The organism is Pseudovibrio sp. Alg231-02 (assembly GCF_900143565.1).
Lineage (GTDB): Bacteria > Pseudomonadota > Alphaproteobacteria > Rhizobiales > Stappiaceae > Pseudovibrio.
This window is the reverse complement of the sequence record NZ_FREX01000014.1, coordinates 57,104-104,196: the sequence shown is the minus strand read 5'-3', so window position 1 is coordinate 104,196 and position 47,093 is coordinate 57,104. Positions and strand designations below refer to the sequence as shown.

48 protein-coding genes and 1 pseudogene are annotated in these 47,093 nt (G+C 51.6%); 16 read left to right on the top strand and 33 right to left on the bottom strand.

All coding sequences use genetic code 11. The annotated features are described in order from the left end of the window. Window positions 1-174: 174 nt before the first annotated feature. The 10 genes and pseudogenes from DHN43_RS27135 to DHN43_RS25335 form a co-directional block, all read right to left on the bottom strand. A complete protein-coding gene (locus DHN43_RS27135) occupies window positions 175-426 on the bottom strand; it encodes a hypothetical protein (RefSeq protein WP_159096986.1) in 252 nt (83 codons plus the stop codon). Between the two features lie 533 nt (window positions 427-959). Continuing rightward, the gene (locus DHN43_RS25375; protein ID WP_108820508.1) at window positions 960-1,574 is read right to left on the bottom strand and encodes a TetR/AcrR family transcriptional regulator; all 615 of its coding nucleotides are present in this window, start codon (window positions 1,572-1,574) and stop codon (window positions 960-962) included. An 11-nt stretch (window positions 1,575-1,585) separates the two neighbouring features. Beyond that, a complete protein-coding gene (locus DHN43_RS25370; RefSeq protein WP_063304512.1) occupies window positions 1,586-2,443 on the bottom strand; it encodes a crotonase/enoyl-CoA hydratase family protein in 858 nt (285 codons plus the stop codon). 318 nt (window positions 2,444-2,761) lie between these two features. Continuing rightward, complete coding sequence (locus DHN43_RS25365; RefSeq protein WP_108820507.1) at window positions 2,762-5,986, bottom strand: 2Fe-2S iron-sulfur cluster-binding protein; 3,225 nt, start codon at window positions 5,984-5,986, stop codon at window positions 2,762-2,764. 407 nt (window positions 5,987-6,393) lie between these two features. Next, on the bottom strand, window positions 6,394-6,777 hold the full coding sequence (locus tag DHN43_RS25360) for a hypothetical protein (protein WP_108820506.1): 384 nt from the start codon (window positions 6,775-6,777) through the stop codon (window positions 6,394-6,396). Window positions 6,778-7,002: 225 nt separating this feature from the next. Then, window positions 7,003-7,539 carry an adenylate kinase gene (locus tag DHN43_RS25355; RefSeq protein ID WP_108820505.1) on the bottom strand — a complete coding sequence of 179 codons (537 nt, stop codon included), beginning with the start codon at window positions 7,537-7,539 and terminating at the stop codon, window positions 7,003-7,005. Window positions 7,540-7,556: 17 nt separating this feature from the next. Further along, window positions 7,557-7,718: pseudogene (locus tag DHN43_RS25350) on the bottom strand (helix-turn-helix domain-containing protein); the annotation flags it as partial. Window positions 7,719-7,779: 61 nt separating this feature from the next. Continuing rightward, entirely contained in the window at window positions 7,780-8,925 is a 1,146-nt protein-coding gene (locus DHN43_RS25345) for a helix-turn-helix transcriptional regulator (protein WP_063291504.1), read from the bottom strand. Window positions 8,926-9,111: 186 nt separating this feature from the next. Further along, on the bottom strand, window positions 9,112-10,434 hold the full coding sequence (locus tag DHN43_RS25340) for a sensor histidine kinase (protein ID WP_208995624.1): 1,323 nt from the start codon (window positions 10,432-10,434) through the stop codon (window positions 9,112-9,114). Next, window positions 10,424-11,128, bottom strand: a complete 705-nt coding sequence (locus DHN43_RS25335) for a response regulator transcription factor (RefSeq protein WP_082827085.1) — start codon at window positions 11,126-11,128, stop codon at window positions 10,424-10,426. The genes DHN43_RS25340 and DHN43_RS25335 overlap by 11 nt, the downstream gene beginning before the upstream one ends. 235 nt (window positions 11,129-11,363) lie before the next feature. Here DHN43_RS25335 and DHN43_RS25330 point away from each other — a divergent pair, with 235 nt between their 5' ends. Further along, window positions 11,364-11,774 carry an OsmC family protein gene (locus tag DHN43_RS25330; protein ID WP_108820504.1) on the top strand — a complete coding sequence of 137 codons (411 nt, stop codon included), beginning with the start codon at window positions 11,364-11,366 and terminating at the stop codon, window positions 11,772-11,774. Window positions 11,775-11,851: 77 nt separating this feature from the next. On the opposite strand, the gene DHN43_RS25325 is transcribed toward DHN43_RS25330, so the two are convergent. Beyond that, window positions 11,852-12,703 carry a PhzF family phenazine biosynthesis protein gene (locus tag DHN43_RS25325; protein ID WP_108820503.1) on the bottom strand — a complete coding sequence of 284 codons (852 nt, stop codon included), beginning with the start codon at window positions 12,701-12,703 and terminating at the stop codon, window positions 11,852-11,854. Window positions 12,704-12,829: 126 nt separating this feature from the next. Between DHN43_RS25325 and DHN43_RS25320 the strand changes: the two genes are divergently transcribed. Together DHN43_RS25320 and DHN43_RS25315 are read left to right on the top strand one after the other, a co-directional pair. Then, a complete protein-coding gene (locus tag DHN43_RS25320) occupies window positions 12,830-13,273 on the top strand; it encodes an Lrp/AsnC family transcriptional regulator (protein WP_108820502.1) in 444 nt (147 codons plus the stop codon). A gap of 44 nt (window positions 13,274-13,317) precedes the next feature. Then, complete coding sequence (locus tag DHN43_RS25315) at window positions 13,318-13,977, top strand: hypothetical protein (RefSeq protein WP_108820501.1); 660 nt, start codon at window positions 13,318-13,320, stop codon at window positions 13,975-13,977. Here DHN43_RS25315 and plsY read toward each other — a convergent pair. Together plsY and DHN43_RS25305 are read right to left on the bottom strand one after the other, a co-directional pair. Next, window positions 13,974-14,609 (bottom strand): glycerol-3-phosphate 1-O-acyltransferase PlsY, encoded by a 636-nt coding sequence (gene plsY, locus DHN43_RS25310; RefSeq protein WP_208995623.1) that lies wholly within the window; start codon window positions 14,607-14,609, stop codon window positions 13,974-13,976. The genes DHN43_RS25315 and plsY overlap by 4 nt on opposite strands. Next, a complete protein-coding gene (locus DHN43_RS25305) occupies window positions 14,609-15,199 on the bottom strand; it encodes a TetR/AcrR family transcriptional regulator (RefSeq protein WP_108820500.1) in 591 nt (196 codons plus the stop codon). The genes plsY and DHN43_RS25305 overlap by 1 nt, the downstream gene beginning before the upstream one ends. Before the next feature lie 248 nt (window positions 15,200-15,447). Between DHN43_RS25305 and DHN43_RS25300 the strand changes: the two genes are divergently transcribed. The 7 genes from DHN43_RS25300 to DHN43_RS25270 all read left to right on the top strand — a co-directional run bounded on the left by DHN43_RS25300 (window position 15,448) and on the right by DHN43_RS25270 (window position 24,841). After that, window positions 15,448-16,596: an isovaleryl-CoA dehydrogenase gene (locus DHN43_RS25300; RefSeq protein WP_193757840.1), complete on the top strand. Its 1,149-nt coding sequence runs from the start codon at window positions 15,448-15,450 to the stop codon at window positions 16,594-16,596. Then, window positions 16,596-18,203: a carboxyl transferase domain-containing protein gene (locus DHN43_RS25295; protein WP_063290447.1), complete on the top strand. Its 1,608-nt coding sequence runs from the start codon at window positions 16,596-16,598 to the stop codon at window positions 18,201-18,203. The genes DHN43_RS25300 and DHN43_RS25295 overlap by 1 nt, the downstream gene beginning before the upstream one ends. Before the next feature lie 10 nt (window positions 18,204-18,213). Further along, window positions 18,214-20,202: an acetyl/propionyl/methylcrotonyl-CoA carboxylase subunit alpha gene (locus DHN43_RS25290; RefSeq protein WP_108820499.1), complete on the top strand. Its 1,989-nt coding sequence runs from the start codon at window positions 18,214-18,216 to the stop codon at window positions 20,200-20,202. A 3-nt stretch (window positions 20,203-20,205) separates the two neighbouring features. Beyond that, window positions 20,206-21,837 carry an acyl-CoA synthetase gene (locus tag DHN43_RS25285; RefSeq protein WP_108820498.1) on the top strand — a complete coding sequence of 544 codons (1,632 nt, stop codon included), beginning with the start codon at window positions 20,206-20,208 and terminating at the stop codon, window positions 21,835-21,837. Window positions 21,838-21,843: 6 nt separating this feature from the next. Beyond that, entirely contained in the window at window positions 21,844-22,707 is an 864-nt protein-coding gene (locus DHN43_RS25280; protein ID WP_108820497.1) for a hydroxymethylglutaryl-CoA lyase, read from the top strand. After that, window positions 22,704-23,489: an enoyl-CoA hydratase-related protein gene (locus DHN43_RS25275; RefSeq protein ID WP_108820496.1), complete on the top strand. Its 786-nt coding sequence runs from the start codon at window positions 22,704-22,706 to the stop codon at window positions 23,487-23,489. Before DHN43_RS25280 ends, DHN43_RS25275 begins: the two co-directional genes overlap by 4 nt. Before the next feature lie 107 nt (window positions 23,490-23,596). Beyond that, the gene (locus DHN43_RS25270; protein ID WP_063291493.1) at window positions 23,597-24,841 is read left to right on the top strand and encodes an MFS transporter; all 1,245 of its coding nucleotides are present in this window, start codon (window positions 23,597-23,599) and stop codon (window positions 24,839-24,841) included. Window positions 24,842-24,864: 23 nt separating this feature from the next. Here DHN43_RS25270 and DHN43_RS25265 read toward each other — a convergent pair whose 3' ends face one another. The 4 genes from DHN43_RS25265 to DHN43_RS25250 form a co-directional block, all read right to left on the bottom strand. After that, window positions 24,865-25,425, bottom strand: coding sequence for an isochorismatase family protein (locus DHN43_RS25265; RefSeq protein ID WP_057465429.1), 561 nt, complete (start codon window positions 25,423-25,425; stop codon window positions 24,865-24,867). Window positions 25,426-25,570: 145 nt separating this feature from the next. After that, on the bottom strand, window positions 25,571-26,119 hold the full coding sequence (locus DHN43_RS25260; RefSeq protein WP_057465430.1) for a cysteine hydrolase family protein: 549 nt from the start codon (window positions 26,117-26,119) through the stop codon (window positions 25,571-25,573). Window positions 26,120-26,153: 34 nt separating this feature from the next. Continuing rightward, entirely contained in the window at window positions 26,154-26,714 is a 561-nt protein-coding gene (locus DHN43_RS25255) for a cysteine hydrolase family protein (RefSeq protein ID WP_108820495.1), read from the bottom strand. Window positions 26,715-26,872: 158 nt separating this feature from the next. Further along, complete coding sequence (locus DHN43_RS25250) at window positions 26,873-27,421, bottom strand: cysteine hydrolase family protein (protein ID WP_057465432.1); 549 nt, start codon at window positions 27,419-27,421, stop codon at window positions 26,873-26,875. Between the two features lie 100 nt (window positions 27,422-27,521). Here DHN43_RS25250 and DHN43_RS25245 point away from each other — a divergent pair, with 100 nt between their 5' ends. Next, the gene (locus DHN43_RS25245; RefSeq protein ID WP_108820494.1) at window positions 27,522-28,457 is read left to right on the top strand and encodes a GlxA family transcriptional regulator; all 936 of its coding nucleotides are present in this window, start codon (window positions 27,522-27,524) and stop codon (window positions 28,455-28,457) included. On the opposite strand, the gene DHN43_RS25240 is transcribed toward DHN43_RS25245, so the two are convergent. The 9 genes from DHN43_RS25240 to DHN43_RS25200 all read right to left on the bottom strand — a co-directional run bounded on the left by DHN43_RS25240 (window position 28,454) and on the right by DHN43_RS25200 (window position 36,028). Continuing rightward, window positions 28,454-29,011, bottom strand: coding sequence for an isochorismatase family protein (locus tag DHN43_RS25240; protein WP_063308321.1), 558 nt, complete (start codon window positions 29,009-29,011; stop codon window positions 28,454-28,456). The genes DHN43_RS25245 and DHN43_RS25240 overlap by 4 nt on opposite strands. Before the next feature lie 206 nt (window positions 29,012-29,217). Continuing rightward, entirely contained in the window at window positions 29,218-29,556 is a 339-nt protein-coding gene (locus DHN43_RS25235; protein ID WP_108820493.1) for a nuclear transport factor 2 family protein, read from the bottom strand. Window positions 29,557-29,559: 3 nt separating this feature from the next. Next, complete coding sequence (locus tag DHN43_RS25230; protein WP_108820492.1) at window positions 29,560-30,021, bottom strand: ABZJ_00895 family protein; 462 nt, start codon at window positions 30,019-30,021, stop codon at window positions 29,560-29,562. Between the two features lie 125 nt (window positions 30,022-30,146). Further along, entirely contained in the window at window positions 30,147-31,370 is a 1,224-nt protein-coding gene (gene nqrF, locus DHN43_RS25225; RefSeq protein WP_063290459.1) for an NADH:ubiquinone reductase (Na(+)-transporting) subunit F, read from the bottom strand. A 12-nt stretch (window positions 31,371-31,382) separates the two neighbouring features. After that, the gene (nqrE, locus tag DHN43_RS25220) at window positions 31,383-31,991 is read right to left on the bottom strand and encodes an NADH:ubiquinone reductase (Na(+)-transporting) subunit E (RefSeq protein WP_057465438.1); all 609 of its coding nucleotides are present in this window, start codon (window positions 31,989-31,991) and stop codon (window positions 31,383-31,385) included. 2 nt (window positions 31,992-31,993) lie between these two features. After that, complete coding sequence (locus DHN43_RS25215; protein ID WP_057465439.1) at window positions 31,994-32,650, bottom strand: NADH:ubiquinone reductase (Na(+)-transporting) subunit D; 657 nt, start codon at window positions 32,648-32,650, stop codon at window positions 31,994-31,996. Then, complete coding sequence (locus tag DHN43_RS25210; protein ID WP_108820491.1) at window positions 32,650-33,471, bottom strand: Na(+)-translocating NADH-quinone reductase subunit C; 822 nt, start codon at window positions 33,469-33,471, stop codon at window positions 32,650-32,652. Before DHN43_RS25210 ends, DHN43_RS25215 begins: the two co-directional genes overlap by 1 nt. Further along, window positions 33,464-34,672 (bottom strand): NADH:ubiquinone reductase (Na(+)-transporting) subunit B, encoded by a 1,209-nt coding sequence (locus DHN43_RS25205; RefSeq protein WP_063301437.1) that lies wholly within the window; start codon window positions 34,670-34,672, stop codon window positions 33,464-33,466. The genes DHN43_RS25210 and DHN43_RS25205 overlap by 8 nt, the downstream gene beginning before the upstream one ends. A gap of 3 nt (window positions 34,673-34,675) precedes the next feature. Then, window positions 34,676-36,028: a Na(+)-translocating NADH-quinone reductase subunit A gene (locus DHN43_RS25200; RefSeq protein WP_057465442.1), complete on the bottom strand. Its 1,353-nt coding sequence runs from the start codon at window positions 36,026-36,028 to the stop codon at window positions 34,676-34,678. A gap of 533 nt (window positions 36,029-36,561) precedes the next feature. On the opposite strand from DHN43_RS25200, the gene DHN43_RS25195 reads away from it, so the two are divergent. Both DHN43_RS25195 and nqrM read left to right on the top strand, forming a co-directional pair. Then, window positions 36,562-37,590, top strand: coding sequence for an FAD:protein FMN transferase (locus tag DHN43_RS25195; protein ID WP_108820490.1), 1,029 nt, complete (start codon window positions 36,562-36,564; stop codon window positions 37,588-37,590). Between the two features lie 12 nt (window positions 37,591-37,602). Further along, entirely contained in the window at window positions 37,603-37,836 is a 234-nt protein-coding gene (nqrM, locus tag DHN43_RS25190; RefSeq protein WP_057465444.1) for a (Na+)-NQR maturation NqrM, read from the top strand. Between the two features lie 54 nt (window positions 37,837-37,890). Here the strand turns inward: nqrM and DHN43_RS25185 are convergent, their stop codons facing one another. Beyond that, window positions 37,891-38,340, bottom strand: coding sequence for a hypothetical protein (locus DHN43_RS25185; RefSeq protein ID WP_108820489.1), 450 nt, complete (start codon window positions 38,338-38,340; stop codon window positions 37,891-37,893). 96 nt (window positions 38,341-38,436) lie between these two features. After that, window positions 38,437-38,652: a hypothetical protein gene (locus DHN43_RS25180; RefSeq protein WP_063291484.1), complete on the bottom strand. Its 216-nt coding sequence runs from the start codon at window positions 38,650-38,652 to the stop codon at window positions 38,437-38,439. A gap of 437 nt (window positions 38,653-39,089) precedes the next feature. On the opposite strand from DHN43_RS25180, the gene DHN43_RS25175 reads away from it, so the two are divergent. Then, complete coding sequence (locus DHN43_RS25175; protein WP_063304489.1) at window positions 39,090-40,934, top strand: DEAD/DEAH box helicase; 1,845 nt, start codon at window positions 39,090-39,092, stop codon at window positions 40,932-40,934. 49 nt (window positions 40,935-40,983) lie between these two features. Here DHN43_RS25175 and DHN43_RS25170 read toward each other — a convergent pair whose 3' ends face one another. After that, the gene (locus DHN43_RS25170) at window positions 40,984-41,403 is read right to left on the bottom strand and encodes a hypothetical protein (RefSeq protein ID WP_159096985.1); all 420 of its coding nucleotides are present in this window, start codon (window positions 41,401-41,403) and stop codon (window positions 40,984-40,986) included. Between the two features lie 583 nt (window positions 41,404-41,986). On the opposite strand from DHN43_RS25170, the gene DHN43_RS25165 reads away from it, so the two are divergent. Both DHN43_RS25165 and DHN43_RS25160 read left to right on the top strand, forming a co-directional pair. Then, the gene (locus DHN43_RS25165) at window positions 41,987-42,295 is read left to right on the top strand and encodes a type II toxin-antitoxin system TacA family antitoxin (protein WP_063291482.1); all 309 of its coding nucleotides are present in this window, start codon (window positions 41,987-41,989) and stop codon (window positions 42,293-42,295) included. After that, the gene (locus DHN43_RS25160) at window positions 42,292-42,882 is read left to right on the top strand and encodes a GNAT family N-acetyltransferase (protein WP_244306961.1); all 591 of its coding nucleotides are present in this window, start codon (window positions 42,292-42,294) and stop codon (window positions 42,880-42,882) included. The genes DHN43_RS25165 and DHN43_RS25160 overlap by 4 nt, the downstream gene beginning before the upstream one ends. Before the next feature lie 136 nt (window positions 42,883-43,018). On the opposite strand, the gene DHN43_RS25155 is transcribed toward DHN43_RS25160, so the two are convergent. From DHN43_RS25155 to DHN43_RS25140, 4 genes are all read right to left on the bottom strand, one after another. Next, on the bottom strand, window positions 43,019-43,345 hold the full coding sequence (locus DHN43_RS25155) for a hypothetical protein (protein WP_108820487.1): 327 nt from the start codon (window positions 43,343-43,345) through the stop codon (window positions 43,019-43,021). A gap of 534 nt (window positions 43,346-43,879) precedes the next feature. Continuing rightward, window positions 43,880-44,947: a hypothetical protein gene (locus tag DHN43_RS25150; RefSeq protein WP_108820486.1), complete on the bottom strand. Its 1,068-nt coding sequence runs from the start codon at window positions 44,945-44,947 to the stop codon at window positions 43,880-43,882. A 122-nt stretch (window positions 44,948-45,069) separates the two neighbouring features. After that, window positions 45,070-45,546 carry a YaiI/YqxD family protein gene (locus DHN43_RS25145; RefSeq protein ID WP_057465450.1) on the bottom strand — a complete coding sequence of 159 codons (477 nt, stop codon included), beginning with the start codon at window positions 45,544-45,546 and terminating at the stop codon, window positions 45,070-45,072. Between the two features lie 72 nt (window positions 45,547-45,618). Next, window positions 45,619-46,938 (bottom strand): amidase, encoded by a 1,320-nt coding sequence (locus tag DHN43_RS25140; protein ID WP_208995622.1) that lies wholly within the window; start codon window positions 46,936-46,938, stop codon window positions 45,619-45,621. Window positions 46,939-47,093 lie beyond the last annotated feature (155 nt).

Below are 47,093 nucleotides of genomic sequence, written 5' to 3'. Positions count from 1 at the left end.
GCCGTGAGCCGTGAGCCGTGAGCCGTGAGCCGTGAGCCGTGAGCCGTGAGCCGTGAGCCGTGAGCCGTGAGCCCAAAAGCCAAACCAACACTCGAAGCACAACAACAAAAACCACCTTCAGCAGCCTAAAAACGCCACAACGCCAGATTTGAGAGGCTTTGCGTTTTTTTGCGTTCAAACCTGCAATGTTACGTTGCTATGTAAAACCAGCAGGTCAAACGGCGAAGCAAGGCTACAAAAGACCTCGCACCTAGTCAGTCCAAAGAAGCAACCAGAAGCAAGGCTCAGCAGCAGACTTATTCCCCATCTGCCAACATCTATCCCCGCTCCAGAAAAACATATCCCCGCACTCAATACGACAACACCGGCATCGGCATCGGCATCGGCATCGGCATCGGCATCGGCATCGGCATCGGCATCGGACAAACCACAAAGCCAGCACTTTAAATCAAGTCAGCAAAAGCACTGCAGCTCATTTAACTCAGCAACCCCAGGTCCAAGAGAACGTTCAATTCAATCCGGCACCGCATCCATCACGACAAGAAAGTGCAGCTTTAGCCGGAAACTGCACGCACCACGACAAAAGCGCGTTCGCATCAGCCCTACACTTCACCGCAAATACTCCTGTCCAACATGCGACAAGCACAAACGACATTAGCACCCCGAAGCAGACGGCCAAACTCAAACCACCTCAAGCCTTCAAATCAAACCAATTCCAAATAGCAACCCAATCACCACCAACAAAGACTCAAGGAGAACATTACGGGAATAGACCGAGATCAAAACAAGCTGCACTATCAAAACCAACATAGACAACCCGACTATCAGTAAAATCCGAGTTCTTTGACAATTGAATAATGAACTTATTAAGTAGATCGCGCTCTGCTGTAGGCTAATTTACATTTCGCCAAGCTGGAATGCACCATCCGGCTTTCATCTAGAAAGGAGGCAAGGGCCAATCATCGAAGTAAAAATTGCTCCAACAGGTAGCGCCCGTCATAGTCCCAGTGAGACAATCGGCCAGTATGCTCCATCACTAACAACCCCATGCAATGTGCAATCGCACCAGCCGGCCATTCGGGAGACCGTCCTCCAGCACGAGCGCACCCCTCAATCAATGCAATCACCCTACTAACTTGCACGTTAAGAACACCATCAAGCTCACGCCCCAATCCAACCCGCTTCAATCCACTGAACACATACAAACCCAAAGCAAGATCATCCGGGCGTTCATTATAGAAATCAAAGAATGCAAGTACACCAGCCTGAGCCTTCTCTTCTATAGACAAGCAGGTTTCAATGGCCTCGGTAACGTTGATATGCAGCTGCTCTAGCGCTTCTTGTAAAACAGCACAGTAAAGCTCTTCTTTGCTATGAAAATAAGGGTAGATCGCACCGGTCGTACATCCGGCCGTTCGGGCAATGGAGCGCATCGAAGCCCCGTCGAGACCTTCTTTTGTGAAAACATCACGTGCAGCATTCACAATGAGCGACCGGCGTGCCCTTCTCAGGTGATCTGCCCGCATTTGGCGGGCATCAACCTTGGTGCTTTCTTGATCATGTAAATCAGGCATCGTTTCTCACATTAAAGAGGCGCATTAATCGGGCGATTAGCGGTCCAATCAAATGTGCCCTGATCACGCTCGCGAACAGCCTGTTTCCAAGACACGTCTTCCGCCCGCTGTTTAAAATTCATGCCTTCAGGGCTATGGCGCGTAATACCATCAAAGAGCGTCGCTATCATTTGCGTCTGGTAAAGCCCCATGGACTCAATCGCCTGGTTGATCATGAGTTTTTGCATCATCAGCTGGTTCACCGGAATACCAGCCATCCGCTCAGCAAGCTTTTCAACTTCCTCATCAATTTGATCTAAGGGCACAGCTTTATGGATCAGACCAATTCGCTCTGCCTCTCGACCATCAATTTTGTCGCCAGTCAACAGCATGCGTTTTGCACGTTCCGGGCCAAGCCGATAAACCCACATTGCAGTTGTAGGACATCCCCACACTCGGACCGGCATGTAACCAATATGCGCATCCTCTGCCATAACAATCATGTCAGAACACAATGCAATGTCGGAACCACCTGCAACGGCATGGCCATGCACTTTTGCAATGACAGGCCGATAACTGCGCCACAACGACATAAATAGATCTGTGTTTTGTTTCATGAAGGCATAATCCTTCATAGGATCCCAAGGCATTTCCTGAACACCCGGATTACTTCCCTCCGTTTCAGCATAAGCCGTCAGGTCATATCCCGCACAAAACGCAGGCCCATTACCGCCAAGCACAATGACATGAACACCGTCATCTGAGTTCGCCCGTGCCACACAAGCCGCCAGCTCTTGCGGAATATCCATATCAATAGCATTCATCACCTCAGGCCTGTTCAGTGTAATGCGTGCGATACGGCCATCTTTTTCATAAAGTACCTTAGTCATAGTTCCCTCCCATAACGACTCAATAAAAATATAACACCGTTATATTTGAGGGAATTGGCCAATGGGAGAATCCAGCAGCCCAATCAACCTCTGGAATTTTCAGCCCTTAAAGTTGCTCTAAGTTCGGTTGAGCATTACGGCCAATAGCAATAAGGGCGTAATCCACTGATCTAGATGAATACATGCTCTCGCCAATTCAGAAATCTCGACAAACAGCGCGCATTCTAACTTAGCTACAGGAGAGCACTAGAAAGTTATAAGAGGCGGAAACAACAGCTCCCACCTCAAAACGTCAAAACCACATCATGAAAAATTCGTCTAGAGCTCAAGTCGAAGCTCGACGCCCTCATTCTTCGCCCGGGAACAGCACAGAACCAGAGTGTCTTCTTTTTCTTTCCCACTCAGCACGAAATCACGATGCTCCACTTCGGCACCTTGATATTTGGCCGTGCAGACCCCGCAGATGCCATCCGAGCATTTGGTTGGCACGGAAATTCCCTTCTCATTCAGGACATCAGCTACGCTCTTGTCCTCCGGGATCTCAATACGCTCACCCGTTGACGCCAGTTTTACAAAAAAGCTTGTGTTGACATAATCACCCTGATCTGGAACCGAGAAATACTCTTTATGCAAGCTCTCCTCAGACCAGCCTTGAGCAGCAGCAGTCTCCAGCACTCCATCCATAAAGACATCCGGACCACACGTGTAAACATGATAGCCGTCTTCAAAGTCAGCCAGAATTGTACTCAGATCTGCCCGCGTTCCTTCACTAGAACAATGAATGAAAGCCTTATCCGCCCAAGGTGCTCGCTGAATTTCATCGATGAACCCAGCCTTGTGGCGATGACGGAAACAGTAGTGCAACTCAAAAGGCTTCCCAAGCACATGCAAACGATGCGCCATTGCAATCATTGGTGTCACGCCAATTCCACCACCAAAGAGTAGGGTTTTCTTTGCATCTTCATGCAACGGAAAATGATTGATCGGCTTGGAGATGAAAACCCGGCGTCTTTCATCGAAGATCCGGTGCATGAGCGCTGAACCGCCGCGCCCCTCTTTTTCTTCCAAAACACCAATCACGTATTTACTGCTGTCTGCCGGATCGCCCGCCAGTGAGTACTGGCGCAAAAACTCAGGAGCCACAACAACATCAATATGCGCTCCGGCTTCAAACACAGGCAACGGCGAGCCGTCGTCCAGCATAAACTCGTAGCGGGATACACCTTCCGCTTCCACATCCACCTTAGACAGGCGAACTGCTAAGACCGGAGACGAACTCGCACTGACCTCATAAACAGGAGCCAGGTCATTCGACCCAGCAGCAAGGCGGGCTTTGTATTCTTCAGCTGAAATCATACCCTGATAGGCCTTGATCCCAGCTTCCCGGTCCATCATGAACGGAAATGGCCATGGATGCGGCGCAAGATTGGCTGGATACACCGCCAGCGTCTGATCTTCATATTTAAGATCAAGGTCGAGCTGCAACTCGCGCTCATTGGTCCCTTCAGCGATCACATAATTACCATCACCGCTCGCAACCAGATCCCACCACCACTTTTTGACAGGGTTTATGGATCCGTTGCCAAGCTTGTCATCCAGCTTGGCAAGAACTTTGGCAGAAGATGGCATCTTCATTGCTGTCCAGCGGAACGGAGCTTCGCTGAACAATCCTTCAAGATTCCACGGACATGTTTTCATGCAGCGACCACACAAGGATCCCGCTGGCTGGGACACACGGTAACGCGCGCACTTCTCAGAGTCTGACTTCCAGATCTCGTAGCCATTGAACATACGTTTCGGCCCAGCTGTGATCGCCCCAGATGGACACTCACGCGCACATTTATTGCAGCTTTCGCAAAAGCGTTGTAGGCCAAAATCAATTGGCTTGTCGTAGGTGAACGGCATATCCGTCGTCACCACGCCGGACTTTAAGCGCGGGCCAAGGTAAGGGTTCAGAATAACCTCGCCAATACGGCTCACTTCACCAAGGCCAGAAAGCAGTAACAGCGGTGGCTGAAGAACTTCACCATCAACGACAGAATGACAGCGGGCCGGATACCCCAGGCGGCGGATTTGCTCAGCAACGATCCCCCCAATAATGGAGGTTCGCAGATACGCTCGCATCGACTGTGCACCGGAGATCCAATCATCCCCGCTTGCGCCCTCCATCGTCTCATGCCCTTGATCCACCAGAATGGAGATCGCGTTTTTATGGTAAGGCGTAATTGGCTCACCGCGTGCATCGTGAGAATAGTAGGCGTGATCTGGGCAGCGGGATAGGCCAACTGCATCAGCACCAAGGAAATAGAGTGCCGACTTTACGTTGGCCGCGTTTTTATCCGGGTCTACCGCACTCGGCGAAACTTCAGAGGCGGTCTCACCATCTTGCAGCAAGATCAGCGCGGCAAGCGCACGGCGGGCGCAGTACCCCATCGGGTTTTTGGCGAGATACCCCCCATTTTTAGCAGCTTCCTGAAGGGGCTTGCCCATGTCACCAAAAAGAGCACGCGCAAACATGTCCGTCCGTTTGGGGACACGCGGCACGCGCGGCTCATCGATAAAGGTCGTTGTCTCGTCTACCCGCTTGATCTTCTCAAACGGGAACGCCCCCAAGTGGTAATCGCGGTTCTCAAACGGTTTGCGATTGAAGGCATTCTTGAATGTCCCCATGCCCAGCTGCCATGCAGGGCCGTGAGAACTCCAGATATCCGATAGTTTCCGTGGTGCAAGCGGCTGATCTGATGTTAGCTCAAGCGTGGTTGTCACAGCTGCCAGTGTAAACTCGCGGCCAACATATGGATTGGAGACAACCGTTTCACCGTCTTCTTCAAGCACTTCCACCAATCCGGCAGAAACCGCCAGTCGGTTCAGATCCACATCAGCACTGCTCGTGGTATGCGCACGCGCCTCAACACCCAACAGGCGCAGATAGTTGGCCAGAACCACAGCCACTTCAGCTGCACGAATAGCAGAACGTTGCTCACAGGTACCCACAATCCAGTCGCCACCGGGCTCATCAGCTCTCGGCTCACGCGGATGCTCCATCAGCACCACCAGCGCAGAGCCATGATGTGTCACAGCTCCCGGGGTGGATGCGGCACTGTCGCGGACATCAGCCATGGTCACGTCGATGCCAGCTGCCAGAGTCTTGGGCTGAAAGGTCTGAAGATCTTTTGCGAGCTTATCCAGATCAGGATTGCGCAGTGATCGCTCAAGAAAATGATCAGGAACCAGATCACAAGTACCCATCATCGTGGCATCGAAGAAGTACCCAGCAGCTTTGAGGTGATTAGCTCTCTCCTGCGGATCATCCGGGATCTCTGAGAGCTTGGCGTTGTGTGCCCCATCACGGATCGCATCCATGATCGCGCTGAAGGATGCCATCGAGTTGCTCAGGATCTCTGGATTACCGGCCTGTGAGAAAACCGTTGGCATCACCTCGGGCACACGCCTCAGATCAACTGCCTCATGCGTCCGCTTCAATCGTTCAGAAGGATATGGTCCAAGATGAACCTTTCTGTTTTTGTAGGAAAACAGACGCATATTACTCTCCCCCGGCCGGCTAGTTTGGCGATACTATTATGTCCCGGCTTATTAGTTCTTGCAGTCGCTCAGTCCTCCCTGACCAAACCACTACGAAAATTCATCAATTAACTCTTAGGCATTGCTGAGCTCATGTCAACATTAAGCGCCTTCATCACTACGACTTGAAAGAAAATGCGCAGCCAGCCGACAATATAATTGCCATCAAGATGATCACAATTGAGTTTTTCACTCAAAAAACCCATAATATGAGGAGATACTGCCAGCAGCCTTAAACCCTTCAGACAGACAAATCAGCCTCAATGAAATTCATCCCCGTACGCCGTCATAACGACGGCTGAAACCCAAAAAAAACCGCTCGGTAATGATAAACCGAACGGTTGCTCATGCTACAGTAAGACGGACTGTTACTTAATTTCGATCTCATATGTGTTCCCGCCAGATATGACACGTCCTGCCGAATACATCCGAAATTTGGTCACGACCTTATCTGTGCCTCGAAAGTCTTTATCCGGCGAATAGTACATGATCAGATCGTTCGTCTGTTTACCCGCACATTTGCCGGCTGTCTTTGGCAGTGCAGATCGGGACTGCACAAAACGAACGACACCATGCTCCGGCTTCTTAACAAAAGAGACTTTTGGTAAGGTCGCAGAGCTGCATGTTTCAGGAACGTAATAGCTATAAACGTTAAGTTTTGCAGTACGGTTTGCCGCAACCTGAGACCTGATCAACTCAGCATTTGCGCTGAATGAGAACACCACAAACAGGAAGACACAAATGTATTTCATCGCAATTCTCCAAAAATTTAAATCAAAATTATATAAACTAGAGAATCGACAAAGCACAATCAAACACATGTAATATTCATATTGAACACACAAGTAGATCTACTCTTTAATTTCACACCTGTCCTTTACGTAAATCTACATTCACTCAAATAATCGCGGTGACATTTTAGAATATAAAATCTATTTTTATCTACAAAAGCCCATAAACTATTGATTATGCAATGCTCATGCAGGTATTTGCAGTACTTTTGCAACCAGATCATCACGCTCTAATCTTCCATCAAGACGCAATACAGGCATTTTGCATTCTTTCAGCCAGGCTTCATGCCTGTGCCGGCTCCTGCCAGAAAAGTCGGGTTGCTCATACTGCGATGCCCACTGAAAGAAAGCCTCGTGCGTCTCAAACATGTCGCCACCTTCAAGAATACGATCCCCAAAACGTTCCATTTCTCGTTTTTTCAATCGCTGCAAGCGCTCGTCTTGCGGTACACTGATGAAAACAACAAGCGTGCTTTGAGAGACAAGCTCCTTCGCCCAGCCCTCACAAGCTCCACTCAAAACCCAACCACCTTCGCCCATCGCTGGTTTCATGAGAGCAACACGCTCTTCTTCAGGCCGTTTTACTGAGAAGGGTCGTTCTGTTTGCTCCCAAAAGTAATCATCAGAATCCACATGAGGAACTGACAGAGCATGAGCAAGTCGATGGCCAAGCGTGGTTAAACCTGCGCATGAAGCTCCAAAGACATAAATACGTTTATGCAATGCAAGAACCTTTATTGCTATGACAATGAGGATGGAACTCGCGCAGCAAGATCACTGGCAATGCGAACAAGCTCACTTTGAGACCCAAAGCCAGCCTTTTCCGTTATTCGTGCCATATGATTGCGCGCAGTATTGTAGCTGATATGCATTTTGTCAGCTGTCTCCCGCATAGACAAGTCAACAACAAGACACTGTTCAGGAAGTACTACATCTGAACACCATTCAAATCCTCAGGAACTGTTATCTCACGTTCTGTCGCGGCACCCTTGCAGCCAGGTCACTCGCAAGTCGAACCAACTCACTTTGAGAATTTACAGAAACCTTGTCGGCAATTCGCGCCATATGATTGCGTGCAGTGTTGTAGCTGATCTCCAGAGCGTGAGAGGTCTCACCCACAGATGCCCCACGAACCAGATACTGAAGCAACTCAGCCTCACGTTTGGACACCCCAAAATAACGTTGAAGGTTGTCCAACTCCGCCAAGGGCTGGTCACCCGGATCCATTATCATGCAAAGGAGTGGCTGCGGCCCGCGTACAAAGGGCGCCAGATAAGCAGGCGTCTCTGAAAGCACATTGATAGGCATCACAACAAAGAACGGATTGGGCGCCGCCTCACCATTCAGGACCAGTGGCCCCAGAGGCTTGCCAGACGTCCGACACCGTAAAATCGCATCCTCAAACAACTTTCGATGCTCATTATGGCGTGAGGAAATCTCTCCACGACGATCAATAAAGAAGCTCTGGCTGGAACTGAAAAACACCTCTGCCTGCTTGTTGGCAAAAGCAACGTGATGCCCTTGATCCAAAATAAACGCCGCACTTGGAATACGATCCAGCCAGAAGGAGTAGGCGTCAGTCAAACCGCGTCTTTGCTCAAGATGCAACGCAACCGAAAACGCATTTTGAAAATGAGGTCTGACAGTTTCAAGAGTTTTCTCAAGCTGCATTGCATCAGGACCATCAAAATCAGATTGCACTGCTACAGAAACCATGGCCGCATCCATCCCCTGACGGTGGATCATAAAGCCGCGAACACGATCAAACACTCCATAATCGCTGAAGACCAGATCAAAGAAATCAGTATCCCGAATTTCATCTTGGCTGATGAAATCCTCGGTATGAATCAAGGCATTCAATGGGGCAAATTTAGCAAATCGGGGCAATGGATTGCTCTGGCCCGCAGCAAGTATTTTTGCTTCCATGTCCTCTTTTGTATTGAGGAAAGTCATGTGATGATATTCAAGCGAGCTGAGCGAGACGATCTTGTAACAGAGCATGGTTTCACGAAAGGACGATGCCATAGGCTCAAAAGCCTGCCCAATATCCTCACCAAGAGCGATATTGGCATAAAGCCGCTGGACCATTTCATCGTGTATGCTTTGCATCACCCCACCCGAATCGGAGAAACACCCCTTCTGTCTCTACGTAAATTAAATAGTAAAATTTTCAGATATCAATAAAATTGAAGAATATTTTCTTTGAACCGCCATAAATGGAAGATTCAAACTAGAAATACCCTTGTAATATCATGGGGAATCTCAGTTATTCATGACAAATACAAATAATTGAAACTACTCTCTACCAGTATCAGTAGGTCTCAAAACCAGACGTGTGATGATGGCATCCTGTTGTTCTTCAAGAGTAAAATCCCAGCCCATCCGTCTTGCTATGCGTTCGCAAAGTGAAAGGCCGAAGCCAAAGCTTTCCTCATAAACAGAGGTAGCATCCGCTTTGGTGCCAGCTGAAACGGGGTTTTCAATCTCAAAGACCCCATTTTGATAACTAATTTTGATCTCACCCTTTTGGGCATGTTGAAACGCGTTACGGATCAGATTGCCAAACAAGATCAGCAAAGGTGCTTTAGGCAGCTCGGCCTCATCCTCACTCAAGTCCAGCACTTCCGTGAGCGGTTTATTGCCCTTCAGATAAGACAGTTCTTCAATGCACCCTACAATTAGCTTTGCTGGCACGAGCTTCTCAACTCGCGGCGGTGCAGAGCTTTCCCTGCCCAGCCAAAGCAAAGTCTCTACAATGATGCGCATGTTCAAATTAGCCCGCTGAATACGCTCCACGGGCACAGTATCCTCAGAACCACTTTCCTGGCTCTTCAGCAGCGCAATATTGCCGGCAATCACCGTAATCGGCGTCCGCAACTCATGGCTCGCATAGCGCAGGAAAGTCTGTTCACGTTCAACAAATTCAGAAATACGGGACACAGTGTATGTGAGCTTCACAGCGAGATTATTCAATTCGCGGAACCTGAAGTTGGGCGGTGTCTCACCCACATTCTCAGCATTCAATGACTGCGCCCAATTTTCCAGATTCTGGATCGGCCGGATCAACCGCTTAGATAAAATGCGCGCACTCACAAAGGTGGCGAGTAGATTGACGATCCCTACAATTGCAAAGGCAAGAAGGACCACCTGATCCTCTTCGGAGCCCTCCAGATATTCTTCTGTGCTCTCAAGCGTGATGTAAAGGTTGCGGCCATCTTCCAGCGGATAGATGTACAGATAGAGATAATAGGTCTCCTTGCAGTTTCCCTCAGCATCACAGCCTCGATCTTCATCATCGTAGTACAGCTCCAGCGGCTCCAATGGCTCCTCTTTGAAACGACGAGACATTTCAGCAGGCAACGCTTCAAGCGAAAAGGCACTCTGAATAAGGTATGTCTCTGGCAGCGGAGCTTCAGGATTTGCCTTTACGGCCTCCTCGTAACTTTCGCCCAGATCCTCAAGTAGGTAGATGATGCTCTCATCTGAGCCAGCTACAAAGAAGATTGGCAGTAAAAACGTGTAGACCAGCAACAGCAGAATAACGCCCAGAAAGAAAGCGATACCAAGTTCACGAAATATGCTGCGTCCGCGCACTCTGGCTGCTTTCTTACTCACCATCCACTTTCTCCCTCAGGCTATAACCCCCGTTTGCATCTCGGCAGATAATTTCAGATTCGGCAGGGCGTTGGATTTGCTGACGCAGTTTGTACAAGTGCACATTAAGGCTGTTGCTCTCCGGAGGTTCATCACCCCACAATCCACGCTCCAATTGTTCTCGGCTCACCGAAGCTGGGCTATGTTTGCTCAAAATACCCAGGATCTTCCAGGCCGTCGGAGAAAGGCGCAGAACACGATCTCCACGCTTTGCAATATTTCGGGCAAAATCCACCTGCAGATCAGCAACCTCAAACAGCTTCGCTTTCGCGCTTCGCCGTCCAGAAAGCGCTCGCAGCCTCACAACCAGTTCCTCAAAGGCAAAGGGTTTGACCAGATAGTCATCCGTCCCGGCTTCAAATCCAGCCAACTTGTCAGAAAGTTCATCACGCGCAGTCAGCATCAGAACTGGGCGATCAATACCTTCCCGGCGCAGCGTTTCACAAACTGTAAGACCATCCATCTTAGGCAATGTCAGATCAAGAATGATAACGTCAAAATATCCCTGCCGTGCAAACTCGAGACCCGCCTCACCATTGTAAGCGTGATCGCAACTGATACCGTGGATTTTCAACACATCAGCAATCGTTCCAGCCAAATCCAGGTCATCTTCAACCAGCAGCGCAAGCAGGTTTTCAGTCTCATTCGTTGCCATCATTTTACCTGCCAAACTCGCCAATCAATTCTGCCAATTGAACACATCCATACTGTAGCAGCATGTGCCTCACACCCACCCACATTGGGTTTACAACATATTCCTGTAGAGCAAGCCCAATAACCAACGAGTGAACGCTGCTGTATTTTTCACCCATGCTGCATATTTACGTAAGCCGCGAGTTACTCGTATACATGCCAGACCAACTGCAAACTCCGAGAACTCTTGAGACATTAGTATGCCGATAAAAATGAAACCCAAGTCTTATGGCCCGCTGACGGTCGCCTCGCATGAGTATGGACAGTTCTGGGTGACCAATGAGTTCGGTCATCAATACTCGGCAGGCTACGGAGACTCCGATGAGTTCTCTGCCCCTTCAGACTTGATCATGTCTGCCCTTGGGTCCTGCATGGCAATCTCTTTGGAGATGGTAGCCAAACAACAGAAAGTCTCACTCGGAAATGTCTACATCACCGTAAAGGCTGAAAAAGCATCCACGCTGCCTCACCGCTTTGGCAGCTTCCACTTGGAATTTGCTCTCCCTGAATTTGAGAACCGCGAAAAAGCAGAGATCCTGATCAAAGCCGCCAAAGAGATATGTACGGTTTCCAACACACTAAACGCAGAAATCTATCTCTCACTCGTCTAAGGAAGCCTTCGCCGCAGTAAAAAGCCCAAGGCAGACTGTGCCTCGGGCTAAACGTTCCACCATACCAAGAGAACGCGTTAGATCATCCGCCGCGCACTGCCAGAAATGCGAATGGAGCTACCGGCCTCAGCAGGAATTTCTGCCGAAATGAGTGACTTCGCTCCCATGTCTTCTCCCTGCACAATCCGGATTTCACCAGCATGTGCCCAGCCAATATCCCGCAGGTAACCAGAAAACGCCGCCGCAGCAGCACCCGTGGCCGGGTCTTCAAACACGCCAGCTGACGCAAACGCATTGCGCACATCAAACTCTTGTGGCCCACGCACATGAACCAGCATGATGGTCACAAGACCCTGCCCAAGCATAAACTGCTTCATGGCTTCCAGATCATAAGCCATGCCCGCCAACTTGGCTCTATCAGTCAATGCCAGCACCAGATGATCCGCACCACCATGAATACGCGCAGGTGGAATGCGAAGATCCAGATCGCCTTCACTCAAACCAAGCAGATCAAGCAGCTGGACTTTCACGTCATTTTCCAATGCGGCGCTCTTGGTCTGCGGAGATTGCAGAGCTGCCTGCAACTGCCCGTTCTCCTGCCAGCTCTCCACTGAAATCACAGTTTCATTCAACGCAAGGCGATGGACTTTCCGGCCATGCTGCTGAGCCAGAACCGCGCCCAGCGCAATCGTTGCGTGCCCGCAAAATGGCACTTCATTCTCTGGAGAGAAGTACCGCACACGATACCCTTCTTCGTTGGCCAGAGGCACCGCAAACACAGTTTCAGAATAGCCGAGATCAGCCGCGATAGACTGCATCTGCGCATCAGGAAGCATCACATCCCCCACCAGCACGCCAGCAGGATTGCCACCTTCCTCTCCATGAGAAAACGCCGAGATATGTTGAAGCGCTAAAAGATCTGTCTGCATAAGAACCTCCAATCGTCAGGATTGAAAAAATAACCAGCAACAGCTCTATGCGATATAGAAAAAGAAAGGCAAATTACATTTTCTGCCCTCATAATATAAAGCGATCAGACGAAAGCACCTGAAGAAATGAAACAGCTGGATGAAACTGCCTGTAAAATCCTTGAGATCCTGGAGCGAGACGGCAGAATCTCTATCAGTGAACTGGCCAGCCGCATCGGCCTCTCCGCCCCCAGCACCACAGAGCGTGTCCGCAAGCTGGAGCAGGACGGCATCATCACAGGCTTTACGGTGGAGATAAACCCAAAGGCACTCGGCTATAGTCTGGAAGCAATCGTTCGCATCCAGCCAAGCCCCGGCAATCTGCACGTCGTAGAGCAACTCATCCTCAACGAGCCCCGCTTCACCTCCTGCGACAAGGTCACCGGAGAAGACTGCTTCGTCACCCGCATCTACCTAAAAGACGTCATCGAACTAGACGACCTGCTCGACCCCCTCCACGAAAAAGCAATGACCAACACCTCAATTGTGAAGGCTTCTCCGATTAAGAACAGGATGGTACCACTACGATGAGCGCCGCTTTAACCAATTGATGAAACTCAGCACAAGGTATTCGAATGAAAAGCTATTTTGCATCATTCATAATTTTACTTTTTGCTGCAAACTACCAAGCCAATGCTGCATCCGTTTCGAGCCCATTGAGTAAGGATAAGTGCATCAAACTCAGCACCTTACTTGAAGTGGACATGGAAAGATATCTCGAAGAAAAAGAACGCCGCTCGATGAGTGACAACCCATGCGATGCATTTGGCCTTCTGTATATCCTCGGCCTTGGTCTCCAGCCACCTCCATCAAACCAATTCGATATAAATGTAGGTGATGGATACCAATTCTACTATTTCTCCAGAGTATACCTTATGAAGAAAGCAAAACCCGTAGATACACCTGAGCGTATGAAAGACTTAAACGTTTTACGAAGTTTGGCCCTAGCAGCATTATCAGACGAGGCATTCAAGATCTCCGAGGAGAGAAAAGATGTCTACCGGGCGTTTCACTTAAGAGAGCTTTTGTTTGATACAAAAAGCTCAAGTACAGAGAGTCGTGAGCTTCTAAATAGCTTTATTGATATATACGCCTATGAGGTAACATTTAGGACTTGGGGCGAGGTGGACTGCTTCATCAAACATGACATTCCGAAGTACTCTGTCGAAGAAATAAAAAAATCATCTAGCTTTCTACACTGCATTCAAAATTTACAGAAAGAAGAAGACGGCTAGAAACGCAGCTTATTCTCAGTACCGGAGAGCAGTCTGCCGATGTTGGCGCGGTGCTTGGCAACGACCATAAACGCTACCACCATCGCGAAGATCTGGAAGTAGATCGTGTGACCAAACATCGGGATAAAGGAAAGCGCGACGAACAGCAGCGCCGCGCAGATCGAGCCCAGAGAGACAAAACGGGTCAGGGCAACAATAACCACGAAAGAGCCTAGGCAGCTTAGTGCTATAATCGAATCCAGCATGAAAAGCACGGCAGCTGCAGTCAGCACGCCTTTGCCGCCTCTGAAACCGAAGAAGACTGGCCAGTTGTGACCAACAATGGCACCTGCCCCGGCAAGCAGCATGCTCACACTGTCTATCGCCACGCCTGAACCTGCATAAACACCCAGATAAAGGCCAACCAGACAAGCAGCAACGCCTTTCAGGATATCTCCGACAAGAACAAGCAGCGCAGCAGGTTTGCCAAGTACGCGCAGTGTATTGGTGAGCCCGGCAGATTTACTGCCATACTCCCGTATGTCCTTGCCGTACATCTTCCCAACCAGCACTGCCGTACTGATACTACCCAGCAGATAGCCGGCTCCAAGAGCTGCAAAAAGCTTAATCAGATCAATCACAAGAATAGCCACTAGCCCACAACGCCCCGCAGCACCATCTTCTGGTGCACCTCGATAATCTCATCGATACTAAGGCGTCCATCGGGGCGATACCAGAAGCAAACGCCGGTCAGCATGGCGATGATGGCAAAGGCGGCAACTTCCAAATCCACAGCGGGAAACGCACCCGCCTGCACACCATCAGCAAGGATGCTCCGCAGATTGGCCTCGTACTGACTGCGCTTGGTCACCACGTCAGCACGATAGTCCTCACCAAGTGAACGCAATTCCAGATTCGCAATCACAACATCTGCGCGGCGCTCAATGTGGTAGCGAATGTGGAACGCAACAAACGCCTTGAGACGGGAAACGGGATCATCGCCCTTGCCTTCCAGCTTCTCCCAGTTCTCAATCAGGCTGATCATATGCTGGTTCATCAGCGCCTGAAGCAGCTCGTCCTTGCTCTCAACATAGCGATAGACAGACCCCGGCTGCACGCCCACCTCCGCAGCAAGCTGGCGAAGCGTCATCGCCTCAAAGCCCTTGGCTTCAATCAGCTTTTTCGCTGCTGCGTAAATCGCAGTTTTGGTATCTGCGCCAACGGAGCCTTTGGTTCGTGCCACGGTCTAAACCTTTTCCATTCAATCAGGAAACGCAATGTTTCAGTGCATGCCCGAGCGATGCCTAGCAGTTTTCGGGAAAGAATACGCAACAGGAAATGCGCCCTAAGGGTTATTGCATAGTAGCTGAGCCCCTGCTATTAATCAAACGAACGTTCGTTTAATTAATTTACGATCCACTGGGAAGCTCGATAAAGAGCGTGGATCGCAGAGCTTCGGTAGCAGGAGGAAGCGCCGTGTTTGACGCTGTAATGAATTTTGGTCTTGGTGAAGATATTGACGCTCTGCGCGAAACCATTCGCCGTTGGGCACAAGACAAGCTAGCGCCGCGCGCCGCTGAGATCGATGAAACCAACGAGTTCCCCAATGATCTCTGGAAAGAGATGGGGGACCTTGGTGTGCTTGGCATGACAGCCGACCCGGAATACGGCGGCACCGGCATGGGTTATCTCGCCCACGTTGTTGCGGTTGAGGAAATCTCCCGCGCCTCCGCATCTGTTGGCTTGTCCTACGGCGCGCATTCCAACCTCTGCGTAAACCAGATCAACCGCCACGGTACCGCCGAGCAAAAAGCAAAGTACCTGCCAAAGCTTTGCTCTGGCGAGCATGTCGGCTCTCTGGCCATGTCCGAGCCCGGTGCAGGCTCCGACGTTGTTTCCATGAAACTGCGCGCTGAAAAGCGCAATGACCGCTACGTGCTCAACGGCAACAAAATGTGGATCACAAACGGTCCTGACGCCTCCACTTTGGTGGTCTACGCAAAGACTGATCCGGATGCTGGCCCCAAAGGCATGACAGCTTTCATCATCGAAAAAGGTATGAAGGGCTTCTCCACGGCGCAAAAGCTGGACAAGCTCGGCATGCGCGGCTCCAACACGTGTGAGCTGGTCTTTGAAGACTGCGAAGTCCCATATGAGAACGTCCTTGGTGAAGAAGGTCGCGGTGTAAACGTGCTGATGTCCGGCCTGGACTACGAGCGCGTTGTCCTTTCCGGTGGTCCACTCGGCATCATGGCAGCAGCCATGGACATCGTCGTGCCTTACATCCACGAGCGCAAACAGTTCGGCAAAGCCATCGGTGAATTCCAGCTGATGCAGGGTAAACTCGCAGACATGTACACCCTGATGAACGCCTCCCGTTCCTACGTGTACGCCGTCGCAAATGCGTGTGACCGCGGAGAAACCACCCGTAAGGATTCCGCTGGCTGTATCCTATATTCCGCTGAAAACGCAACCAAACTGGCACTGGAAGCTATCCAGTCCCTCGGCGGCAATGGTTACATCAACGAGTACCCAACCGGTCGCCTGCTGCGTGATGCAAAACTCTATGAAATCGGCGCAGGCACCTCAGAAATCCGCCGCATGCTGATTGGTCGTGAGCTCTTCCAGGAAACTAAGTAATGGCTGTCATCAAGTCTCAGGCTGCAACGGGTTCGGAAAGCTATAAAAACAACCGCACCCTGCACCTCGCCGCAATGGATGAGGTCCGCACCGCAAGCCAGCAAGCTCTGTTGGGTGGGGGTGAAGGCCCTCGCGAACGGCACGTGTCTCGTGGGAAAATCCTCCCGCGTGAGCGCGTTGCTCGTCTGATCGACCCGGGCTCTCCGTTTCTGGAAGTCGGTCAGTTTGCTGCCCACAACATGTATGAGGGCGCCTCGCCTTCAGCAGGCATTGTCACCGGCATCGGTCGGGTCAACGGCATCGAATGTATGATCGTGGCCAACGATGCCACGGTAAAAGGCGGCACCTATTATCCGCTGACGGTCAAGAAGCACCTCCGCGCCCAAGAAATTGCCATGGAGAACAATCTCACATGCATTTACTTGGTGGATTCCGGCGGCGCTAACCTGCCTCAGCAGGATGAGGTGTTCCCGGACAAAGAACACTTTGGCCGCATCTTCTACAACCAAGCCAACATGTCCGCAAAGGGCATTCCGCAAATCGCGGTGGTCATGGGCTCCTGTACCGCTGGCGGCGCATACGTGCCAGCCATGTGCGATGAGACCATCATCGTGAAAGAGCAAGGCACCATTTTCCTCGCCGGTCCTCCACTGGTGAAAGCCGCCACGGGCGAAGTGGTTTCTGCTGAAGATCTGGGCGGTGGGGATGTTCACACCCGCCTCTCCGGTGTGGCAGACCACTTGGCCCGTGACGACGCTCATGCGTTGGCGCTGGCCCGTCAGGCCGTGTCCAATCTCAACCGTCGCAAGCCAGACCAGCTCCTGCTGCAAACGCCGGAAGATCCGCTCTACGATCCCGAAGAAATCCTCGGCGTTGTCCCCGCGGACCTGAAAACACCATATGATGTGCGCGAAGTCATCGCCCGCGTGGTAGACGGCTCTCGCTTTGACGAGTTCAAAGCCCGCTATGGCACCACCCTTGTCACCGGTTTCGCTCACATCCACGGCATGCCTGTCGGCATCATTGCCAACAACGGCATCTTGTTCTCCGAAGCAGCCCTCAAAGGCGCCCACTTTGTGGAGCTGTGCTGCCAGCGCAAAATCCCGCTGGTCTTCCTGCAAAACATCACCGGCTTCATGGTCGGGCAAAAGTATGAAGCAGGCGGCATCGCAAAAGACGGCGCCAAGCTGGTAACAGCCGTGGCATGCGCAAAAGTTCCAAAAATCACCATGCTCATTGGCGGCTCCTTCGGCGCTGGCAACTACGGCATGTGTGGCCGCGCCTACTCACCGCGCATGCTCTGGACATGGCCAAGCTCCCGCATCTCCGTCATGGGCGGCCCTCAGGCAGCAGGCGTGCTGGCAACAGTGCGCCGGGATGGCATCGAGCGTAAAGGCGGCACTTGGTCTGCAGAAGAGGAAGCAACCTTCAAACAGCCGATCATTGATCAGTTTGAAGAGCAGGGGCACCCGCTCTACGCCTCCGCACGCCTCTGGGATGACGGCATTGTCGACCCGCGCAAAACCCGTGACGTCCTGGCACTGTCCATCGCAGCAAGCCTCAACGCACCAATCGAAGACACGCCCTTCGGCGTCTTCCGCATGTAAGGGGCTCGGTATGTTCAAGAAAATCCTTATTGCGAACCGTGGTGAGATTGCTTGCCGTGTAGCAAAATCTGCCAAAGCCCTCGGCATCAAGGTTGTTGCAGTCTATTCAGACGCAGACCGCGATGCCCGTCACGTGCAAATGGCTGACGAGGCTTACCGCCTTGGCCCTGCGCCAGTGGCAGAGAGCTACCTCAATATCCCTGAGCTGCTCAACGCTGCCAAAACCAGCGGCGCAGACGCCATCCATCCGGGCTACGGTTTCCTTTCAGAAAACCCAGAGTTCGTGGAAGCGGTGGAAGCAGCTGGCCTTGTCTTCATCGGTCCACCTGCGGACGCAATCCGCGCTATGGGCCTGAAAGATGCCGCGAAGAATCTCATGGAAGAATCCGGCGTTCCAGTCGTGCCGGGTTATCATGGCAGCAACCAGGACGCTGAGTTCCTTAAAGCTGAATCCGACAAGATCGGCTATCCGGTCCTCATCAAAGCCCGCGCAGGCGGCGGCGGCAAAGGCATGCGCCGCGTTGATGATCCCGCAGACTTCTTTGAAGCTCTGGAAGGCGCTCAGCGCGAAGGTCAATCCAGCTTTGGTGACCCACGCGTCCTCATCGAGAAGTACATCTTGTCACCGCGCCACATCGAGGTTCAGGTCTTCTGTGATGGGCATGGCAACGCGGTTCACTTGTTTGAGCGCGACTGCTCCTTGCAGCGCCGCCACCAAAAGGTGATCGAAGAAGCTCCAGCCCCCGGTATGACCGAAGAGATGCGCAACGCCATGGGTAATGCTGCCGTTAAAGCAGCTCAGGCCGTGGGGTATGAAGGCGCTGGTACGGTTGAGTTCATTGTTGATGGCTCAGAAGGTCTCCGTTCTGACCGCTTCTGGTTCATGGAAATGAACACACGTCTTCAGGTAGAACATCCAGTCACAGAAGCCATCACTAGTCAGGATCTGGTCAACTGGCAGCTCTCCGTCGCTGCGGGTGGTGAATTGCCTCTGATGCAGGACGAACTCACCATCTTCGGCCATGCATTCGAAGCGCGTATCTACGCTGAGGATGCTGAAGTAGGCTTCCTGCCAGCAACCGGAACGCTGAACGAGCTGAAACTGCCGGAATTGTTCGCCCGCATCGACAGCGGCGTACGCAAAGGCGATACAATCACCCCATACTACGATCCAATGATCGCAAAGGTGATCTGCCATGGCGAAACCCGTGAAGCTGCTCTGGCGAAAATGTCTCTGGCCTTGGAAAAGAGTCAGGCAGTTGGTTGCACCACCAACATCACTTTCCTGCATCGCCTGTGTAACCACGACGGCTTTGCAAAAGGTGAGATGGACACCGGCCTTATTGACCGTGAACTGGAAGCTCTCACCAAGCCGACAGCTCCAACCAAGCACGCATTCGCTATGGCTGCTCTCATCGAGCTCGGCTTTGCAACTGAAACTGCATTGGTCCATAACGATCCGTGGGTGAGCCTCACAGGTTGGCGCCATTGGACGGCAGCCCAGCAGATTGCGCATCTGTCATGGCGCGATGAAGTCACCGAAGTTGTAGCAAACCGCCATCATGATGGTAGCCTGACTATTGCCATTGATGATGAAACCTTCAATTTGCAGATCCTCTCCGTAGACAACAACCACATGCGCGTGGATTTTGCCGGTCAAATCACCTCAGCTGACTTCTTCGCAGAAGACACCAGTCTCACATTGTTCTCCGACGGTGTCACATGGCGTTTCGATCTGCCGGATCATCTGGCAGAGCAGGATGACAGTGCGGCCTCAGGCAACGCCATCACATCGCCAATGCCGGGCCTTGTGCGTGCTGTAAACTGTAAGCCGGGTGACGAGGTTTCTGAAGGCGATACGTTGATCGTGACCGAAGCCATGAAGATGGAACACTCTCTCAAAGCACCGCGTGACGGCGTTGTGGCTGAAGTGATGGCATCTGCGGGTGACCAGGTGGAAGAAGGCGTTATACTCCTCACGCTTGAGGAGGAGGAATAACCGTTGTTGCCATCTGCGAAATCTTACGAGGAGCTCCGAGAAAAGTTTCAGTGGGACATCCCGGAGTTCTTCAACATTGGCGTAGATATCTGTGACAAGTGGGCGGACAAAGACGCCGCCCGCGAAGCACTCATCTTCGCTGAAGAAGACGGGCCGACAACCACCTACACGTTTGGTGACTTGAAAAAGCTGAGTAACCAGCTGGCCAATCTGCTCCTATCTCAAGGCATCAGCCGCGGTGATCGCGTCGGCATCCTACTGCCACAAGCACCTGAAACAGCCTTCTCTCATATCGCAATTCACAAGCTCGGTGGCATCTCCATTCCGCTCTTCTCTTTGTTTGGCGAAGAAGCACTGGAATATCGGCTAGAGAACTCTGGTGCGAAAGCTCTCATCACCAACAATGCAGGTGCTGAGAAGCTGGCAAAGATCCGCGACAACCTGCCAGAGCTCGAACTGATCCTGAACATCGAAGGCACAGACTTCGGCACTCGCTCACTCCATGCTGAAATGGCAGGGCAAAACGAAGACTTCACACCAGTGAAGACCAAAGCCGAAGACCCCGCCATTATCATCTACACCTCCGGCACCACCGGCCAACCCAAAGGCGCGCTCCACGCGCACCGCACACTGCTCGGTCACCTGCCCGGCGTAGAGATGCCGCACAACATGTTCCCGAAAGAAGGTGACCGCTTCTGGACACCAGCAGACTGGGCATGGATCGGCGGTTTGATCGATGTTCTTCTGCCAAGCCTACATCACGGCATTCCTGTCGTTGCTTGCCGTTTCAAGAAGTTCAGCGGCGAAGCAGCCTTTCAGCTGATGCAGGATCTAAAGATCCGCAACGCCTTCATCCCGCCAACCGCGCTGAAAATGATGCGGCAGATAGAGAACCCGAAGGATCGCTGGAACTATTCTCTCCGCTCCCTTGGCAGTGGCGGCGAAGCACTTGGCGCAGAGCTGATCCAATGGGGTCAAGACACGTTCGGCCTGGCAATCAGCGAGTTCTACGGCCAGACCGAGTGCAACCTCGTTGTCTCCACCTGCGCAGAACTGATGGAAACCCGTCCCGGCGTCACCGGCAAAGCTGTTCCGGGCTTTGATGTGCAGATCGTGGACGACAAAGGCACCGTTCTCGAAGCTGGTCAGCTTGGCAACATCGGCGTTCGTGCACCAAACCCTGTCATGTTCCTCCAATACTGGAACAATCCGGAAGCCACGAAAAAGAAATTCTCTGGCGACTTCCTCATCACGGGCGACAAAGGCGTGATGGATAAAGACGGCTGGATCCAGTTTGTTGGCCGCGATGATGATGTCATCACCTCATCCGGCTACCGCATCGGCCCCGGCGAGATTGAAGACTGCTTGCTGAAACACGACACAGTTGCCATGGCAGGTGTCATCGGCAAGCCAGACAAGCTGCGCACTGAGATCGTCAAAGCCTACATTGTGCTGAAGGAAGGTGTTGAGCCATCCGATAAACTGGCCAAGGAACTTTCTGATTTTGTGAAACAGCGATTAGCTGCGCATGAATATCCACGTGAACTGGAATTTGTCGAAGCCCTGCCAATGACAACAACCGGAAAGGTTATCCGCAGAGAACTTCGTGCCCGCGCTATCGACGAGGAGGTTTGATAAGCGATGAGCAAGAAACTAAACATTTTTGAGATGGGCCCACGCGACGGTCTGCAGAACGAAAAAACGCTGATCCCGACTGCAAACAAGATCGAACTGATCAACCGCCTTTCCGAGTGCGGATTTGAGAAGATCGAAACATCCAGCTTTGTTTCACCCAAATGGGTGCCACAAATGGCAGATGCTGCGGAAGTCTTTGCAGGCATCACGCGCAAACCCGGCATTGCCTACACAGCGCTGACACCAAACATCAAAGGCTACGAGCGCGCCAAAGCGTCTGGCGCAGATGAAGTTGCGATCTTCGCGTCCGCGTCAGAAGGCTTCTCTCAAAAGAACATCAACTGCTCGATTGAGGAAAGCTTCGAACGCTTCACTCCAATCGTGGAAGCTGCAAAAGCTGACGGCATTCCGGTCCGCGGTTACGTCTCCTGCATCGTTGAGTGCCCATACGATGGCCCGACACCAGCCCAAAACGTAGCAATGGTCTCAGAACGCCTGCTGCAGATGGGCTGTTATGAGGTTTCCCTCGGCGATACTATTGGCGCAGCCACTCCGGAAACCACGGAAGCAATGCTGGATGCAGTCCTGAGCGTCATCCCGGCTGAGCAACTCGCGGGCCATTTCCACGACACCAAAGACCTGGCTCTGGCTAACATCATGTCCAGCATAAAAATGGGCCTGCGCATGTTCGATTCAGCCATCGGCGGTCTCGGCGGTTGTCCGTATGCACCAGGAGCCAAAGGCAACGTCAGCACACTGGCCGTTGCAAAAATGGCAAAGCTACTGGACTACGACACCGGCCTCGACATTGAGAAGCTGGAACAAACGCAAGAGTTTATTCTCTCCATCAAAGAGGCGGCGGCAGCATGACCTATCAGAACCTTCGCATCGAAAAAGCAGACAACGGCATCACCACACTCTTGCTAGCACGCGCTGAAAAGCACAATGCAATGAATGCTGAGATGATGGATGAACTGGTTGCAGCAGCTGAAGAGCTGGACAACTGCGAGCAGACCCGTGCAATCATTCTGGCAGCGGACGGCGAAACCTTCTGTGCTGGCGGCGATCTCAAGTGGATGCAGGCGCAGGCAGAGAAAGACCGCATCGGCAAAATGCAGGAAGCCAATCGTCTGGCAGGCATGCTCAAACGCCTCGACAGTATGAAGAAGCCATTGATCGCTCGTGTTCACGGTCCTGCTTACGGTGGCGGAGTTGGCATTCTCAGCGTCTGCGATCTGGTGGTTGCAGCTGACAACACCAAGTTTGCTCTGACTGAAACCCGCCTCGGTCTGATCCCGGCAACCATCGGCACTTATGTTGTACGTCGCCTGGGTGAAGGTCATGCCCGTCAGGTCTTCATGAATGCCCGCCCGTTTGGTGCGCAAAGAGCTCATCACCTCGGTCTCGTCTCATTGGTGACAACACCAGAGGACCTGCACGCAGTAACGCAGAAAGAAGCAGAAGCTTATTTGAATTGCGCACCGGGTGCCGTAGCAGACGCAAAAGCTCTTTGTCAGAATTTAGCGCGTATGCCTGCAGAAGATCAGATTGACTACACAGCAAATGCCCTAGCGGACAGATGGGAAACCACTGAAGCACAGGCCGGAATTTCTGCATTCTTTGCTAAAGAAACACCGCCGTGGCGTAAATAGATCTTCACCCTGTTTTTTTGACCTGCGGCATATGCACAAATGCTGAGTTTTTTCTTTACTTGCTGGATCGCTTTGTTACATAGCATTTAGCGAAAAACGAGAAAAGAATGCTGCTGGCACTACAATCCATCAGGTCAAAACAGGACTTTCACACCCTTGTCTTCATTGCAGGGACTGTTTTGCTGAACGCGATTGGTGCCGGATTGATCATTCCGGTGACCCCGGCACTGGTCGCAGAACTCAGCCAAACCACCATCGCAGACGCAGCTCTCTGGGGCGGCTACATCGCAGCAAGTTACGCTGCCATGCAGTTCCTTTTCGGTCCTGCTGTCGGGGCAATATCTGACCGTTTTGGCCGACGCCCAATCCTCTTGATCTCCCTTGCAGTCCTGACAGTCGACTACCTGATCATGACCTTCGCAGGCTCGCTCTGGGTTCTGTTCATTGGCAGGCTCTTGGCCGGAGTTGCCAGCGCAACTTACGCCACCGCTTATGCAGCAGTCTCCGACATATCGCATAATGGTAAACGCGCCACCCGCTTCGGCATGGTTGGCGCGGCAATCGGGTTTGGCTTTGTCATCGGTCCGGTTATGGGTGGAACACTTGCCCTCTTCGGCGTTCGTGTACCCTTCTACATCTCCGCAGTTCTGATAGCGATGACCTTCGCTTACGGCCTGTTCTACATGCCGGAAACCTTACCAAAATCGGCGAGAAAGGCTATCCGCTGGCGCAGAGCAAACCCTGTTGGCGCAGCCATGGATATTGCCCAGTCCCCTGTTCTGGTGTGGCTCTTCATTGCGCTCTTCCTGTTTGAAATGGCAAACTTCGTGTATCCGGCAATTTGGCCGTACTACACAATTGAAGCCTTCCACTGGACCACAGCTCAAGTAGGTCTCTCACTCGCCATCGTCGGTATTGGTTTCTCCAGTGTCAAAGGCGGTCTTATCCGCTGGATTATTCCGCGCAAGGGCGAAGCGAAAACCGTGCTTTACGGCTTCTTCTTCGCTGTAATCGCATTGCTAGGCTTCGCATTTGCACCAAACACACTCACAGTCATCTTGCTCCTGCCACCAGCAGCGCTTGGCGCGATGATCCCACCTGCCATGATCGCCCTGATGAGCCATCACGTCTCACAAGACAAGCAGGGCCGTCTGCAAGGTGCGCTGACAAGCATCATCGGACTCACGCTTGTGCTTTCCACCTTGATGATGACACAGCTGTTCACCAGCTTCACAGCAGACAGTGCAGAGCTTTACTATCCGGGCGCACCATTCCTGCTGGCCGCATCATTCATGCTGCTTGCCATTGGTCCCTTCTGGGTTGGCCTGAGAAAGATCAATATCAGCGGCTGATCACAAACACCTGAAATAAGACCCTACGCCGGAGAGTGCCTCTGCAGATATTCATTTGTGGAGACAATATTGCTGCAAATGAACGACAGCGAAGCCATAATCGCTGCTTGCACAAACTCTTGCTGAGAAGACGTATCACAGGACCCCGGCTCCCGCGTCGCGCATGCATCGTAAATAATCGTAATCGGATATCCGAGTTCTGTCGTTGCATGCGCTGCAGCTGCAATGCAATCCTTACTCATCGACCCACAGATAACCAGCTCCTCAACATTCTCATCATCCAGGATCTGCTTGAGGTTATTGTTGAGGAAGATGTTAGAGGTATACTTCGTCACGATTGGCTCGTGCGGCAACGGTTTCGCCATATCGTGGATTTCAGCACCAATCGTGCCTTCAACCGTAAACGGCGCATCTTTCTCTTTAAAATGATGTTGGATGTGAACGATGGTTTGATCCTGAACGCGCGCATTTGTCAGCAACATCTGAATGTTCCCCGCAGCCTCGAACTGCCCTTCCAACTCACATTTCCCACCGGGAAAGAAGTCGTTCTGACAGTCAATTATCAGCAACGCCGTTCTCGTCATCTTACGCTCAACACCTCACGTGACAGACCAACTGCGTAATAGTCTAATAGATATCGATTGACGGAACTCAGCTAGAAAAACCCGCATTTTTCATAAAACCTAGGAGTAAACACCAGACCTGATAAAGCCCGCACAGAAAACCTGCTCAGTGACCCAGATATTCCTCAGTCGAAATAACCTTGCCATAGGCGAACGAAAGCGCTGCCATAATCGCCCCTTGAACATATTTTGCTGGAACGATTTCGCCTTCAAACTCAAGATCACAGGTCGCACAGGCGTCGTAGATAACAGTGATGGGATAACCAAGATCAACAGTCGCACGCGCCGCCGCATCAATGCACATATGAGACATGCCCCCGCAGATCACGATTTCCTCAACACCCACATCCTCTAAAATCTGCTGAAGGTTCGTGTTCAGGTAACTGTTGGCAGAATACTTGACCACCACATGCTCCCCTTCAGCGGGGCTGCAACTATCATGCAGCTCTGCCCCGATGGTTCCCTCAACAAGGAACGGAGCATACTTATCTTTAAAGAAATGCTGGATATGGACAATGCAATCGTCGTTATCGCGAGCGCTCTTAAGCAAACGCTGAATGTTCGCAGCAGATTCAACCTGGCCCTCGAGTTCACACTTCCCCCCCGGGAAGAAGTCGTTCTGACAATCAATGATGATTAGGGCTTTCTTGGCCATATCCCCTCAGGAGGTTGCTCATCCAAAACGTCGATTATGCTCCATTCAACGAATGCAGGAATTCATCGGTAGAAATCACGTTGCTATGCGCAAATCTTAAAGACGCCATCATAGCAGTGTGAACATGATCCGCTGGGACGGTTACGCCATTGAACTCAAGATCCTCTGTGGCGCACGCATCGTAGATGATGGTCAGCGGGTAACCCAGATCAAGGGTCTGACGCGCGGTCGCATTCACGCAGTTCTGGCTCATAGAACCACACATGACGATCTCATCAATACCAGCCTCAACAAGGATCTGCTGCAGGTTGGTGTCCTTATAGCCATTCATGTAGTTTTTAACGACAACGGGCTCCCCGTTCATGGGCCTTGCACACTCGTTAATCTCCACCCCTGGCGATCCCTCAACCAGATAAGGCTCTGTTTTATCTTTGTACATGTGTTGAAGGTGGATGACGTTTTCGTCGTTGTCTCGCACCACCTCAAGAAGACGGGCAATATTTTTTCCTGCTTCGACCTGCCCCGCTAAAGGACAGCTACCACCAGGAAAATAATCGTTCTGGCAGTCGATAATGATCAGGGCCCTTCTAGGCATAAGCACACCTCAGTCCTATTGGTCTTATTTGAGCAAACAATAAGGCCAACACGTTTAAGCATGCCGGATTTTAAAAAGCAGATTTTATAAAATCCCGAGCTATCCCTGATCAGAAGCCAGCCTCAGGAGCCGGCTTCTGAAAGCAGTCAAAGCCTGAGTTATGCAGCCAGATACTCATCTGTGCTGACAACTTTGCCATACGCAAAAGCCAGGGATGCCATGAACGCCCCATGTACGTATTTCGCAGGAATAGTCTCGCCGTTGTGTTCCATATCCAATGTCGCACAAGCATCACCAATAATGGTTGCTGTGTATCCCAGATCAACCGCGGCACGAACTGTCGCATCAATGCAGTTGTGAGACATAGAGCCAACGACGACCAGATGCTCAATGCCCTGCTCATCCAGCAATTCTTTCAGGTTGGTTTCCAAAAAGCTATTTGCAAACTGCTTGGTCACGAGCGGTTCACCATCCTGAGGCAACACATCATCATGAATTTTAACACCTTCAGTGCCTGCGTTGAAGAACGGCGCATTACCTGCTTCAACCACATGCTGAATGTGAATGATCGGAGTTTTCTTGCTGCGGCTGTCTTCCAACAAACGCTTTACATTCTGAGCAGCTTCAACCTGCCCATCCAGCTCCCAGGCGCCACCAGGGAAATAGTCGTTCTGAACGTCAACAATAACCAGTGCGGATTTAGACATTTGTGCCTCCATAGATTTGCTCTTGTCAGCAACAAACCTAATCAACACCTCTCATCAGCTCGATTGGCATATACGACATAAAACATGCTATAATTGCCATATGATCAGATCAGAGACACATCATCCAATCGGCATCCTGTCCTACACCGGCGCACAACTCTCAGCGGTTTATGGGCTAATCGATATGTTCCACGCTGCCAGCAAAAGCAATGCCAGCAGCATTGAGGCAACCGTGCTTCACGAAGATCAGATCAGCTCAATCGGAGCCACTACTTTCTCGGCGATTATCCTGCCTCCCTGTCTGGTCGATGATCACCCGACCGTCTCACCAGCACTCATCCAATGGCTCAAACACCAGCATGAGCATGGTGCAATTCTCTGTTCAATCTGCGTCGGCGCAATGCTACTCGCCGAAACGGGCATTCTTGACAACAGGCCCGCCACAACCCATTGGGCAATCACCGAGGATTTTGCGAAGAAATACCCTTTGGTACAGCTCGATACTGATAAAATGATCGTCGACGAAGGCGACATCATCACCGCAGGCGGCATCATGGCATGGACCGATCTGGGTCTCAGGCTGATTGACCACTTCATCGATCACACAACCATGCTCGAAGTCTCCCGCAGATTTCTCATCGACCCAGCCGGGAGAGAACAGAAAAACTACAGCCGTTTCTATCCTAACTTCACACACGGTGATCAGGCTATTTTGAAAGCCCAACACTGGCTTCAGACCACCTATAAGCAAAAACTGACAGTACCCGAAATGGCAGAAAAAGCAGGACTGACAGGACGAACCTTCCAAAGACGGTTTGAAGTCGCGACAGGGCACACGCCAAACACCTATTTACAGCAACTTCGCATAACCGAAGCACGCCAGCAGTTGGAGCAGACCAAACGGTCTTTCAACGAGATCGCATGGGAAGTCGGCTACGAGGACCCAACAGCTTGCCGCCGCGTGTTCATCAAAACCACAGGCCTCAGCCCTGGTCAGTATCGCCAAAAATTCGGATATCAAAGCTCAGCAACTTAATGCGGCTGGGTCAAAAACTCATCCGTCGAAACAACCGCCGCGTTGGAAAAGATGAGAGAAGCCATAATTGAGGCCTGCACATCATCCACGGACACTTCACGCCCACGGAACTCCATACAGCTCGCAGCGCAGGCATCGTAAACAACAGTAACCGGATATCCGAGGTCTAAGGTTGCCCGTGCTGTTTCAACAATACAGTACTGGGTCATGGAACCGCAGATGACCAGATCATCTATCTTATGGTCTGTCAGCAACGCTCGCAGGTTCGTCCCCTCCAGAGCATTAAAGTTGTATTTGGTTACGACCGCCTCATCAGCTTTCGGCCAAACCATCTTGTTGATCTCAGCACCAAAAGACCCTTCTGCCATGTAAGGCGATTTTGGATCTTTGTAGACATGCTTGATGTGTATTACGAACTCGTGGTGCTCTCTGGCGTCTTTCAAGAGCTCAACAATATTCCCGGCAGCTTCCATTTGCTTAGGCAATTCAAACTTGCCACCTGGAAAATGATCGTTCTGGCACGCGATGATGAGCAAAGCAGTGTTATGCGTCATACCCAACCCTCTACAGCGCATCCCTGCTGGACTGGTTCAGCTTCACATGGGAAACGCCTAAAAAGCCTGAGAGCCTGCTGCGTAGGAACTCTTGAACAGAGCAGACTCTAGGAAAAATTTACCAGCTGCATACTAGGAGCCAAAGTATTTAGGTGACGCGCACACAAACAGTCGGATTTTAGAAAACTCGGAGGGTAAACGACTAGCTATGACGCTCTGCGTGTGCCTTGATGATAAATCATAGACCACTGCCCATCTTCGAGTTTCCAGATGGAAGTCCGCTGCGTCTCATTCTCGACAATGCTGTAAAACACCTGAACGAGTTCCTCATTCAACTTACGCAAGCGAAAATTCTCAATTGTTCTGACAGGATAGTCCGCCGCCTCACTCGGAAGCTCAGCGAGGACCTGCGCTCGATCATATGTCCGGCCACTTGCACCAATCTCAATAAAGTCTGCGTGAAGTAACAACTCAAGTTGTCTCTTATCTCCTCGAGTAGCAGGCCTCAAAAGCTGCTGCTCTAAGAAAAGAAGTTGTTCCTGCATAGGTTATCCAATAGCCTTGAGTACTCTTTTGTACGCCTTCTTCTCAGCTCTTTTGCATCCAAGTTTAAGCCCTAACCAAATTGTCCCAAACTTGAAGAAAGCAAAAAATAACACCGCAAAAAATAGCGTATTCACGTCATTTAAGATTTGCCCTTTGCTAGGATCTCCAAACACAATGATAGTTGTAATAACTCCCTCTAAAATGAGCACTCCAACTAAGCATAGTCCGGTAAGTTTGAGTAAGACAAATCCTTCAAGATATACATCATGCCGATTGTATATAGTTTTGCCTACCCAATAACCCGCAAACATGCCCATCATGTAGGAGGTAAACCCAATCGAAAGCTCTACTCCCAAGATAGTATTACTCAATACCCCTAGAACGAGGAGGCCGATTTTTAGCAGCGTCAAAAGAGCCGTAAACCGACCAGCATGTTTCAACAAGCTAATTTGGGAACCATCCATAATCACTAGTCAAATACCTTCTATCAGAAACTATATTCATTATGACTTAAACCATCCCAAGGACAATAAAAAAACCCGGCGCCTCATGACACCGGGTCTCTTAATTCTTGTAGTGCTCTCAGCGTTTAGCCGCCGAAGTCGTCCAGCATGATGTCTTCACGTTCCACGCCCATATCAACCAGCATGTTGATCACGGATTGGTTCATGATTGGAGGACCACACATGTAGTACTCGCAGTCTTCTGGCGCAGCGTGGTCCTTCAGGTACTCGTTGTAGAGCACGTTGTGAATGAACCCGGTGTAACCGTCCCAATCATCATCTGGCTGAGGATCAGAAAGCGCCACATGCCATGTGAAGTTCGGGAACTCTTTCGCCAGCTGGTCGAAGTCCTCAACAAAGAACATCTCTTTCTTGGAACGTGCACCGTACCAGAAAGTGATCTTACGATCGCGGTTCTCAAGACGCTTCAACTGATCGAAGATGTGCGAGCGCATAGGCGCCATACCAGCACCACCACCGATGAACACCATTTCCTTGTCGGTTTCGCGAGCAAAGAACTCACCAAACGGACCGGAAATCGTCACCTTGTCACCCGGCTTCAGGTTGAAGATGAAGGAGGACATCTTACCGGCAGGAATACCCTGAGTGCCTGGAGGCGGCGATGCCACACGAACGTTCAGCATGATCATGCCTTTTTCGTCCGGGTAGTTGGCCATGGAGTAAGCACGTTCAACTGGCTCATCCACGATGGACTCATACTGCCAGAGATTGAACTTATCCCAGTCTCCGCGGTACTGCTCTTCGATATGGAAGTCAGTGTACTTCAGCTTGTGCGCAGGGGCTTCAATCTGAATGTAACCACCAGCACGGAAGTTCACGTCTTCGCCTTCAGGCAGGTCCAGAACCAGCGACTTAATGAAGGTTGCAACGTTCTCGTTGGAGCGAACAGTACACTCCCACTTTTTCACGCCGAACACTTCTTCAGGCACTTCGATCTTCATGTCCTGCTTCACAGCAACCTGACAGGAAAGACGGTCACCGCAGCGTGCTTCACGCTTAGTGATATGGCTTTCTTCAGTCGCCAGAATAGAACCACCACCCTCGTGCACTTTCACGCGGCACTGAGCACAGGTTCCACCGCCACCACAGGCGGAAGGAACGAAGATTTTCTGATCTGCCAGAACATTGAGTAGCTTGCCACCCGCAGGAACGGACAGTGTCTTCTCACCATTGATACTGATCTGAACATCACCGGATGCAACCAGCTTGCTGCGTGCCATCAAAATGACGATCACCAGCGCAAGCACGATCAGAGTGAAGAGCGTAATGCCCCAGGTAAAGTCTTGCATCTACTCGTCCCCTTACAGCTTCACGCCTGAGAAAGCCATGAAACCCATAGCCATCAAACCAGCAGTGATGAAGGTGATGCCAAGACCCTGCAGTCCATCAGGAACATCAGAGTATTTCAGCTTTTCACGCACACCAGCCATTGCAGTAATCGCCAGCGCCCAACCAATACCGGAGGAAACACCATAAACGGATGCCTCACCCAGATTGTAGTCACGCTCCACCATGAACAAAGAACCACCCATAATCGCGCAGTTCACTGTGATCAGCGGCAGGAAGATACCCAGCGCGTTGTAAAGCGCAGGAACATAGCGATCGAGGAACATCTCGAGGATCTGCACCACAGCAGCGATAACGCCGATGTAGGAGATCAAGCCCAGAAAGCGCAGATCAGTGCCTTCAAGCCCAGCCCATGCCAACGCATTGTCATTAAGCAGCGTGGTGTAAAGCACGTTGTTGATTGGCACAGTCAGCGCCTGCACAACAACAACGGAGATACCCAGACCCAGCGCAGTCTCAACCTTCTTGGAAACCGCAAGGAATGTACACATTCCAAGGAAGAAGGAGAGCGCGAGGTTCTCGATAAAGATCGCCTTGACGGCGAGGGAAAGAAGCCCTTCCATAATCAGTGAGCTCCCTCAGTTTCCATGATTTTATAGTCGCGCTTCTCAACCTGCGCAGGCTTCCAGGTACGGAACCCCCAGATCAGCAGACCGATCACGAAGAACGCGGACGGAGGCAGCAGCAGCAGGCCGTTTGGCACATACCAGCCACCGTTGTTCACGGTCTCAAGGATCTGCACACCAAACAGGGAACCTGAGCCAAGCAGCTCACGAACAACACCAACCAGCAACAGGATCAGGGAGTAACCCAGACCGTTACCGATACCATCAAGGAAAGATGGGATTGGTGGGTTCTTCATAGCGTAGGCTTCCGCGCGACCCATAACGATACAGTTGGTGATGATCAAACCAACAAACACGGAGAGTGTCTTGGAGATCTCGTAGAGATACGCCTTCAGAACCTGATCAACCAGAATAACGAGAGACGCAATAATCACCATCTGCACGATAATGCGGATAGAAGATGGGATCTGGTTACGCAAAAGAGAGATGAAAAAGTTGGAAAACGCTGTCACAAGCGTCACCGCAATCGCCATCACCAGCGCAACCTTCAGGGAAGAGGTTACCGCAAGCGCGGAACAGATGCCAAGAACCTGAAGCGTGATCGGGTTGTTATCGACCATCGGGTCCTTGAGCATGGACAAGTCTTTGCCAGCCATTACGCCTCTCCTTTTTTCAGATTGTCGAGGAAGGTCTTGAAGCCCTGCTCGCCCATCCAGAATTTGACGAGGTTGTCGACACCACGGGATGTCAGCGTTGCACCTGCAATCGCATCAATGTGGTGCTTGGAGCCATCAATACCCGCTGGAGCAGATTTGCCGACACCGATGTCCACGGACCCGTTATCGCCATAAACCAGCTTGCCCGGCCATTGTGCCATCCATTTTGGATTGTCTACTTCCGCACCAAGACCTGGGGTCTCACCGTGGGAGTAAAAACGCAGGCCATACACTTCATTGCCATCAGCGTTGAGCGCGATGAAACCATAAAGCGTGGACCATAGACCGTAGCCATGCACTGGCAGAATGATACGTTCAATCTTGCCTGCATCATCGCGCAACAGATAAACCGAAGCCAGTTTAGCCTGACGTTTGATGGATGCCGGATCATTATCCAAAGCAACGGAAAGAACCGGATCTTTCGCAGCAGCGCGCTGGTCATAAGTCGCAGCGTCTGCCGCGTCAGAGAACTTGCCAGTTGCAACATCAACAAGCCGCGGCTCAAAGGCACCAAATGCCTTCTCAACGTCGACACCAGCCTCGAAAAGACCAGCAACCTTGAGGATATTGGTCTTCTTATCGAGCGTTTTGTTGATTTCCTGCTGAGGCTTAAGCAGCACCGCAGCGCCGGAAACAATCATCGAACAGATCAGACACAGAACAACAGCAACGGTAATCGTACGCGGTGCTGAGTCCAGAGGCATCGCGTTGAAGCGCGCCCAAAGACCTGTAGGAGCTGTTGTGTTTTCAGCATTAGGCATGGCGCTTCATCCTCCGTGTGATGTTCGCCTTCACAACGAAGTAGTCGATCAGCGGAGAAAAGATATTGCCGAACAGGATTGCCAACATCATACCTTCTGGGAAGGCCGGGTTGATGACACGGATCAGGATACACATCACGCCAATCAGGGCAGCGTAGATGTAACGGCCCGGATTTGTCATCGCAGCAGTCACAGGCTCAGTCACCATGAACACGAGGCCAAACATGAAGCCGCCAGTGACAAGGTGCCAGTACCAAGGCATTGCAAACATCGGGTTGGTCTCAGAGCCAATCAGGTTCAGCAACAGACTGAAACCAATCATGCCCGCCAGACAACCAAGGATGAGACGGTAGTTTGCGATACCTGTGGTCACGAGGAACACACCGCCAAGAGCAATTGCAATCGTGGAGGTTTCACCGAAGGAACCCTGAATGGTACCAACGAAAGAGCTCATCCACGTGATGCCGTTTGCTGCCAGTCCCTGCATGCCGTCAGACGCAGCAACACCCAGTGCAGTCGCACCAGAGAAGCCATCAACTGGCGTCCACACTGCATCACCAGACATAGCTGCCGGATAAGCAAAGTAGAGGAATGCGCGGCCAACAAGAGCCGGGTTCAGGAAGTTTTTGCCTGTACCACCAAACACTTCCTTGCCGATCACCACACCAAACGCGATACCAAGACCAACCTGCCAAAGTGGCGTAGAAGCTGGAAGGATCAGCGTGTAGAGCATGGAAGAAACAAAGAAGCCTTCGTTCACTTCGTGCCCACGCACAATGGCAAAGAGCACTTCGAAGATGCCGCCAACACCGAGCGTTACGATGTAGATCGGCAAGAAGTACAGAGCACCATGCGCCATGTTGGCGAAGATGCTGTCCGGGTTAAAACCGATACCCAGCAGAGAGAGAATAAACGCTCTCCAGCCAGCAGGCTCAGTAATGCCCATTGCGGCCAGTGCAGAGTTTGTCTGCAGGCCAGTGTTGTACATGCCAAACAGGATCGCAGGGATCGTCGCCAGCACAACATACGTCATGACACGCTTCAGATCAGCGTGGTCACGAGCGTGCGGCGCAACGCTGGTCACTGTTTTTGGAGTGTAGATGAAGGTATCCACCATCTCATAGACGGCGTAAAACTTCTCGTACTTGCCACCCTTTTCAAAGAGCGGCGCAATACGATCAAACTTATCGCGCAAACTCACGGGTTAGCCCTCTTTCTCGATTTTATCAAGATTTGCACGCAGCGCAGCTCCGTATTCATTCTTGGAATGGCAGATGAAGGTGCATAGCGCCAAATCTTCTTCATCCAACTCCAAAGCGCCAAGTTTTTGCGCCATGTCAGTGTCCAGTACCATTAGGGAGCGGAGCAGCTGAGTTGGAAGAACGTCGAGCGGCATAACCTTCTCATAAGTACCCAATGGAACGATTGCGCGGATGGAACCGTTCTTGTTTGTACCAAATGGGAACTGCAGCTTGGTGCGGAAGAACCCAGAAGGATGCACATTAAGGTTGGACCACTTCGTCATGAATGGGCGAACCCAGCCAACAACGTCTTGTTTGTGGTCTTCTTCCATCAGCGTCACCTGAGTGTGGTAACGGCCAAGGAAGGCAAACTGGTCGGCGGCGATAGTGCCGGAAAGGACGGACCCGGAAACGACACGAGCTGGAATACCCGGCAGTGTTTCACCAGCCAGCAGATCATTCAGATCCGCACCAATGCGAGTTGTTACGAGGCGCGGCTTGGAAGCCAGCGGACCTGCAACAGAAACAACACGGGAAACATCCAGTTCACCTGTCAGGAACAGGTTACCGATTGCGATGACATCCTGATAACCGATGGTCCAGACTGTCTTGTTTTCATTAACCGGATCGAGGAAGTGAATGTGAGTACCTGCATTACCTGCTGGATGCTTACCTTCAAAACTTTCCATCTGCACACCAGCAACGCTTGCACCCGGAAGGTTATCCTTCGGGCTGTGGCATACGAATGTGCGGCCATCGGTTAGTTTAGAGACAATCTGAAGCCCAGCTTCAAACGCGCCAGCATTCGCATTGATGATTACACCAGCATCCGCAGCAAGCGGGTTGGTGTCCATCGCAGTTACGAAAATGGAACGCGGCTGCGTTTCAAAAACCGGAACCTTGGAGTATGGGCGGGTACGGAAGCTTGTCCAAAGACCAGACTTGGCGAGTTGCTCACGAACGACAGATGCGTCCAGAGTTGCCAAAGCGCTGTTTTCAAACTTTGAGAAAGCGATCTGTTCTTCGTTACCATCATCCAGTTTGATGACGATGGTTTCCAGAACGCGACGTGCACCACGATTGACTGCTTCAATAACGCCAGCACCCGGAGCAACATAGTTGATTTCAGGAGAGCGTTTGTCATTGAAAAGAGGTTGACCTTTTACGACGCGATCGCCTTCAGCAACCAACATACGCGGCTTCAACCCGTTGTAATCCCCGCCATTCACTGCAACACGGCGAACCTTCGGACCCTTGTGGATCTCTTGGTTCGGAGCACCGGTGATCGGCAGATCCAATCCTTTTGTAATCTTCATCCCTTACCCTGTCAGGCTTCTTATAGGGCAAACCACTAGATGTTCACGGGAGTATCTACGGGTAAATGATGCTAAGTCATTCTGCGAGTTACAAAATGCCGCGCATGCGGATTATTGACTTTGACAAGTCGAACCGAGATAAATCCCCCCACGGACCGCAATTTCAGCAACAAAGCCCGAGCATTGCTGAACGTCACTCATCCATGGCTCCGGTTAGGAGTAACCGCCCGCATACCATTAAAGTGCGTTGCGGTCAGCTATTCCTACGGATTTATGCGGGCCAATACCCTGATATACCGCAAATTTCAATAGGGATTCGTGATATTGACGTAACGGCAACAAGGCTGTTTCGCGAAAATTTTATCTCAAATAAGTTTTCCCCTATGTTTTCACATGCACGTAGTACCACCTACCAATTTCTTCACCATCATCTATTGCTGATCTTTGCGACAGCAGTATCAAACCCTATTTAACTTGACAGAAAACCAGAATAAGCCGATTACGCGGGGAAATTAACAAACTCTGAGGCCTAAATGCGCTTCCTCATTACAGCTCTCGTACTCATCTTTGTCACAGCATGTGTACCCAATGACAAAAGTCGCGAAGAAATCATACTTCACGGCAAAACCATGGGCACTACATTCAACGTCAAAGCCATCAAAGGGTCGTCTTCTGTAACCAAACAGGAACTGCAGCAGCAGGTTGACGAGGCTCTGGTTGGCGTCAACAAGGCCATGTCCAACTGGGACAAAAACTCCGAGATCAGCCGCTTTAACCGCTCCACCAGCACTGAATGGACGCCAATCTCTCGCGATTTCAGCATCGTGATGCAGGAGTCGCTGCGCATTCATAATCTGACAGCCGGTTATTTTGACGTGACGCTGGCACCACTCATTGAGCTATGGGGCTTTGGTACCAAGCAGGACACCCCTCCCCAGCCAAGCCCACGCGAAATCCGCAACGCTCTTGAGTCTGTCGGCATGAGCACCATGCTGGAGTTTGAGACCGATCCCCCAGCACTGCGTAAGGTCAACACGGATACCACAGTCAATCTCTCCGCAATCGCAAAAGGCTTTGGCATCGACAAAGTTGCTTCTGTTTTGAAGCAAAACGGCATTGATGAATACCTTGTCGAAATCGGTGGCGATCTGGTCACCAAAGGCAAAAACTCAAAAGACGAGCCATGGGTCGTCGGCATCGAAAAGCCAGACTCCGCAACGCGTACGGTTCAGCAAATCGTACGAGTGAGCAACAAAGGCATGGCGACATCCGGCGATTATCGCATATACAAGGAAGTGAACGGCAAACGCTTCTCACACATTATTGATGCTGCATCCGGGCGTCCGGTAACGCATAAACTTGCATCAGTAACTGTAATTGCTGACAATGCGATGCGCGCTGATGGTTTGGCAACAGCCCTCCTTGCAATGGGAGACAAGCGCGGCATGGCTCTGGCAGAGCGTGAAGGGATTGCCGCATACTTCATCGTTCGCGAAGGCGACCGCTTTATCACCCGGTCTTCCAGCGCGTTCAGGAAATTCGAGCAGTCTGCAGAGAAATAACGGAATATCGAAATGGCAACTTTCATCATCGCGTTTATCGTGCTGGTCCTGGTCGTGGCAGGAATGGCTATTGGCGCCGTTTTCAGGAACAAGCCGATCACTGGCAGCTGCGGCGGCTTGAACGCCATTGAAGGCGCGGACCACTGCATCGTCTGCAAGCGCGAAGTTGACCCGAACAGCCCGCTTCGTGAAAAACTGCAGCCGTGTAAGCGCAAGCAAGCGATGGAAGAGCAGAGCGCAGCTTAATCACCATCCATTTCAAAACGTTCGAGGGGCCGAAAGGCCCCTTTTGCATGCCTGCTATTTGCTGTCGGTATAATCTCGCGCAACGTCCGGACCTTCACCGCCAATCAGCTTGGCAAAGAACCCGGCGACAATCCCGAAGCCGACACCAATGGCAACAAAGCCAATACCAAGAAACAGACTACCCAGTGTCGGAAACAGCCCCTGCCCGATCGACGTCAGACTGTCCCCACCAATGAGCCAGAGCAGCAAGTTCATCCATCCGCAAATGAAACCGCCAGAGAACCAGCTCGGCATGATGGACTTCAGCAAGGGCAGATAGTTGATGACCCCGATCAACGCCACCAGGCCACCAAGCGTAATGCACCACAGGATCAGGCCGAACTGAACCACAAACGAAACATTCAGGTTAAGCAACGCGATAAGGTAGAGGCACAGGAGCCCAAAAGCCAGGCCAAACAACTTGGCTGTAATACCGCGTCTGATCAATGATGGCTTCGAAAACATGCTCTTGGCTCCAATAGGTTTCTCGCGGCAGACCTCTGCCAATTGAGAGCTATCATATACCAAGGCTCTTAAAACTAGTTTTCTGCAACCAGAAAGTTATCTGCTCGCCCAGCCAAAATCAAAAACGCCGAACACCAGCAACAGAAAGCTCGACAAGGCAAGCAACCCGAAAACCCAGCACCGCAGTTTCCATCTGGCGCCTTGAAGCTTCCAGGCGTCTCTGAACAGACGGCCACTCAGAATGAACACAACAAGCAGGACCACTCCAACCCATGAGGGCATTGCACCAAAGAAGTTTGAGAGCTGATCCATTTCGCCTCCGTGTGTTAATCGCCCCTCTTTAGTTCTGCCCCACGAAAAAGGCAAATAGTCTTAGCGTAAAGCTGAAATCACCGTTCAGTTCAAAAATCAAAACACCCAATTCCTCAACAGCACTTAGGTGGCAAACCCGCGATTTATCTATCACAATCGCCGGTGATACTGCCCTCTTGGACCCTTAATTCTAGCCATTTTCTCGAAGCTTAGGACCTCCGAACCACGGCAAACTTACATGTACCTTTCATATCTATTTTTTATATCTCATTGACCTTTTCACGAAGTCAGACTACAAGGCCCACGAAGAAAAGAGCTCGCTTGCCATTTGCCGCCTCATGGTCCTCCGTTATGGTTTCATGAGTGAGCGGAAGCGATGGGTAGGGCAACAAAGCTCTTGCTTTATAGATAATGACCCTCCTCGAAAGAAATACTAAATGACGATACCTGAAGGGGTTGCCCCAGCGCTTTCTACCGCACTAGAAAAGCGCGAATACACGTCTCTAACCCCGGTCCAGACAGCCGTTCTTGATGAAAAACTGAAAGGCAAAGACCTTTTGGTTTCTGCTCAGACAGGCTCTGGTAAAACAGTTGCATTCGGCATCGCTATTGCGCCGGAACTGCTGGGTGATGAAGAGCGTATGGGCCGTGCGAACGAACCTCTTGCATTGTGTGTTGCGCCAACCCGTGAGCTGGCTATCCAGGTTTCTAAAGAACTGGAATGGCTCTACGGCGAAGCCGGTGCTCGTATCACCACATGTGTTGGTGGTATGGATATGCGCCGTGAACGCCGCAATCTTTCTGCAGGCGCACACATCGTAGTCGGCACCCCAGGCCGCCTGCGTGACCATATTGAACGTGGTTCCTTTGATACTTCCTCACTTCGCACAGTTGTACTGGACGAAGCAGATGAAATGCTGGACCTTGGCTTCCGTGAAGACCTCGAATTCATTCTTGGCGCTGCACCACAAGAACGCCGCACTCTTCTGTTCTCCGCAACTGTTCCGCAGCAGATTGAAAGCCTCGCAAAACGCTTCCAGCGTGATGCACAGCGCATTTCAACAGTAAGCAACCGCGAACAGCACGCTGATATTGAATATCGCGCAATGCAGGTCGCACCAAACGACCGTGAAAACGCGATCATCAACGTCCTGCGTTTCTACGAAGCTCAGAACACCATCATCTTCTGCGGCACCCGCGAAATGGTGAAGCACCTGTCTGCACGCCTCGGCAACCGTGGCTTCGCAGTTGTTGCTCTCTCCGGTGAGCTGAGCCAGGCTGAGCGTAACCACGCTCTTGGCGCTATGCGTAATGGCCGGGCCCGCGTTTGTGTGGCAACCGATGTTGCTGCACGCGGCATTGACTTGCCAAACCTGGATCTCGTGATCCACGCAGACCTGCCAAACAACGCAGACACCCTGTTGCACCGTTCTGGCCGTACTGGTCGTGCAGGCCGTAAGGGCGTTTGTACTCTGGTTGTCCCACACACCCGCCGTCGCACTGCAACACGCCTTCTCGGCTTTGCAAAAGTGAAAGCGGAATGGGCTCCAGCGCCAACAGCCGATGAAATTCGCAACAAAGACCGTGAGCGCATCCTTGCATCCTCCGATCTGCAGGAAGCACCGAGCGAAGAAGATCTGCCAATGGTGAAGGAACTTCTTGAGAAGTTCACCGCTGAGCAAATCGCAGCTGCTTACATGCGCCAGATCCATCAGGGTCTGCCTGCACCAGAAGAACTGCTGGCAACAAGCACCAATTTCGATAGTGAGCGTGAGCGCAAGCCACGCAAAGACTTCGACAACGGTGTTTGGTTCCGCCTCAACGTCGGTCGCAAACACAACGCTGAACCGCGTTGGTTGCTGCCAATGATCTGCCGCGCAGGTCACATCACCAAAAAAGACATCGGCTCCATCCGCATCTTTGATGCAGACGCCCGTTTCGAACTCGACGCAAAACTTGCTGACAAGTTCCTGGAAACTGTCAAAGAAAACGGCACTGGTGAAAAATCAATCACCATCACCCGTATCGAAGGCAATCCAGAGCGCAGCAGCAGTGGTCGCCCAGGTGGCAATCGCAACAACCGCGGTGGCGGTGGTGGCGGCGGTTACCGTGGTGAAGGCGGACGCGGCGGTGAAGGCCGTGGTCGTGGTCGTCGTGAAGGCGGCGGTGGCGGTGGCTACCGTGGTGGCGAAGGTCGTGGCCGTGGTGGTGAAGGCCGTGGTCGTGGCGAAGGCAAGCCAGGTGGCGGCAAAAGCTTCCGCGATAACCGCGGCGGCGAATAAGCCTCACATTCCAAGATTTGAAAACGGGCCTTTTCAGGCCCGTTTTCTTTTATGCAAAGTCATCTTCATGTTCGTCCGGAAATAAATCTGGCCCCGTACTCACAATAAGATCATCTTTAAATGCTGGGATCTTCATCCTGAGTGTCGAAGGACAGTCCTCCGAAAGCTGGATAAAATATCCATACAACAAATCGTCGTTACTCAGATTTTCGTCAATTCTGATATATTGGCTTGCTTCTTCAATATCTTCGATGTCAGCACCAAGCACATTAGCAACCATTGCCAATGCATCATCATCTAAGTCCAACATTATGACACCCTTCTGTAATGTACATTGCACACCATTATGCATTAACAATGGAACAGCAACTCCCAAGATTTGATCTGCACAATGTCGATTGCTTTCTCTTCGTATTCTATTCGCATAGCTGTTTAGCCCCGTCACATCCATCAACAAGACTTTTGCCACTTTCTCACTCTACAAACACCAATAGCACCACATGGCCATCCATGCAGTGGTGAAGCTTTGGTCCCCGTGAAACGGGTGGAGCAAGGCGAGCAGGCGTTGCCTGCGCTACTTGTTAAATTAGTTTCTTCGGCATCAGCTACTCGCCTCGCCCGGGCCTTTTATCATGAACACGCGGGCTCCCTCTCGGACAGACGTGAATGACACGTCCCCGTGTCAATGACACATTCCCGTGTCACCGGCACATCTCTGTACCATTGGCAGTTTCCTGCCACCACCGGACGCCCTCCGGAACGACCCCAAACTCCCTATACCACTGTGGCCTCAAAAGGGTATGGCGCTTCACCGGACCTCCCGACAAGATACGTTACCTCATGCCGGCAGCCCAACCCCGCCCACGCCGCGGAATGGACGGTCCACTCCTGCCCGATTGCGTGGGCACAAAACTAAGATAAATCTAGAAACAGCAAGGGGAATAAGTTTTTGCTCAACCACAGCCTCCAGCCATAAAGTGCGCCTTTCTTGATTCGTACGCACATGTGACGTACAAAAGCACAAAGGCGACACAGGCCAAAGGAGGCACGCGATGCTTGGATTCAACGATGAAACCGAAGAGATCAAAGGCCGCAACACGGAGCGGATGAACTTCCGCACCAAGGCCCCCATCAAGGCGGCTATACAGCATGCTGCAGCATTGTCGGGCGTGGACGACTCCACCTTTACGATGAGCGCCGCCTTGCGAGAAGCAGAACGCGTGATTGAAGCGCATGAGCACACCCGCCTCGAAGCCGTCGATCATGCTGCCTTCACTGCTGCTCTGGAAACACCACCAGATCCAAATGAAGCACTCGTCACCGCAGCAAAACGCTACAAGACACGAGTGACCAGCCGTTGACGGACGTAAGCGTTCAGGAAAAGTCGTCGTCTGCAGATGGGGCTGAAACGCAGTTTTTTATTGAAGCTTTCGATCCTGAGAAGCATGACAGAGCGAACTTTTCTTGCGGCGTTGAACAGGTCGACAACTATTTTAAAAAGACAGCCAACAAACTCAGGAATGCAGGCAACACGTCAATATACGTGATGGCCAGCTCCAATGGAGACACAGCAGGTTTCTATGCCATGAATGCCCATGCAGTTCATTATCAGGACCTTCCGGGTAAATACAAACGGGCAGCGCCGCGTCATGGTTCAATTCCTGCCGTGTATATCTCGATGATCGGCAGAGACATCCGCTACCGGGGGCAAAAGATTGGAGAAGACCTTCTGATCGATGCCTTATGCCGTGCTTCTCGCGCATCGCAATCTGGCTATGCTGCTGCTGTAATCATGCTTGATGTACTCGACTGCGGAAACCCGGAGAAGGTTGCCAGCAGAAAAGCAATCTATGAGAGGCTTCAGTTTCAAAGCCTCCCATCTAACCCCCTGCGCATGTTCATGCCCATGAAAACTGCAGATATCCTCCGCCAAGAACTTGGTGGCTAAAGCGTATCACTGGAAAACAGCCACTCGAAGATGCTGGCCTGCGGGCACACTTCGCCCGGCCGCAGACCAGCAGGACACTCATGAAGGGCTGTGCAAGGGTAGTTGAGGCAGCCCTTGGAGTGCCGTTCACAGTGATCTAATCAAGAGACACAATATTGGTTTCGACCGGTGGTGGAGAGGCGACGCTGCGTGTCGCGTGACCGGAAAATCCTTTAGGGAAGGACGTGCCAGACAACGCATCAGTTAAAATTCCGCAGGTCTTATCAAGTGCCTCTAGGCGGTTACATAAAGCGTAGTGCAAAGTGAATAAAACGTCACGTTCACAACTGTTCTTCATCCGCTCGCTCAGCACCATATGCTGCAAAAAAGCAAGGTTTTGAAGATCAGAAACAGCAACGTTCACGTCATCAAATTCATTCTGAAGAGTATTTGTGGCGCCACAGGCGCATGCAGTGTCGTCCATAATCAAAGCCCTCACGTGGTTGGCTGTTGAATGAACCGCACGACACTGGGCTTTCTACGGCCCACTGGCGAGCGGGAGGGTAGAAACCTGACCACGGCAGGCGGGTTTATTCCCCTCCGAAGAGGGTATTGTATTCACCGCCCTCCCGCTCATAGCAAAGGGTTCGCGCCTTCAGAAAAAAGGCACAAAAAATCCGCCAGTTACGGGTGCGGCTACCGCGTGGAAAGGAGGTTTCTACGCCTCACATATGAATGTGGAATGGAACCGCCCACCTGTCAACGAAAAGTTGCAACAACCCCGCACCTGTTGCCCCAAGGATACGCTCAGCCAAAGCTCCCTCTGTCTGGCATCACGGTAGTAGCATCGAAGGCAAGACATCAATCGCCTCCCCTCCTTCGTCTTCCCGCACTTGATGCGGGATCCAGAGCCACACCCACCAACACCAGCACTCAAAGCACTAGATACCGGATCTTCGCTCCGCTCGTCCGGCATGACGACGGGAGGCATCCAGCACACGAACTCTACGTCGAGCCACTACTCAAAACAGCTCAGAACATCGCTCTCAAAATATGGCTCCTGGTTGACCCAGAACATATAGTCCACCTTCATAAAATCCTGCGCAAAAGCATGAAGTAGCGGCACGATATTCTGATCATTTTCAATCACTTCAGTTGTGCCCGTTCGTCCCGTATAGTTGCCATCCTGAATAGCAATTCCGAGAGGCGCGGAGTACGCCCGCTCATGCATCATCGCGATGGTATGGTTCAGCTGACCACGCCGCTTGACCATAAGATCCGGCGCGCCCAAACCAACACCAATGCTCTCGCCATATTCATAGATTGAGTTCAGATAGCCCTCATCTTCGAAGGGAAGCCACTCACCCGGCATAAAGTTCGCATACTGCATAGTAACCGATGTCGGAAACGCCGCCTTCATCGCGGACATGTTGCCCTTCAGCGCTTCAGAATATCTGGCCGGACTGAACTGCTCATCATCCTCAGCAGACACCCCAATGGCAGACTCTTGCAGATTGATCCCCTCAATCCGCCCGTCAAAGGCTTGCCCCAGCGCCTGAAGAAGCTTGGCAAACCGCTCCTGCACCTTGCTGTTCCACCGCTTAGCGACCCAACCTTCCGGCTCGTTGTTATCGTCAAACTGATAAACAGCACCGCCTGAATATTCATCAGAAAGAATGTAGTCAGGAACAGGGACATAGTCTGGATTAAACGAAGCATCCTGAAGCTGGACGAACAGCCTCTTGCCTTTGGAGCCCAGATACGCCAGATCCGCTTCAATCAGAGAGAAATCATAGGTCCCCTCGGAAGTTTCAAGCGCACGCCACGGATACATGATCTGCGCACCCACAAATCGGGAGCTCTCCAAAAACGGATGCTCCTCAATCGCTTCGCGGTCTCTGGCAAAATAAACAAAGTGTTTGATGCTATCTGGAGCAATGGGGCAAGCAGCCCCCAGATACTCTTTGTAAGCCTCTGCATACCGATCTGCAGGGTTCTTCCACTTGGCGAATGCAGATGGAGACGAAAAAGAAAAAAGCGCAACAAAGCCTAAGGCAACTGATTTGCGCACGCTGATAACTGGCATAGGGAAACGACCTGACGTCTATCGAGAGTAGAGCCCCAGAAAAGCGCTCAACTTTGTCGACAAAGAGGCCTACAGCCCATCATCGCCAGTTTTCACAGAGCTTAATGGCAAACAGCACCCCGCTATACCGAAAACCCCTGACGCTTCAGCTGCTGAATAATCTGATCGATCTTTTGCAAAAACTGAGAACGGTCTTTCGGTGAGAACGGGCGCGGACCACCTGTCTGCTCCCCAAAGCTACGCAGATCTTCCATCAGGTTACGTGTTGCCAGCGCCATACCAATGGAAGCTTCATCAAACACTTTTCCTTTGGGGGAAAGCGCAAGCGCACCAGCCTTCACCACACGGTCAGCCAGCGGAATATCCTGCGTCACAACAATATCACCCGGAACGGCCCGCTCAGCAATCCAGTCATCCGCAACATCAGGCCCATCAGGTACGATCACCCGTTCCACGTCCATGTCGCGCGGCGTGTTGATGAAACTGTTGGCAACAACAAACACCTTCAGACGATACCGGTCAGCAACCTTGTAAATCTCGTCTTTGACGGGGCATGCATCCGCATCAATATAAATAAGTATCTTTTTAGCGCTGGTCACAGCAGCTCTTCTCCTGCATCGCAGCGTATTCCCGAAAAGTGGTTCCGGTTTTCGGAGAGGAACACGCTCAAATCAGCCCTTTAGTCGCGCAGGAGCGATCACTTTGTCAATCAAACTTGCCATTTCAAGCACATGCCAGTCACGTCCAGCCCGTTCAATCAACATCAAACCCGTCCCTGGCATGCCATGCGGGTTCATGGGAATGGTCGCAGCACACCCGTCAACCCAGTTCACAGCACGCGTGTTCTGCGAAAGCTGACTGCCAAATTTCTCCGGATTACTGCCAACATCCTCAAGCAGCGGTGCAACAATCGGCACCGTCGGCGCAATCAGAATATCAAACTTGCCCGCCATCTCTTTAAAAGCACGGATAGCTTCCACCCGCTTCGAGCGCGCCTCTTCCATCTCTTTGCTCGTCACCTCAGTCGACTTGAGGATCCGCTGCACCACATAAGGATCACCAGTCTCTTTGAGACCTTCCAGATACCCGCCAACCAAAGCAGTGGTCTCGTAACTGCAGATCGTCCCAAGAAACGTCGCGCTATGACACAAGACAGGCTCTGAAACCGGCGCGATGATAGCACCCGCATCCCGGATCGCCTGCATCGAGCGATCAAAATCAGCACTCACTTGCGTATCCAGCCCCTCAGCCAACGGCGAAGCAACAAGCCCCACATGCAATCCATCAAGGCTCTTTATCCTGCGCGGAGCAAGACATTGCCCCGAAAGCACAGCATGCAAACGGGTGCACATATGTATTGATCGCGCAATAAAGCCGACCGTATCAAAGGATGGACAAACAGAGAAAAGACCCTTGGTCGAAATCGCCGCCCGCGTCGGCTTAAACCCGTAAAGCCCATTAAGCGCTGCCGGAATTCGCACAGACCCGCCAGTATCCGTTCCCAGAGCCGCATCACACAGCCCCAGCCCCACACTTGCAACAGCCCCCGAGGATGAACCTCCGGGAATGCGTGCAGGATCAATCACATTTGCAGGGGATCCAAAACAGGGATTGAGTCCAAGCCCCGTAAAACCCAACTCACTCATATTGGTACGGCCACAGGTAAACGCTCCTGCAGCTTTCAGGGCAGAAACCACCTTAGCATCTTCACAAGCCGGAGCCCGCTTGCGCAGGAACGGCGAGCCGGCACTGGTGACAATGCCAGTTTCATCAAACAGGTCTTTGAGAGAAACAGCCACGCCATGCAAAGGCAACGAGTCATGCGCTTCTTTCTGCCGCTGATCCGCAGCTTCAGCAGCGCGCATAATTCTCTCGGCATCAAACTCCAGAAACACACGCTCTACACATCCATCAGGCAGGTCCATTGCCCGATCAATATATCGGCGCGCTACATCTACCGCTCTGAAATGTATACGAGGATCTGTCGACAAGTTATCTCCACTCATCACGCATGCATATTTATCGCACTTTGATGGTTGTCGCCTGTTTTCCCCGTCAGTTCAATCATCTCCAAACAAAAGAGATACCAGTCTATTAATCTGCCACTGCGAAGCGCAGCAAAACTACAGTGTATCGCCCAAAAATG

Coding starts and splice junctions, on each gene's coding strand:
- DHN43_RS25375 (WP_108820508.1), bottom strand. CDS start 1,574: ATGCCTGATTTACATGATCAAGAAAGCACCAAGGTTGATGCCCGCCAA.
- DHN43_RS25175 (WP_063304489.1), top strand. CDS start 39,090: ATGACGATACCTGAAGGGGTTGCCCCAGCGCTTTCTACCGCACTAGAA.
- DHN43_RS25370 (WP_063304512.1), bottom strand. CDS start 2,443: ATGACTAAGGTACTTTATGAAAAAGATGGCCGTATCGCACGCATTACA.
- DHN43_RS25365 (WP_108820507.1), bottom strand. CDS start 5,986: ATGCGTCTGTTTTCCTACAAAAACAGAAAGGTTCATCTTGGACCATAT.
- DHN43_RS25335 (WP_082827085.1), bottom strand. CDS start 11,128: ATGATGGCAACGAATGAGACTGAAAACCTGCTTGCGCTGCTGGTTGAA.
- DHN43_RS25255 (WP_108820495.1), bottom strand. CDS start 26,714: ATGCCTAGAAGGGCCCTGATCATTATCGACTGCCAGAACGATTATTTT.
- DHN43_RS25155 (WP_108820487.1), bottom strand. CDS start 43,345: ATGGACGACACTGCATGCGCCTGTGGCGCCACAAATACTCTTCAGAAT.
- DHN43_RS25265 (WP_057465429.1), bottom strand. CDS start 25,425: ATGACGAGAACGGCGTTGCTGATAATTGACTGTCAGAACGACTTCTTT.
- DHN43_RS25195 (WP_108820490.1), top strand. CDS start 36,562: ATGCGCTTCCTCATTACAGCTCTCGTACTCATCTTTGTCACAGCATGT.
- DHN43_RS25240 (WP_063308321.1), bottom strand. CDS start 29,011: ATGACGCATAACACTGCTTTGCTCATCATCGCGTGCCAGAACGATCAT.
- DHN43_RS25300 (WP_193757840.1), top strand. CDS start 15,448: ATGAATTTTGGTCTTGGTGAAGATATTGACGCTCTGCGCGAAACCATT.
- DHN43_RS25245 (WP_108820494.1), top strand. CDS start 27,522: ATGATCAGATCAGAGACACATCATCCAATCGGCATCCTGTCCTACACC.
- DHN43_RS25235 (WP_108820493.1), bottom strand. CDS start 29,556: ATGCAGGAACAACTTCTTTTCTTAGAGCAGCAGCTTTTGAGGCCTGCT.
- DHN43_RS25180 (WP_063291484.1), bottom strand. CDS start 38,652: ATGGATCAGCTCTCAAACTTCTTTGGTGCAATGCCCTCATGGGTTGGA.
- DHN43_RS25215 (WP_057465439.1), bottom strand. CDS start 32,650: ATGGCTGGCAAAGACTTGTCCATGCTCAAGGACCCGATGGTCGATAAC.
- DHN43_RS25150 (WP_108820486.1), bottom strand. CDS start 44,947: ATGCCAGTTATCAGCGTGCGCAAATCAGTTGCCTTAGGCTTTGTTGCG.
- DHN43_RS25320 (WP_108820502.1), top strand. CDS start 12,830: ATGAAACAGCTGGATGAAACTGCCTGTAAAATCCTTGAGATCCTGGAG.
- DHN43_RS25230 (WP_108820492.1), bottom strand. CDS start 30,021: ATGGATGGTTCCCAAATTAGCTTGTTGAAACATGCTGGTCGGTTTACG.
- DHN43_RS25360 (WP_108820506.1), bottom strand. CDS start 6,777: ATGAAATACATTTGTGTCTTCCTGTTTGTGGTGTTCTCATTCAGCGCA.
- nqrM (WP_057465444.1), top strand. CDS start 37,603: ATGGCAACTTTCATCATCGCGTTTATCGTGCTGGTCCTGGTCGTGGCA.
- DHN43_RS25315 (WP_108820501.1), top strand. CDS start 13,318: ATGAAAAGCTATTTTGCATCATTCATAATTTTACTTTTTGCTGCAAAC.
- DHN43_RS25345 (WP_063291504.1), bottom strand. CDS start 8,925: ATGCAAAGCATACACGATGAAATGGTCCAGCGGCTTTATGCCAATATC.
- DHN43_RS25200 (WP_057465442.1), bottom strand. CDS start 36,028: ATGAAGATTACAAAAGGATTGGATCTGCCGATCACCGGTGCTCCGAAC.
- nqrE (WP_057465438.1), bottom strand. CDS start 31,991: ATGGAAGGGCTTCTTTCCCTCGCCGTCAAGGCGATCTTTATCGAGAAC.
- nqrF (WP_063290459.1), bottom strand. CDS start 31,370: ATGCAAGACTTTACCTGGGGCATTACGCTCTTCACTCTGATCGTGCTT.
- DHN43_RS25290 (WP_108820499.1), top strand. CDS start 18,214: ATGTTCAAGAAAATCCTTATTGCGAACCGTGGTGAGATTGCTTGCCGT.
- DHN43_RS25325 (WP_108820503.1), bottom strand. CDS start 12,703: ATGCAGACAGATCTTTTAGCGCTTCAACATATCTCGGCGTTTTCTCAT.
- DHN43_RS25210 (WP_108820491.1), bottom strand. CDS start 33,471: ATGCCTAATGCTGAAAACACAACAGCTCCTACAGGTCTTTGGGCGCGC.
- DHN43_RS25270 (WP_063291493.1), top strand. CDS start 23,597: ATGCTGCTGGCACTACAATCCATCAGGTCAAAACAGGACTTTCACACC.
- DHN43_RS25250 (WP_057465432.1), bottom strand. CDS start 27,421: ATGTCTAAATCCGCACTGGTTATTGTTGACGTTCAGAACGACTATTTC.
- DHN43_RS25330 (WP_108820504.1), top strand. CDS start 11,364: ATGCCGATAAAAATGAAACCCAAGTCTTATGGCCCGCTGACGGTCGCC.
- DHN43_RS25260 (WP_057465430.1), bottom strand. CDS start 26,119: ATGGCCAAGAAAGCCCTAATCATCATTGATTGTCAGAACGACTTCTTC.
- DHN43_RS25165 (WP_063291482.1), top strand. CDS start 41,987: ATGCTTGGATTCAACGATGAAACCGAAGAGATCAAAGGCCGCAACACG.
- DHN43_RS25340 (WP_208995624.1), bottom strand. CDS start 10,434: ATGGTGAGTAAGAAAGCAGCCAGAGTGCGCGGACGCAGCATATTTCGT.
- DHN43_RS25295 (WP_063290447.1), top strand. CDS start 16,596: ATGGCTGTCATCAAGTCTCAGGCTGCAACGGGTTCGGAAAGCTATAAA.
- DHN43_RS25275 (WP_108820496.1), top strand. CDS start 22,704: ATGACCTATCAGAACCTTCGCATCGAAAAAGCAGACAACGGCATCACC.
- DHN43_RS25185 (WP_108820489.1), bottom strand. CDS start 38,340: ATGTTTTCGAAGCCATCATTGATCAGACGCGGTATTACAGCCAAGTTG.
- DHN43_RS25280 (WP_108820497.1), top strand. CDS start 21,844: ATGAGCAAGAAACTAAACATTTTTGAGATGGGCCCACGCGACGGTCTG.